Genomic DNA, 57,671 nt, shown 5'->3' with positions numbered 1-57,671 from the left:
CACTATCGATGTTTCTTACACAAACATGACAGTTATGTAAGGCACATAAGTAAAGACATCAAAAAGTTAACGTAATGAACCAAAGTACTTTGTTACTATAACATTGGGATATCATGCCATCCATTCATTCTCCTTACAGGAACATTACAATTTTGTAAGGTACAAAATGTACCCTACAAAGTTGTGCATGAAATGTCGGATGGAGCTATTTCGTTCCTGCTATTCTATGTACAGAGGAGGTCATCATATGGATTCACTTAAAAACATGAATGCTGCAATGCGCTATATTGAAAACAACCTAACAAATGAAATTAATTTTAAAGAAGTTGCGAGGCTAGCTCTTTGCTCTGAATATCACTTTAAAAGGATGTTTTCATTTCTAGCTGGCATATCACTATCTGATTATATTCGTTGTAGACGTCTTACTCTCGCTGCCTTTGAACTAAAAAACAGCAATGTAAAAGTCATTGATGTCGCTATAAAATATGGGTACAACTCACCGGATTCTTTTGCACGTGCCTTTCAAAACTTGCACGGCATAACACCTTCAGAAGCCCGAAATAGTAATCATTCTTTGAAAGCTTATTCACCAATGACCTTCCAATTATCCGTTCAAGGAGGAAACGAAATGAATTATCGAATTGAAGAAAAAGAACCATTTCGAATTATTGGTATTACAAAACGGGTACCGATTGTATTTAACGGTGTAAATGAAGAAATCTCTTCTATGTGGAAAAGTTTAAACCTAGAGTCCATTCAAACATTAAAAATGCTTTCAAATATGGAACCGAATGGATTCATTAGTGCTTCTACTAACTTTTCTGAAGGAAGAATGGAGGAAAAGGGAGAACTCGATCACTACATTGGAGTAGCCACAACGAAAGATTGTCCAGCGCAATTCGCGCAACTTGAAGTCGCAGCCTCAACGTGGGCCATATTTGAAGCTGTCGGTCCATTCCCTGAAACATTACAAAATGTATGGGGACGCATTTATTCCGAATGGTTTCCTTCCTCAAACTATGAACTAGCGAAAGGACCGGAAATATTGTGGAATGAACAGAAAGATGTATCCTCTCCAAACTTTAAAAGTGAAATTTGGATACCGGTTTTGAAGAGATAAAGTGAAACTTTAATCAGTGGGGGTTTTGTCCATCCCCCACTGATTATTAGTTGAACCAATCGGGCTTTTACGGGCAGTTGATCTCCCACCTAACTCCTCCGCATTCGCCGAATTTTGAGGTGGGAGTCTTACTGCCCGTTAATGCGGGATAAAAAAATAAAGCTGCTTTTCCTTTGTGGAAAAGCAGCTTTATTTTTTTACCTTTCAACGTTTATTGGACACTAAGTTAGGTGAATTATAAAGTTACTTTGCGTGTACAATAAATTGAGAGAACAAGGCTTTTATAGGTATACCACTCATCGAACAGGATCATAGACATATCAAGTAACGTTTTTCCAAATCCTAGGACTTAAAAATTTTCACTATTCTTCACATCCCTTGAAAGAAATCAAAATCATTCATACTATATATAAACAAAACCAAATTTTTCTTTTTCAACGTACAATAAATTGCAAAAGTTACTTATAATCGCATCCACCCTAAATTTATAGCCGTTAAGAAAATTTGCAACAACACCGAACTAATTATGATAGAAGGGGAAATATATGAAAAAACACTTTCGAGTAGGAGAAGTATCCAGAATGTTTTCCATACCACAGTCAACGTTAAGATATTACGACGAGATTGGATTATTTAAGCCGAAATATACCGATAAGGAGAATAGTTATCGGTACTATACAGCTGACCAGTTTGTATATCTTGATGCAATTATTTTTTTACGAAAAATCGGCTTCAATATTCGAGATATTCAAAGGCATATGGAAGAGAGAACAGTAAAAAATACACATGAGTTATTTCAAAAAAAATTTCAGGATATCAAACAAGAAATTCGAAATTTGGAAATGGTTGCTCAAAAAATAGAGCATAAAATGAATACGTTAGAAAATGGTATGTGGCTAGCCGAACAACAAACGGTTACCTTCAAGACATATCCCAAAAGACCAATTTCATATTTATACCAAAACGATCCCATCGACTTAAACATTCATTTTGAGGATGTATATGTTCAGGAACTAAAAAAGAGAATTTCTGAACCTATAAATAGTGGCGTATTCACAGGGGACATTGGTGTTGTTGTTGATTTAAAAAGCCTTTATTCTAATGGACCAATCATGTATATAGGCATCTTCAAACTATTATGGGAGCAACTTAGCAAAAGTGCAGAAGCTTATTTACCAGAAGGACTTTATGCCTGTTATCGCCATACAGGCCCTTATGAACATGTGAGTACTAGCTATAAATTTTTATTAAATGAACTACATACCTCAGGTTATGAACTAGTAGGTGAACCGATTGAAATCGGAATTATAGATGAGTCTGTAGTGAAACACCCCCAACACTTCATAACAGTAATAGAAATTCCCGTTAAAAAGAAAAACACCATTGACCTTCAAGTAACCTGAAGGTATAGAATCTCTCTTGTAGGAAACAACATGAGAGATTCTAGTGGAGACAACCATTCAAAATAAGTTAATTAAAGGAAACACTATATTTTTATTTTTCATGAATGAAAAGAATCTTAAATTACCAAGCCCTACTTCCATTAATCTCATCATTATTACTATTTTAATTTAGTTATTAGAAAGGACTTACCCATGATGACAAAAGAATTTAAAATTGAACCACCAAAAGTCTTAGCAGATTTAAAAGTAGCAAATTTTCAAGATATTTTTCATGAAGAAGATCCATACCTATCAAACTGTATCATTACAAATGGAGTAAATGATAACGAGAATATTGATAAAGTAGTTTTATCCAAGGTCATTATTAAAAATACAACTTTTATAAACACCTCTTTTACTAGGATTGATATGACTGATGTCGTTTTTGAAAACTGTGATTTATCCAATACTAACTTCAATGAAGGGATTATTCATAGAGCCACTTTCAAAAACTGCAAGTTACTAGGTGCTGATTTTTCAGAAGGTAGTCTTGGAAATGTTTCTTTTGAAAATTGTATTATAAATTTCAGTACCTTTGCAGGGGCACGGTTAAAACAAGTAATATTTGATAATTCCTTGTTGCAGAGTGCGAACTACTATGATTGTCAATTAAGCAAGGTTAAATTTTACAAGTGTGATATCAATGATGCTGATTTTACTGAAACTTTACTCAAAGGAATAGATATTAGTACATGCACATTTAACAAACTCAATGTCTCTTTAGATAGTTTAAATGGTTGTGAAGTCTCTTCTGAACAAGCAATTGGATTTGCAATGTTATTAGGGTTAAAAGTTAAATGATAACGTCAAAACAATATTTTAATAACTATATAAAAAGATAGATAATATACTTTATTAGATAAGGAGATTAGAATGAATAACATTGTATTAAATATAAAAATTATAGTTTCATTAATACTCAGTTGTATTGCTGGTGTTTTGGTAGCCGTAGGGATTAGTAGTGCAATCGAATCTATAAGTATGAATACACTATCCAAAGAATTGACTACAATACTTGCTTTACTTGGTATAGGAATTATTCTTAGTTTATTTGCAATAGTAATTAATAAGAAAGATATATATAAGGTTTTGATGAGAAGTACTTTGATTATGGGCATATTGTTGGTATTTATTACATTAGGGTTTATTATGAAAAATAATACAGGGCAAATTACTCTAGCTACTATCTTCAATGGGATTGCAGCTGTAGTTTCCTTTCGGCTTATGAAGTTATGTATTGAGATTGAAAAAAAAGTAAAAGGGTGATCCATATTGGTCATGTATCACCTTTTATTTTTTATGTAATTTTACAAATTAGACATTTAAATTTTCATCTAAATATTTAATCTTCTATCTTCATTTTTTAATCTCATCCTGTATCTCCTTTTTACTTTTCCAACTTTTAACCTATACTGTTTACTAGCTTATCTTTCAACATAATGAAAAGACTTGAAACACATGATACACTATAGCTACAATTGTTTTTTTAGGAGGAATATACATATGTATAAAATTTTAATCGTTGAAGACGATCCAAATATTTCATCATTACTACAATCTCACATCCAAAAGTACGGCTATGAAGCTGTTGTTGCAGAGAACTTCGATGATATTATGGAATCGTTTAATGCAGTGAAGCCACATCTTGTTTTACTTGATGTAAACTTACCGAAATTCGATGGTTTCTACTGGTGCCGTCAAATTCGTCATGAATCTACTTGTCCTATTATTTTCATTTCAGCACGTGCTGGTGAGATGGAACAAATTATGGCAATTGAAAGCGGTGCGGATGATTATATTACAAAACCGTTCCACTACGACGTTGTAATGGCGAAAATTAAAGGTCAATTACGTCGTATTTACGGTGATTATGCACCAAATATTTCTGAACGTATCGTTGAAGTAGAAGGTTTAAAACTATTCCCAGAACGTCCAGAAATTCATTTCGGCGCGGAGCAAGTTCTTTTAACGAAGAAAGAGGCAATTTTAGCAGAAATGTTATTATCTAAATTCCCTCGTACAGCGAGCCGTGAAGACTTATTAGCTGCCCTTTGGGACGACGAAAGCTTCGTTGAAGAAAATACATTAAACGTAAACATTACGCGTCTTCGTAAAAAGTTCAATGAGCTTGGCATTGAAAATGCAATTGAAACAGTACGTGGACTTGGGTATCGTTTTAACGCAACTTGGAGTGAATAAGCATGAAGCTATTTTTACGTGATCATTTTGCATTTTTCCTACTGTACGTATTAAACTTCGGTATCATTTTCGTTCTTTATGATGCAGTAGATGGATTCCAAAATAATAAGTTTTATTTCATCGTTTTAAGCTTATACTTATTCATCTGTTTCCTTGCTTACCGTTACGTTCGTAACCGTAGAATGTACCATAGATTAAGTGAGCAACCAGAGAAAATGGAAGATGCGTTTATTGAGAGAGCAACTGCTCCGATGCCTCACGGTGTAAACGAGCTCGTGCGTACGCAGTACCGTCTCTTCCAAAAAGAGCTACAATCGTATGAAGTAAAACAACAAGAACATCAATTATTCATTAACCACTGGGTGCATCAAATGAAGACACCTGTTTCTGTTATGCAACTTATGGTGCTCGAAATGGAAGATGAACATTTGATTCCGAAATTCAAAAAAGAATTAGAACGATTAAATCAAGGACTCGATATGGCTTTATATATGGCAAGGTTGAATAACTTCCATGAAGATTTCCATGTTGAGACGATTTCATTAAAAGATGCGGTAACAAAAAATATTAACGGATTAAAGGAATTATTCATTCGAAACGGAGTCTTCCCTGTTTTAGAAGTTCATTCCGATTTAAAGGTTGCTTCTGATGCGAAATGGCTAAAATTCATCATTTATCAGTTAATGACAAATGCAGTTCGTTACTCTGGTGAGCGCGGAAAGAAAGTTTTCTTATCTGCTTACCGAAACGGAAAGGATATTATTTTAGAAGTTCGCGATGAAGGCGTTGGGATTCCGCAAGAAGATGTTCGAAGAGTATTTGAACCATTTTACACGGGGAAAAACGGTCGTACATTCGGAGAATCGACTGGTATGGGACTGTATATTGTAAGTAAAATTTGTGATTATTTAGGTCACTCTGTCAAACTGGATTCTGAAGTCGGTAAAGGAACGACGATTAAAATCATCTTCCATAATGCTGCAAATAATCAAGCAGAATATACAGAGAAGGTGACCGAAGCATGATCGTAACATATGCAAGCAAAATGTATGAGAACTCACTCTCATACATTTTTTGCAATAAAACTACTTCTATATCTTCTAACCGGAGGTATAATCTATGACATTTTGGCAATTCGCATTTAAAAATGTAACACGCAACTCAAGAGCTTATTTTGCTTACTTTGTAAGTAGTTCCTTTTCCATTGCTGTTTTCTTTTCATTTGCTGTTTACTTATTTCACCCGAAATTACAAAACTTTAGCATCACCTCTGAAATTTCAGGATTAATGGTATTTTCAGAAGTAGTAATTGTATTTTTCTCCTTCTTCTTTTTACTATATTCCATTGGTACTTTTTTAAAAGTTAGAAAAAAACAATTCGGCGTTTTGACCGTTTTAGGAATATCGAGAAAACAATTACATCGTCTCGTTTTTATGGAAAATATGTTAATCGGTATTTTATCTATCTTTTTCGGTATGCAGTTTGGACTTGTATTTTCACAATTTTTCTTATTAGTCACAGCAAAAATTACGCACGTACCAGGCATATATTTATACTTGCCTATTAACGCTTTTGTTTTAACGACCATCGTTTTTCTTAGTCTTTTTATTATTGTATCCACATTCACACCAATGCTTATCCGTACAAAAAAAGCGATACGCCTTTTAAAGACAAATAGCGGAAAACAAAAAGAAAAAAAACCATCCATACTCGTTTCTTTATTTAGTGCGATTTGTTTATTAGGTGGTTATGCTTTAGCTGGAAATCCTAAATATTTCGTCTCAATAAACCCGCAAGTAGGCGTTATATATATGGTTTCAAGTATTTTTGTAATTCCAACACTTGTTACAATTGGGACATATTTTTTCTTTTCGCAAATTAGTTTCTTACTTATTTACATTTTAAAAACGAGAAGAAAATTTTATATGAAACGAATTAATATGCTTTGGATTTCTGATTTAGCAAGCCGGATTCGAACGAATATTAATATGCTTTTTATTGTGGCTATGCTATCTACTGTCGCTTTTACGATGATTACGTTTTTATATGGGCTCGGTAAATTTACGAAATTAGAAGTTACGAGAAACTCTCCCTTCCCAATTTCTTATTTTTCTTATGATGCGAACCCTTTTGTTAACGAGCATTTAACTTGGCTTGAACAACAATTACGAAAGGAAAACTTCTCTTATAAGAAAATAAAAGCCGATTTATATGAAACACCATTAAAAGAAGACGAAGATATAGCCATTTATAATGACGTATACGCCATTAAGCAAAGTGACTATAACAAACTTGCAAATTCTTTACGTATGAAAGAACTATTCATGAATGATAACGAAGCATACGTCTTAACAGGAACATCCTATTTCACTATATTCAATGAGTTTGAACAAAGCTACAACAGAGACTACGTTACACTCTCAAACACAAATACAAAATTGCGGGTAAAAGGCTATGAATATGTAAACGCCATTCCATCTACCTTCTCTTATCAAACGGTAGTTTTACCTGACGTTGTTGTAAACAACTTCCCAAATACAACAAAACATGTATCAGCGTACAATTATAAAGTACAAAACTGGGAAAAGACGTATAAAATCACTGATGCTTTTATAGAAAAAATACAAAAAGATCGTGAAAAATTCCAATATGAAGGGCCTCTCATCCGCTCCTTTGAATCAGCAAGTGCATTATATAAAATAACGTCCGGTAGTGCCGCATATTTCCTAATTGGGACATTTTTAGGAGTTATTTTCTTCATTGGAGCTGGTAGCGTTCTTTACTTTAGAATGTATACGGATTTAATGAACGAACAAGAAAAGTATGTAACGATTTCAAAAATTGGTGTAACCGATGCAGAAATGAAACGTTCTGCATCCATCCAACTTAGTATTTTATTTTTCATTCCATACATCATGGCATCCATTCATACGATGTTTGCTACAAAAATGCTACAAGATGTAATTGGTTTATCACTGTTCAAAGAAATTGCAGCTGTTCTTATTATTTTTGGATTCGTTGAAATTGTATTTTTCTTATTCATTCGTTCGCTTTATATGCAAAAATTATCACAGTACACGAGTGAATAAAACACTTAAAATAAACTTAGTGAAAAGAGTATCTCTCATACTCTTTTCATCTTCAATCTATTAGGAGGCCTAGGTGAATGACATTTTGGCAGTTTGCATTTAAAAACGTATCGCGGAACGCCAGAGCTTATTTCGCCTATTTTGTAAGCAGTGCGTTTTCCATCGCCATTTTTTTCTCATTTGCAGTTTATTTATTTCATCCGAAATTGCATATGACAGACGTAAATTATGCTCTGAACATATTAATGACAATTTCAGAAGTTGTCATTGTGTTCTTTTCATTTTTCTTTTTACTCTATTCAATTGGTACGTTTTTAAAAGTGCGAAAAAAACAGTTCGGGATATTAACAGTACTTGGCATATCCCAAAAACAATTAAAAAGACTCGTCTTTTTAGAAAACATGTTAATCGGTATTCTTTCCATATTTTTTGGCATACAACTCGGACTTGTCTTTTCACAGTTCTTTTTATTAGTTACCGCAAAAATTACACATGTGCCCGGTCTATATTTATATTGGCCCACAGGCGCTATTATTTTAACAACTGTAATCTTTCTCGGTCTCTTTATTCTCGTATCATCTTTTACACCAATGCTGATTCGTACGAGAAAAGCTGTACGACTTTTAAAAGGAGGGAAACAACATCAAGAGCGAAAAGCATCCGTGCTTATTTCTTTATTTGGTGCGCTATGTTTAATATCTGGATACGTATTAGCAGCAAATCCTTTATATTTCATGTCACTTGGCACTGTAATTGGACTTTTGTACGCCGTCTCTAGTATATTTGTCATTCCATCACTCGTTGCAGCTGGAACATATTTTTTCTTTTCACAGATTAGTTTTTTACTCATTCGTATATTAAAAACGCGAAGAAAGTTTTATATGAAACGAATTAATATGCTTTGGATTTCTGATATAGCAACGCGCATTCGAACAAATATTAATATGTTGTTTATAGTCGCGATGCTATCAACGCTCGCTTTTACAATGATTACATTCTTATATGGATTCGGGAAATTTACAAAGTTTGATGAGATTAGGCAAAACCCTTTCCCGTTTACATATTTATCACATAGTGAAAATACGTTGGTTAATGAACATTTAAACTGGTTAGAACAAAAATTTAATGAAGAGCACTTTACTTATACAAAATTTAAAACAGATATATATGAAGTATCTTCAGCTGAAGATAACACGCAGCTCTATTATGCCATTAAACAAAGTGACTATCATATACTTGCTAAAGCATTAAATTGGGAAACTCTCACGGTGAATAAGAATGAATCTTATATTCTTATGAAAGACTTAGATGATCAAGTCTTTGGAACACTTCAAAATAACGAAAAGAAAAATACTCTTACGCTTACTCAAAACAATTTACAACTACAAGTGAAAGAATATAAAAGTTATAACCCATTCCCAAACAGCTTAATATACCAATTACTCATACTATCTGATGAAAATGTAGAAGCATTATCCACTGTTTCAAAACAGATGAGTGTATACAGTTTTAAAGTTTACGATTGGGAAAAAGCACATAATATCGGTTCAGCATTTATAACAAAAATCGATAACGACAATGCAGCGATTCAAGCAGAGCACCCACCGTTCCATGCCAGTGAAGCAAGTGATTCGTTATACAACACAAAACTAAACGTTGCTTCGTTCTTCTTAATTGGTACTTTCCTTGGTGTGATTTTCTTTATAGGTGCTGGTAGTGTTCTTTACTTCCGGATGTATACGGATTTAACAAATGAGCAAGAAAAGTATGTAACGATTACGAAAATCGGCTTAACTGAATCTGAAATGAAACGTTCAGCGACAATTCAGCTTGCTATTTTATTCTTCGTCCCTTACATTATGGCATCGATCCATACGATGTTTGCGACAAAGATGCTACAAGAAGTTTTACATCTCTCGTTCTTCGCTGAAATTACAGTCGTACTTATGATTTTTGGAACAGTTGAAATTTTATTTTTCCTTTTAATTCGTTCCTTTTATATGCAAAAATTATCACAGCACATTAAGTTTTAAAGATAGAAAGGTGATTACTATGGAAGAAGTTTTACACATAAAAAACGTCTCAAAAGTGTATGAAGGAAAAGTCCCTCATACTGCTTTAAAAAATATAAATTTACATGTAGATAAAGGGGAATTTGTCGCTATCATGGGACCATCAGGGAGCGGTAAATCTACATTTTTAAACGTTATCTCTACAATTGATTCCCCTACTTCTGGTGATGTCGTTATTAACGGAAAAAAACCACACACATTTCGTAGAGAGAAGTTAGCTATTTTCCGCCGCCAAGAGTTAGGATTTGTTTTCCAAAACTTTAACCTACTAGACACACTGACAATCGGTGAAAATATCGTACTACCTTTAACATTAGATAATGTTCCATTAAAAGAAATGGACGAAAAACTTGATAACATTTCAAAAAAACTTGGCATTGATCATATTTTAGACAAACGTATTTTTGAAGTTTCTGGAGGACAAGCACAGCGTACCGCAGTAGCACGTGCTGTTATTCATCATCCGTCACTTCTACTTGCCGATGAACCAACAGGAAACTTAGATTCAAAAGCGGCAATTGATGTAATGGAGTTATTTACGAAATTAAATAAAGAAGAAGATGCAACAATTTTAATGGTTACTCACGATCCATTTGCAGCAAGTTATTGTAACCGCGTCATTTTCATTAAAGACGGCGAGCTTTACAACGAACTACACCGCGGACTATATCGCGAGAAGTTTTATCAAGAAATATTAGATGTTTTAGCATTATTAGGAGGAAGACGTGGATGACATTTTGGCAATTTGCATTTAAAAATGTCTCGCGTAATTCGAAAGCATATTTCGCTTATTTTGTAAGTAGTGCGTTTTCTATCATGGTTTTCTTTTCCTTTACTGTATACGCATATCATCCACGCTTACAAATTATGAATAAATTGCAGGAACAAGATCCGCTCATGAACTTAGCTGGCATGGCACAGTTTGTTATCGTTTTGTTCTCGTTCTTCTTTCTCTTATATTCTATCGGGACATTTTTAAATGTCCGGAAACAACAATTTGGCGTTTTAACTGTTCTCGGTATTTCACACAAACAATTAAAACGGCTTTTGTTTACTGAGAATATGATTATTGGAATACTAGCTATCTTTGCTGGTATTCAAGGTGGTCTTGTATTTTCTAACTTTTTCTTACTCGTTACTTCTAAATTAACAAATGCTAAAGGCCTCTATTTATATTGGCCAACAGAAGCAATTATCGTTACAACAGTAACGTTTATCATTTTATTTTTCATCGTTTCTACGTTTACACCGATGTTCATTCGTACTCGTAAAACAACACAGCTCATTAAGAGGACAAAAAAAGGAGACAAAGAAAAGAAACCATCTATACTCATTTCAATATTCGCTTTAATTTGCTTAGCATTATGTTATTATATCGCTGGTTATCCGCAAGGCTACGTAACAGAAAAAAATGTACGAAATGGATCGGTAGCCTTTATTATATTATCTATTTTACCGCTTGTAGTAGTCGGGACATATTTATTCTTTTCGCAAACATTTCTCCTCTTTATCTTTATCTTAAAAAAGCGGAGAAAGTTTTATATGAAACAAATAAACATGTTATGGATTTCAGATTTAGCTAACCGTACGCGTAGTAATATTAATGTGCTCTTTATCGTTTCTATGTTGTCAGCACTTGCATTCACAATTATCATCGGGTTATTTGCTGCTAATAATAATACGAAAGCATCGACATTAGAACGATATCCTTTCCCCTTCACCTATACATCCAAAGGGGAAAATCCATTGGAACAAAAGCACGTTGCTACAATTGAAACGGAGCTTACAAATGCTAATTTTCAATACAATAAGTATAAGGTTACTATGTTACAAGATACAGCTTTAAAAGAAGACGTTACTCTTATGAAAATGAGTGATTATAATACACTTGCGAAACAGTTAAAGAGGCCGGAAATAACCCTCGATTCTACACAAGTCTATATGATTTCTCGGTACTCGCCAGAACTATTAAATCTTGTATCCAATCCATTTGCAAAACAAAATACAATTACAATCGGATCGAATAAAAAAGAATTTCATATTAAAGGATTTATTAATAAAGGAATCGGGCCAGTCTTTCGTTTCCGACATATAATTGTTGTACAAGATTACGTATTTGATAATATGATTCCTCATATTGAAACGACTATAGTGTATAACTACTTCGTTGAGAATTGGGAAAATACAATTGTTCCGACAAAAAATATGTTAAAACATATTTGGAATGATGCGGATAGCTTCCGTGAGGCACATAAAAATACGGACGTCCCATTTGCTCTTTATACAGCAGCTGATGATCTATACTACAGTAAAGGAAATTCAATTGCTACTTTCTTTATTTGGACATTTCTTGGTTTTATGTTCTTTATCGGGGCAGCTAGTGTTCTATACTTCCGTATGTATAATGACTTAACGACTGAAAAACAAAAATACATTACGATTACAAAAATCGGGCTTACAGAATCAGAAATGTTTCGTTCTGCAACGATTCAATTAGGAATTTTATTTTTCGTTCCTTACATCGTTGCTGGTGTTCACACGTTATTTGCGGTTAAGTTTTTACAAAGCATGTTTTCTTTCTCATTACTAAAAGAGACATGTATCGTACTCACCTTTTTCGGGATTATCGAGATTATTTTCTTCTTCTTAATCCGCTCTCTTTACATCAATAAGTTATCACAGCACATTAAAATATGAATAAAATAGCCTTGTGCAATATGCACAAGGCTATTTTCAATAGTTTTTAATCATTAGCAGCAATATCCACCATAGCCGCCAGCATAACCGCCGTAACCACCATAACCACAAGAACCGCCACCGCCGAAGCAGCTAGCACCGATGATGATTAATAAAATAAACAATACGATTAGAAGCGCAAAACCGCCACCGCATCCTTTTCTACGGTTACAATCATCATGTCTGTGTTCATAATTTTCGCCCATTACTCTATTCCTCCTTTAGTATCATTCATAACAAGTTCATCTTGCTCTAAATGAGGGGATTCCATTTATAGTATGTTTTCAGGGCGAATAGGAAGCTTGGCTTACGTAAAAACGGGCTTGTTTTTAGAAATGGGCTTTATCAAAAGGCGAATTAGCCTTATCAAGATATAAGCATAAAGCATTTGACATAATTCAAATTTCTCACTAAAATTTAATTGAACGACCAATCAATTTTTTGACTTAACATTCAAATTATATAAATCAGGAGTTGAATAGTATGACTGATTCTTTTATTGCAGAGGCTAGACGCGAACAAATTATTCTTGCATGTATTGATACATTAGAAGAGGTTGGATATAACAACTTAAGCTTAACTAAAGTAGCGAAGAAGGCGAAGATTAGCACTGGACTTATTTCTTATCACTTTAACGATAAGCTTTATCTTATGAATCGTACATTACAGTTTTTAGTTAACAAACAACATGAATTTATTAGTCATCGGGTGATGTTGGCTCAATCTGAAATAAAAAAACTAGAGGCCTTTATTGAAGCGCATTTGGCCTATCAAGAAACTCATTATAAAAATAATATTGCCTTAATCGAAATTGTCTTTACTGCGCGAAATGAAGATAGTGTTCCTTATTACAGAATTGAAGAAGACGACGATGATGTTATTAGAACGATGTTATTGGATATTTTAAAGACCGGCCAACAAAATGGCACGTTTTCTAACTCTTTTCAAACTAACATATTAGCTTCTTTTATTTTAGGAGCAATTGAAGAAAGAATGTTGAAAGCAAATTCCTCTATATCTATAGAAAATTACTCAAATGAGCTTATAAAGATGGTGAAAAAACTCATTAGTTAAACATGCCATAGTCTTGAAAATTAATTAAGAAAGGATGAACTACCCATGAAAAATACATCTGTCATTGGATTAGGCTTTTTAGAAAAACTACTTGCTATTGTAAGCCCAATCCTTTTAGGAATAATCGGATATTTTTCACCTAAATTAATAGGAATTATAAAAAGTATCCCTCTTTTTTCTGATTCAAAAATTATAGAACTTTTAAATTCTATTAACCCTTTCTGGCTTCCAATTATCCTCATGTTCATTGGTGTCATTGCTGGAATTCTATTTTCTCTAATTATTTATAGTGATGCTTTAAAGATGAAAATTAATTCAGAAATTATTCATATTAGTAAAGGTGATCAAGAAAAACAAATTACCAAGGCGAAGGTAAAAGCGGTTTTTGTAGAGAAGCGTCAAGTGGTGGTCATTGATCACAAGGACCGAGAATGGTTACGTGAAACGTCTGATATTAACCCAAATAAAATTAAAGATACCTTCTTACTGCACGGATTCCAATGGGTGGAACAAGATCCTTATAAGGAGGATTATAGCCTATGGAAATTAGAAGATGAGCAATTTAGTAAAAGTGTAAATACAATTTTGTATGAAAGACGAAATGCCCTTCGAGAAGGAAATTCGAAAAAAAATAAGCATTTACGTAAAGATTTGCATGAATTAGGGGTCTTTGTCAAAGACGAAGGAGAGGATCAATATGTCCGTTCTATTAAAGAATAAAATGCGAGAAAAACAAATATACAAAACAACTCGTCCTGTATAATTGTAAGTAACTAGGCCATGAAAAATAGCTAAACCCACAGAAAAATTGAATTTCCTCTGTGGGTTTTATACATTTAAATATTTTTCTCTCCTAAATAAACATATCCAATAAAAGCGCAAAACCAAATGCAATAAATGATAACAATGTCTCGAGTACCGTCCACGTTTTAAACGTTTCCTTCACCGTTAATCCTAAATACTCTTTTACAAGCCAGAACCCTGCATCATTTACGTGAGAAAACATTAATGATCCTGCCCCCGTTGCAATAACAAGCAACTCCAAATTTACACCTGACATGTGCTGAATAACTGGTGAAACAATACCTGCTGCTGTCGTTAATGCGACTGTTGCTGAACCTGTTGCAATTCGAATTAATCCAGCTACCATGAAAGCTAAGACGATTGGTGATAACGATATATGTTCTGCCATTTGCGCAATCGCCGTTCCAACGCCGCTCTCAATTAATATTTGTTTAAATCCACCGCCTGCACCAATAATTAAAATAATAGAACCGACTGGTAGTAAACTTTCATCCGTTAATTTTTTAATGACCTTTTTATTAATTCCTTGTCTTATTCCAAGTAAATAGAACGCTGCGAAACATGAAATAAGTAAAGCAATTACTGGACTTCCTATAAATACAAAAAATTCAGTTATCTTTTTCGGTAATGAAATATATGGTGCAACTACTGATAAAATCATTAGTACAACTGGTAATAAAATAATAAAAAATGAAACTTTACGACTCGGTAAATCTGTTGATACAGTCGTAACTCGAACAAGCTCTGGTTCATTTTCAGGTATAACCCTTTTATGTACCCACTTTGCAAATATCGGTCCTGCGATAATGGCTGCTGGTAACGCGATAAGTAACGAATATAAAAGTACCGTTCCTAAGTTGGCGTTATAAATACCGATTGCTGTCATCGCCCCTGGATGTGGTGGCACGAGCCCGTGAACAATAGATAATCCAGCAATAACAGGTAACGCAATTAATAATATATTTTGCTTCGTCGTTTTCCGAATTGAAATAACAAGTGGTAATAAAATGACGATCCCCACTTCAAAAAATACTGGAATCCCTATAACAAAACCTGCAAATAACATAGCCCACGGTAGCTTCTTCACACCGAAAAATCGAATAAAGAAATCTGCCACTTGCATGCCAGCCCCTGAATCGGACATCATTTTTCCTAAAATTGTTCCGAGAGCTAAAATACCGACTAAATGCCCTAGTACACTACCAACACCAGTTTCATAGGCAGTCACTATTTTCGTTAAATTCAGTCCAGACATAATAGCTAAAAATAAACTAGCAACTGTTAAACTAATAAATGCATGCCATTTCCACCATGATACCCCTAAAATAACAATCGCGATTGCAAGTAACGTGACGATTAATAAGTATATATCCATCTCTCATTCTCCTTACTTTTCCCTCGTATTTATGGACAGTAAACATCCGATTGGTGTGGGATGCATCCAATTCATGTTTCACTTTATAAAAAAAGAGGGACAATCCCCTCTTTTTATACGTCGTAATTCACTACATAATGCTGCATTTCTGTATTGTAGTAGCCTTCGCTATATTCAATTACTTCGCCAACTTCATCGTAAGAATAGCGCATACGTTTTAATAGCGGTGTCCCCTCTTTTTCACCTAACGCTTCTGCAACAAAACTAGGAGCGGCTCCGACTGCGAATTCATCTCTGAAGTTTTCTAAATGTATGCCTCGGTCTTCCACTAAATCGTAAAGCGATTGCAAGTCAAAGTCCGATAAATCTGTACTTGCCATGCGTGCTGAGAAATAGTGCGTATAATGAATGTACGGTGCATCATTTAAAGCGTATAGACGCTCAATACGAAAACTCGCCTTACCGAATAATCGAAATGGCACTGTTCCTTCTTCATTATGAACGACTTCTGCTTTTAACAATTTCTTCTGTACTTTATATCCTTCTTCCACTAACACTTCTGTAAATTTCTTACCCTTTGATAATTTTGTCGCAGACGTATTACGGATGACTTTCGTTCCTTTACCGCTTTTCTTTTCTAAATACCCTTCTTGAACGAGTTCTTTAATCGCATTTCGTACTGTAATTTTACTCACTTTGAACTCTTCTTCTAACTGCGGTTCGGAAGGAATATTTGTATGAATTGCATATACACCATGCAATATTCGATCACGAATAATATTTTTTATTTGTAAATATAATGGACCTCTTTTTCTCGTTACGTTCACCGTTACACCCACTACCTTTCTACATCACCTACTGATGCCGTCATCGCCCGAAGTATATCTTTCTCTGATGACATTGGCGTATCACCGACGATTGTATGTGCAAGCATTCCAGCTGCTGACGCAAATGAAACAGCTTTCTCTGGTGCAAACTCTTCTATCTCGCCATGAATAATCCCGCTCGTATAAGCATCTCCAGCACCTATTCTATCATATACAGAAAACGTAAGTGTTTTTGCAAAAGTGAACGCACCATCTTTACATATAAACCCGCGAAGCGAGTGTGTATTATCGCTATTAATAGAGCGATGTGTACCAGCAATTGTAGCGATATGATATGTTTCAGCAACCTTTGGAATAAGGTCAACAAGTTGCTCCTCTCGCTCTGTCTCTTCTGTTTTCATTCCAAGAACAAACATTGCATCTTTTTCGTTCATCATAACGATATCAGCAAGAGCTAACATTTCTTCATAATGCGGTTTCGCCTGCTCATATCCGTCATCTCCCCAAAGAGATGGACGATAATTGCAATCAAAAACAACAGTACCTCCGCTTTCTTTAACTGCTTTCGCTAAAGATTTCATATGATGGCGCACCGTATCATTCATCGCAAGTGTAATCCCGCAAAAATGAACGATATCAATTTCCTTAGCGATTTCTTCAAACTGGTACATCTCTTCACATGCTGTATTGAAGCTACTTTCTAATCGATTCGAATATGTAACGCGGCTTGCACGCGCTCCAAATCCATTTTCTAAAAAGTACATGCCGACGTATTTACCGCCTCTTGAAATAAACGGCGCCTGAATGCCTAACTTTTGAATATGTGATACCGCAGCATCCCCAACCGAGTTTTCTGGTAAAGTTGAAATAAGAAAGCCTTCATGCCCGAGATGAGAGAGTGCTGCTGCAACGTTCACACCTGTGCCAGAAAATGAGTAATGTAATGTGTTAGCTTGCGATAACAATTCATATCCTGGTACTTGCAGGCGCATCATTACTTCGCCAAATGCTGCAATTTTCTTACGCATTTTGATCAACTAGCTTCTTCACTACCGCTAATAATTCGCGAACATCTTCTACTTTCGTATTACCAGTTTCTTTATCAATAATAGAAGAGTATACGTGCGGGATAACTTGCTCTACATTTGCCTCTAATGCGATACGTACAATTGTTTCAAAGTTTTCTTTATCAATTCCGCCTGTTGGCTCTAATGCAAAGCCTTCTTCCGCACAAGCTTTCGCAACTGCGCGATATTCTTCTTCATGAGCCAAGCCTTTCATTGGGAAGTATTTCAATGAATTTCCACCCATATCACGTACAAGTGCGATCGCTGTTTTAATTGGAACGATTGCTTTTTCTTCCCCAGCTGCACTAATTGGACCAGTAGAAATATTTACGTACCCTACTTTTCCTGTTGGTGATACTAAACTATTAATCCAGCTATCTTTTCCGCCTAGATTTGCACGTGTCGCTCCAACTGAAGGGAACACTTGGTTAATATGGCTACCAGGGTAATGCTTCGCAATTTCAGCTACAACTGCCGCTTGGCGATTATCTCCTGCTCCTAGTCCGATTGATACAGCGTCATCAATTTCTTTTCCGTATGCTTTCATCGCTGTCACTGCTTCTTCCACTGTTGGGTAGTCTTTTGATAACACTCCCACTACTACATAACCTTCTGCTGCTTCAAAAATATCTTTCGCATTTTCTATATTGTTCGCTAATACATTTAATGCTACGCGGCCTTTATAAAAACGTTCTTGAATGTTTGTCATTTTAATTTCCCCCTACAATTTCTCTCAATTTTTCTTCAATCACATGTATGTCATCACCTTGAAGTGGACGTGGATCAATATCAAAGAATCCTTGTCTTACTCCATAATCACGTGTGTAAATGGCAATTTCCCCTTCTCGTAATGCTGTTACAACGTCTTTTGCTGATTTATTTAACTCATTCTCGTTAATGTGAATACGAGCTCTGAAGATTGCTCTTCCCGCTTCATCTTGCACGATCGTTACATTTACACCGTTTAATTCTTTCAGCGGTATAAGTACTTGTAACAACTCTTTTTCTTGCTCACTCTTATCTTCTTTTACTCCGTACTCATCAAGCGCTTGAAGTAAACCGAAAGTCGTCTCTTTCCCAACCTTCATACTTCTTCCGATGCAATGTAATTGCACTTTTAGCCATTCGATATACTTTCGTTTACCACCGACAATACCAGAAGTCGGTCCTTCAATTGCCTTTGAGCCACTATAAATGGCAAGGTCTGCATACTTCACATATTTTTGAATATCTTCTTCAGCTGCTGCATCGACGATCAGTGGTACGTTATTTCGCTGCGCAACTCCCCATGCTTCTTCAACAGAAATCATATTTTTTTGCACGGCATGATGGGATTTCACATACAGAATCGCTGCTGTATTTTCACCAATCGCATCTTCAATATGCTCTGCTTTCCCTTCATTTGCGTAGCCAACTTCTACAAGTTTACCGCCGCCTAAATAAATCATCGTTTCAACAGGAGCACCGTATTGAACGTTATGACCTTTTAACATAATCACTTCGTTTTTCGCGATGACCTCTTGATGAAGTCTTTCACTTTTACGGCGATTTCCTTCTGTAACGATACCAGCGATAGAAAGCGCAATTCCGCTCGATGCTGAATTCACAACGACCGCTGCCTCTGAATCTAGAATTCTCGCAATATGGTCTCCCGCTTTATCTACTAAATCTGCAATTTCCACATAATTTTGTCCACCATGTTTCATCGCATCCATAACTGTATCTGTAGGAGCGGATACACCTAAAATACTCATCCTACCGCTCGCATTAATCACTCTTTTCAATCCGTACTTAGCATTCAATGAATGACCCATTAATTACAACCCCTTTCGTATCAATTCTTCTTTCAGCAATGCGCTGATCCCCTTCTGAATCAATTAACGTAACCTTCTCATCTTTCACCGTAAATAAAGTTAAATTTGCAATATCGCCTTCTTGAATACGGCCAAGCTCTGGTTTTTTCAGCCACTCTGCCGCATTTTTCGTCACCGCATCAATTACTTCTTCTAGCGGATACCCTAAGTAAAGGAATTTCGAAAGAACGTGAGCCATACTATACACTGGACCGTGTATACGATTCTTTCGGTAAATATCTGTACTAATTGTATTAAAGGCAATACCGTGCCGCTTCGCCGCCTCTGCTACTTTAAAAGAAAAACTAGCATTACCGTGACCAACATCTAAATGAACACCGCGTTTTACTGCATCTAGTAACACTGGTAGCGGTTTGCCTTCTTCATCAAATAAATTATTTTCTTTCCCGTTTAAGTAATGTGTAATCACATCATCTTTTTCTAAAAGAGGTACAACTTCCTCTATGCGAGGAGGTGCTGAACCTATATGTACCATAATCGGCAATGATGTTTCACGGGATAAAGAGCGTGCAACATGAAGCGGTTCAATTCCACTATCACAAACGACACTTTTACTCATTCTCGCCTTTAATCCAACGATTACATCTTTATACTTTTCTACTGCTTCTATTACTTTCTCTTTATCTATCCATTCCATGTTGGATAATTCATCAATTCGTTTCAAACCGATGCGAGAAATATTTAAAAAGGCAAATAAATTCGTTTTTGCCTGCTCTCTATTTTTTACTAAATCTGCAATACGATCAGCTCCGCAGCTACCCGCATCAACAATTGTCGTTACCCCTTGCTTAACGCCAATTTCATCCACCTCATCGCCATACGGATCAAACTCTGGAAAAGCATGAACGTGTAAATCAATCCAGCCACTCGATACGTAAGTACCTGCGTAATCAAGAACCTTTCCACCCTCGCCAGCACCAGCTTTCGTCACCTGTGCGATTTTATTATTTTCAATTACAATGTCAATCTCTTCCCCGTTCACACGTTTCACATTACGTAGTACGAATCGTTCTGTCATTGTACTTCCACCCTTTTCTATAAGAAGCCATAAGAATACGCTTACATTGAAGTTTCATTTTTATTTATCTCTTTCACATATTTAGAGTAGCACAAAAAAAGGGAGAAGTAAATATAACGTTATAATGTTTAGTCGTACATTGCTTTCTTCACTAATTTATATTACGAATGTAAAAATCAAATAAGAAAAAATTCAATAAATATGAATAAAATATAGATTTGAATAACCTTTCTCCATTTGTAAAACAACTTAACATGGTAAAATAATATTCGGATGGGCGTCCAATACATATAAATTAAGATGGTTCAATTCGAAGGAAGGCACCTTATAGTGTCTTTGCTTTATGAAAAAAACCTCCAATAAACGGAGGTTCTTTTTTCATAAAGAAATATTTTTTATGTATCAGTAATTCGATATATTATAAAGGATTTACATTAAATACAATAGCCCAAGTGATACCAACATAAACACCTTTACCTTTATTATTAGCATCAACTCGAGCAGCTAATAAAGCATAATAACCGCCTGTTACCGCTACACCCATACCAATAATAGGCATTACTCTCGATGCTAATGTTCCAACAATAGTTCCTGTACTTGCAACCGTATTTAATTCAGAAACATATGTCTTTGCTTGAGAATTATTAAACTTTCTTTCATACCCCCACCAATTATAAGTCCATGAACCATAAACAGCAGCATACGCTACAGGACCCGCAGGAGTTACATTTGTAATTGTTAAATCCGGATTAATAGTAATAGTATTTAATTCAACTTGAGAGTTTAAAAAATTAAAATGCTCCTGTAATTTATCTAGTTCAAACTTTTGGTATACATCTTGAGGAACAAATTGAGTGAAGCCAATTTTTCCATCTTCTTTAAGTTCAACATATTGCTCTACAGTTTTTATCATATTTTGTTCTTCAAATGATAACTGTTCAACATTATTTTGTTGAATATTCAATTCTTCTTTCACTGGAGTTACTGCATTAGGCGTATCTGCATGAGCAGCTCCAGCAGCAACAGACGAGAATACAAGCAATGAAGATAAAGTAGAAATAGTAATTTTTTTCATAAATTAAGTCCCCTTTTTTTACATTTTTGTATTTTTCTAGTATAATATATAATTAGTTGGTTATAATGTCAACTATTAAATAAAAAGTATTTTTTTTACATTTTTTTTGGAGGTGATAATTATGTTAAATATGCTAAGAATATTGCTTACTAGTTTAGTAACTCTACTAGGTCTATACGCATTATTAACGCAAGACTTTAAGCTTCTTCCTTTAACCTTCTTATTCTTGGGACTATCTATTTTAATTAACGGTGTGACAGATCTTAAGGAAAATCGTAATTTTACGTCTTATACTAGTTTTTTAGCTGCAGCTTTCCTTATTTTTGTAGCAATTTACACAGCTATAATTAGATAAATGAGATAATAGTGCTATTAAAATTATCTATATAAAATAAAAACCTCTTATCTAATTAAGAGGTTTTTATTTTTGTAGTAGACATTAAAATAATATAATTTAATGTTTACATATTTAGAAATTCATAACAAGTCTAGTTATCTATGTATTTTTTTGATATAATTTACTTGGGAAAAAGTGGAAACTTAACCAAGTTTATAATTAGTCATATGTAAATATTCCGAATAATCCGTTCCAGTAATTCTATATAACATATGGTTATCACGTCGGTGGAAGGCATCTGAGGGTGTCTTTTTTTCTAGAAGTCCTCTATTGTAGACTATTTAATTGAGGGGTACTGCAAAAAAACTTTTTTATTATTTGAATATAGGTTTAAATTTTATGAGCTTGGATATACGATTTTACTAACTTTGTTCTACTTGAATTAGAATAAAGTTTAATATCATATTTTACATAAACATTATAAGCATCTTTGTCTACATATTTTTTACTGTTCACCAATAATTTGTACCTAATTTTAAATCTGAAGAAGCTTTTCAAACTAGATCGCCAACAACACCTGACCATACGAATTATTTTTGCATCCCATCTTGAAATTCCATCACTAGCAGGTGTTACAGTAAGAATACTACATTACTACGATAAAATCTGCTTATTAAAATCAGTATCCAAAACAGAGGGCAGCCATCGTTTGTATACAATAAAAACTAGAAGAATTGTACCCATTCTTCTAGTTTAAAGAAACATCTATTCCTGTACCGTCACAATAACCCCATCTATATTATTCCCCGAAATTTCATACTGCTTATTCGCTGGAACATTCACTTTCCTGCTCCCGGACACTTTATAATAAGAAACCGTATATTTCTTACCTTCCACATCAGTTGAAATTTCTTTTTCATCTTTTAAGAAGTCCAAATATTCCTCTAGCGTAATTTTCTTTTTTTGCATAATCGCACTATGAGGTAAGCCTACATAACGTATATGCCACGGCTCATATTGAATGCCTGTAATATCACTTTTATTTTTCGGATAACGTAAAACAAAGCCGTACTTCCATACGTTCTCTTCAATCCACTTTCCTTCAGGCGCTTTCTCCATTTTCTTTTGCGTAGATCCAACGTCCAGTGATAATCCTAAATTATGTTCACTGTATCCTGCTGGAAGTGCATAGTCAGAGCCCATTTTTTCATATAACTTTTCTTGCTCTTTAAAATCTCGATATCCGCTATTCATTAAGAAATGCTGTATGCCATCTTTTCCAGCTGCATCGACAACGTTCAAAAACTTGCTCACAACATCCTTTGATAAACGAAGATTTCTATCAAATATGACGTAACCTCTTACTAATTCACTATTGTGATTTACATTTATAATATCAGACCTAATACTGTCTTTTTTAACTGGGTAATCTTTATTAACTAATAACAGATCGCCTTTATAAATTTCTTCTTTTGTAATCTCTATCTGTTCCGTATTCGCAGCTCTTACCGCATTATCTTTGTCTGCAACTTTAACATCGATCTCCTTTTGAAATAACGGTGATATATAAAAGCCTACGCAGATTGTGCATACTATAAAAAGAGAAATAAATACCCACTTTTTCATTTCTAGTTCCTCCTTAACGTAACTTACGTATAGAATAGAAAAAACTATTAAAATAAAAAGTGGGGTAAAGTTTAAATTTTTATTAAATTGCTTCGCTCTCTTCTTTTGGCAATCTCACTTCAAATATCGTTCTAATTACATTACTTTCAGCAGAGATCGTCCCGTCATGCTGTTCAACGATATTTTTCGCAATAAATAGCCCCAGGCCTGTACCACCTTGTTGCTCTGATCTTGCCTTATCACCTGTATAAAACATATCAAAAAGATACGGTAAATCTTCTTCTGGAATGCTATCTCCGTAATTAATAATTTGAACGACTACTTCTTCACTCTCAATATATCCATTCACATCAACAAACTTCCCATCATACCCGTAGCGAATCGCATTCGTTAAAAGATTTTCAAATACCCTTGCTAATAATTTCCCGTCACCGTTAATAGGTAAATGCGGCGTGATATGCAATCTCGCTTCCAAACCCTTCTTTTCTAATAACGGATATAATTCTTCATCCAACTGAATAAGCAATTCCCCTATATCAATTGATCTTTTTTCCAGCTGCAGCATCCCATAATTCATTCTTGTGATTTCAAATAATTCATCAATTAAACTTTCCAGCCTTTCAGATTTCGTAAAAGCAATTGTGGAAAAATGTTTAATTTGTTCCTTCGTCAAATTCTCATCTTTAAGAATTAAATCTAAATATCCTAAAACAGATGTTAACGGTGTTCTTAAATCGTGAGCTAAGTTAACAATAAGCTGATCTTTACTACTTTCCGCAAAGTCTCCTCTTTCAACCGCTTCCTTTAATTTTTCACTTGCTACATTAATTTCGCCAGCGATATATCCAAACTCATCATTTGATGAAACGCGTACTTCATTTGTAAAATCTCCGTTCGCCAAATGATGAATCCCATTTGAAATCTCATCAAAATATTTTAAATATGGTCTAGTAAGGAAGAAGAAAAACATAATGGATAGAGGGATGAAAATAATTAAAAAGAAATTAACATCCCCAATTTGTCTTACCATTGAACGGAATTGGGCTAATGGATCTTCAAAACGAACGACTAATTTATAGTAGATCCGTAATCCTTCATAAATGATATACGTTACCCCACCCGCTAATATCATACTTAACGCAAATAGCATAACCATCTTCGAGCGAAAGCTTCTCATCTTTTTAGCCATTGAAAGTATACCCTACTCCCCACACTGTTTTTATTAACTTATTCTTTCTTTTATCTTCCCCAAGCTTTTTCCGCAATGTACGAATATGTACCATAACTGTATTTCCACCTTCAAAATAATCATCGGCCCATACTTGCTGAAAAATATTTTCCACATTGTATACTTTCTTCGGATGGCTCGCTAATAAATATAAAATATCAAACTCTTTCGGTGTTAATTCAACTTGTTCTCCGTACACATTTACTGTTCTTCGCTCAGGATCGATAACGACTCCGCCTACCGCTAAAGCAGATTTACTCTCCGCTACTTTCGGCTGATTTAACGTAAGAAATCGGCGTAATTGTGCATTTACACGCGCAACTAATTCAATCGGTGTAAAAGGTTTCGTCATATAATCATCTGCACCTAATACTAAACCTGTCACCTTATCAAAATCAGACGTTTTCGCACTTAAGAAAATGATTGGCATATGATGCTTCGCGCGAATTTGACGCGTCACTTCATAACCATCCATTTTCGGCATCATAATATCTAGAACCACTAAGTCGATTGACTGCGTTTCAATAATATGAATTGCCTCTTCTCCATCAGCCGCTTTTACGACGTGATAACCTTCTTTTTCTAAATGTATCTCAATTAAATCAGCAATTTCTGCCTCATCATCCGCTATTAAAATTGAAATGCGCTTCATTTTACTCCCCCTTATATACGCTCGATTGTAAACTAGTCTATCCAATTTGTACAATATGAAAAGGTTACCCGCGGGAGTAACCTTAGTAAATGAAATTATATCGGCGATTTTTCAATTATATCGACCGTAACTTGAATTATATCAGCGATTATTGAAATATATCGACTTACCGACAATTAACGACAAAATCCTCCCGCTATTTGCGAGCATCCTGATTAAAGATTCAATTTACCGCTCCAAAACAATCCGCTGCTTCGTAATTTCCGCCAGCCTTCCGCGATTTACTTCATACTCAGTATCAACGCTTTGCGGTACAATCACTTTTCCGCCCTCAAGCATAACTTCCGGCGAAATAATATCCCTCTCCCAGTGCCTACTAGAAGCAGATATATCGCCAGGAATCGTAAAGTTCGGTAACGAAGCAAGCGCAACATTTTGTGCTCGTGAAATCCCCATCTCTACCATACCGCCGCACCAAACGGGTATGTTATGCTCCATGCAATAATTATGGATTTGAATAGACTCTGTTAATCCACCCACTCGCCCTGGTTTAATATTAACGATGTGGCAACTGCCAAGTGTAATCGCAACACGTGCATCTTCTAAACTATGGATGCTTTCATCTAAACAAATTGGTGTTTCTATTTTCTTTTGCAACTGTGCATGATCGAGAAAATCGTAGTCCGCTAATGGTTGTTCAATCATCATTAATTGAAATTCATCTAATCGTTTTAGTTTCTCCGTATCCGCTAATGTATAGGCTGAGTTTGCATCAGCCATTAACGGGATGTGCGGGAACTCTTTACGAATCTCTTTCAATAATTCGTAATCATGCTCTGGCTTTATTTTCACTTTAAAACGCTCGTAGCCTTCTTCCGCATACTTCTCGATTTGTTTTAACATAAACGGAATTGTATTGATACCAATTACAACACCAACTTCAATTTCAGCCCTAGTTCCGCCAAGTAACGTTGCTAGCGATTTCTGTTCACGCTTCGCATATAAATCCCAAACAGCCCCTTCAATTCCCGCCTTTGCCATTCGGTTTCTCTTGATATGCTGGAACAAACCAGGTACTTCACTCGGATGAGTAATCTCCGCCTTTAATAAATCAGGTAATAAAAAATCTTGTAGTACATGCAGCGCTGTCTTCACTGTTTCTTCCGTATACCACGGTTCAGAGAACGCAACGACTTCCCCAAAACCAATGCACCCGTCCGTATCTTCTAATTCAATGACGATACTCTCACGCTTTTCATAAGTGCCGTAGCTTGCAGTAAACGGGATGACGAGTTGCATTTCTGTTATATAAAGGGTCGCTTTTTTAATCTCCACTTACATCTCCTCCACTAATTGTCTTAACTCTCGTCTTAACAATTTTTTCGAAGCATTTCGTGGTAATTCCTCTAAGAAACATGCTTTTTTCGGCACTTTATATTTCGCTAACTTCTCCTCGCAAAAATGAAGAATTTCTTCTTCTGTTACCTCTCCGCTTTTTACAACAAAAGCAGCGGGTACTTGGCCCCATTTATCGTCAGTCATGCCGACAACACCAGCTTCCGCTACCATCGGATGAGAGAGCAACACTTCTTCAATTTGAGCCGGATATATATTCTCTCCGCCAGAAATAATTAAATCACTGCGTCGATCTAATACGTATAAAAATCCTTCTTCATCTAAATAACCGAGGTCGCCAGTATGAAGCCATCCGTTTTGAATTGTTTCACGCGTCGCATCTTCACGGTTAAAGTAACCGCCTGTTACGTTCGGTCCTTTTACTACGATTTCGCCTTCCGCTAACGGCGGTACTACTACGCCATCTTTTTCAATACGAAGTTGGCACTGAAATAGTGGTTTCCCAGCCGATCCTACTTTCGTTAACATGTAATCTGCTGATAACGTACAAATTTGCGACGACGTTTCCGTCATACCGTACGTTTGATACACAGGAATTCCTTTATCTACACATGTTTCGAGTAACGGTTTCGGCGCCGGTCCTCCGCCAAGTAACATGCATCGTAAAGAAGATGGATATGTCTCTTCTCCAAGTCTTTCTAATAGATCTGTTAACATTTTAGAAACGACAGAAATAATCGTTACGCCTCTCGTTTGAAGTGCTTTATGAATAAAATCAGCATCATATTTCGGAACGAGTAAAATGCGCATGCCGTACATAATATTTTTCATTAAAAGAGATAACCCGCCAACGTGGAACATCGGCATACAAGCTAACCAGCAATCATCATCACGAAGCCCTAAATTAAGCGAAGAACCAACTGCGCTTGCCCAGTGGTTACCGTACGTTAAAATAACGCCTTTCGGTTTCCCTGTCGTCCCAGACGTATAAATAATTGTCATCGCTTCTTCTAAAGAGAATTCTTCTTGTATAGAGGCTTCCGCCTTCGGTCCTTTCATTATTTCAGCAAATGAATAGACGGCAACACCCTGAGCCTCAAAATCTTGATCCGTCACTAAGCATGCAACTTTAGCATCATCCATTTGCCAAAGTAGCTCTTCTCTTGAAAGACGCGTATTTAAAAGTACAGCTACTGCACCTACGTAAGATAGGGCATGAATAACTGTAATCATCTCCATACCATTTTTCATCAGAACAGCCACCTTTTGCCCACGCTTCACTCCTACATGCGTGAGGTGTTCACAAACAGATACTACTTTTTCATGCAGCTGCACGAAAGTAATTTTCTCTTCCTCTATTTCAATTGCAGTGCGATCTGGTGTTAAAAATGCACGTTGCTTTAACCAATTTGGCATTGTCTCCATCATCCATTCTCCTTTCATGAAAGAAAGAGACTTGATATGACATCAAGTCTCTTAGTTGTTTTGTTTCCGGTTTGATCTCATCTAGCTGCGCCTCCTAGCCCCTTCCGTCTAAGAACCTTCCGCACGAGAAAGTAAAAAACACTTTCTGTGCGAAAGAACCTTAGCCTACGAGGCTAAGCAGTTAGCTTCGCTTTTGGTTTCATCTAGCTACAGCAGCTAGAATGTTCGGTAGCTAGAACAGTCGGTCGTTTCACGCCTTCCTACGCCCTCTTGTTCTAAGCGAGCCGCTTCCGCTTTTGATCACGGAAAACGAGGGAATTGACCGAAGTCCGGACTGCGTTTTTCTTTGAACGCGTCGCGACCTTCTTTTGCTTCGTCAGTTGTGTAGTACAATAACGTTGCATCTCCAGCTAATTGTTGAATACCAGCTAGACCGTCTGTGTCTGCGTTGAATGCAGCTTTTAGGAAACGAAGTGCCATTGGGCTGTTTGCTAAGATTTCTTGTGCCCATTGTACTGTTTCTGCTTCAAGCTCTTCTAATGGTACTACTGTGTTTACCAAGCCCATATCAAGCGCTTCCTGTGCGCTGTATTGACGGCATAGGTACCAAATTTCGCGAGCTTTCTTGTGGCCTACCATACGAGCTAAGTAACCAGCTCCGTATCCACCGTCAAAGCTTCCTACTTTAGGACCTGTTTGTCCGAATACAGCGTTGTCTGCAGCGATTGTTAAGTCACATACGATATGAAGTACGTGTCCACCACCGATTGCATAACCTGCTACCATTGCGATAACTGGTTTAGGAATTGCGCGAATTAGACGTTGTAAGTCTAATACGTTTAAACGTGGGATTTGGTCGTCACCTACATATCCACCATGACCGCGAACTTTTTGGTCGCCGCCTGAACAGAATGCACGTCCACCTTCACCTGTTAAAATGATAACGCCAACATTTGCATCATCACGAGCGTGTGCAAAAGCATTGATTAACTCCATTACCGTTTTAGGACGGAATGCGTTATGTACTTCAGGGCGGTTAATCGAAATCTTTGCGATACCATTGTATGTTGAATAAATAATATCTTCGTAATTGCCTTCTTTTACCCATTCAATAGCCATTACAACTACCTCCTTGTATATTTCTGATCTCCTCTATAAGTGTAGCTTCCTTCTTAGATGAAAAAGCATCACTGCATAGTTTTTAGAAATCCCTTTACTATTGTATCAAACTTTTCCGGTTGTTCCACATGAATTGCATGGCCAGCACCATCAATTTTGAAAAATTTTGCGTCAGAGACGCATTTTTCGATGTTTTTTAATATGCGAAAGAACTTTTCATCATGCTCCCCGTTCATTAAAAGAACAGGCATTTTTAAGTTTTGAAGCTCGTTCCACCATGAAGGCTGAGCCCCTGTTCCCATGCCGCGCAAGCTATTTGCAAGTCCTTTTGGATTGTTAGCAAGTCTTTCTTTTCGCACTGCTTCTTGTACGTTTTTTGCTAAACTTTTTTGCGTTTCAAACAGCGGAATATTTTCCCACATCGTTACAAAACTATTGATGCCTTCTTGCTCAATTTTATTGGCAAGTCGCTCATCTTTTTCACAGCGTTCTTTTCTAGCTTCTTCACTTTCAAGCCCTGCTGTACAATTTTCTAATAAAAGAGAATGTACATACTCTGGATATAGGCATGCCATCGTAATCGCCAGTCTACCGCCCATTGAATAGCCAAGTATATGCGCTTTTTCAATATGAAGGTAATCTAGTAGTTCTTTCATTTGCAATGCTACATTTCGAATATCATAACGAGTCACACCTTCAGGACTTTCCGTTTTTCCGTGCCCAACAATGTCTACTAAAATGACTTGAAATTGCTCGCTCCAAGAAGGAACGAAAGAACACCACGTTTCCATACTTCCCGTAAAACCATGAAGAAGTAGAAGTGGTTCCCCGCTTCCGACTACTTCATATTCATACGATACACCTTGCAGCGTTACGTTCATTTTGATTCACCTTGCAACGATGTAGTAATTACGTCCTGCGTTTTTGCCCATAATTTACGGTGCAATGTTAAGTTTTCATCACGGTTCGTACAAATTTCTACAACGTGTAAACCTTCCGTTGTCGCTCCTTTTTGTACCTCTTCTCGGAATTGCTCCCAACCATTTACACGACTAAATGAACCACCATACATTTTGACAACAGGCTCGTAATCAAGCCCAATTGGCGTTCCAAATAACGATTCGAAATGTTCCTTTTTCTCATATTGTGGTAAGAATGAGAAAATACCGCCACCATCATTATTTACAACGACAATCGTTATGTTTAATTCATGTAATTTTGCGGCTAACAGTCCATTTAAATCGTGATAAAATGATAAATCACCAATAACTAATACGAGCGGATCGCAAATCATGCTCGCTCCTAAAGCTGTCGAAATGATTCCGTCAATCCCGTTTACACCACGGTTTGCCATCACTTGAATATTTTTATCCGATGTGAAGAAGAATGAATCTGTATCACGAATTGGCATACTATTACTCGCAAATAATGTTGCCCCTTCTGGTAGTACGCGGACGATATCCGTAATCACTTTCCCTTCAAATGCAGTTTCATATGTTTCCATTTCACGAAGCGTTTCCTTCGTTTTTTCGTTTATATGTTGCCACATTCCGAACCAATCATTCTTTTTTATAACTGGCATTTTTTCTATTAGTGCACTGCAAAATGCAATATCACTTGCCTGTACAACTTCTGTCGCAACGAGAGCTGGGTCTCTCCATTGACCAGATTCTTCAACAACGATATGAACGGCTTTCGCTTGTTTTTTGATGAACTGCGTTAACGCTTTAGAAACAGGCATACCACCAAAGCGAATAATAACTTCCGGCTTCCACGTTTCTTTTAACAGTTCATTTCGTAAAAATGTGTCATAACAGTCAATTACCATCGTTTTATCGTGCTGTCCGCTACGCATGTTAGAAAGTGGATCCGCTAATATTGGATATCCCGTTTTTTCAGCTAGTTCTGCCGCAAACGCTGCGATTTCTGAATGACTATCATCTCCACAAATAATAAGCCCCTTTTCCATGTGTGAAAGGCGCCCTACAAGAGAATCTACATATTCACTCGGCATCATCACGTTCCCTTGCTGAACTACTCCTGTATATTCCCCGCGTCCTTTATCCCATAAACTTTCTAATGAAAAGTCCGGAATAAGCGGTTCGCGAACTGGAAAATTAAGATGAACAGGTCCTTGCGGCGCTAGAAGTGCGCTGGCTATCATGCGCTGCGTCGTCATGCGAGCGTAATGATAGATCGCTTCACTCGCTTCTGGAAGTGCCATCTCTGTAAATTGCTTCACAAACGTACCGTATAAATTAATTTGATTCATCGCTTGTGGTGCACCGACATCTCTTAATTCATGCGGTCTATCAGCCGTTAAGACGATAAGCGGCACTCGCGAATGAAAAGCTTCACATACAGCTGGATAATAGTTCGCTGCTGCCGTTCCTGACGTACATAATAATGCAACAGGACGTTTTTTCGCCTTTGCGATACCGAGCGCAAAAAATCCTGCAGATCTTTCATCTACATGTAAATATGTGTTCATTCCTTCATGTTGTTCCATTAGTAGAGCAATCGGCGTTGACCGTGAGCCTGGACTAATGACAACATCACATACATTTAGACGCGTCAGTTCATCTACGAACGCGCCTAAATAATATGATAATGCTTCTATATGATTGTTCATTTCATTAATTCCTCCAAAGCACCAAGCATCGGTCTAAATTTCAAACTTGTTTCTTCATATTCAAGTTGCGGTACAGAATCAATTACAATCCCGCAACCGGCAAATAAGGATGCTTTCGCGCCATTTAATAATCCGCAGCGAAGTGCAACCGCAAATTCACCATTTCCTTCATCATCTATCCAGCCAATCGGTGCGCCATATAATCCTCTGTCTAACAATTCAACATCACGAATCAGTTTCATCGCTTCCAAACGAGGTGTCCCGCCAAGAGCTGGTGTTGGATGTAATTCTTCTACCATTGTTAAAAGACTCGCATCGCCTTTTGCCTCTACAGGCGTATATAAATGAATTAAGTTTTTCGTTGTTAATAAACCCGGACTTTCCGGAATATTAACGGATTCGCAGTGCTCATTTAATACTCCCCTGATCATGTTCACAACATAACCGTGTTCAGCTAAATTCTTTTCATCATGAAGAAGCGCATTACTATTTCGTTTACTTTCTTCTATAGATTGACCATGACCAGTTGAACCAGCAAGACACATCGAAGTAAACTTCTCATCTTCTTTGCGAATTAATCTCTCTGGCGTCGCTCCTAAGAAGCATGCTCCTTTATAATCAAAAGAAAATACGTAACAATCCGGTTGCCCAATGCGAAGTGCTTCTAAAACAAGAGCAGAATCAATACGTTGATTCATCTCTACTTTTAGCTCCCTCGCTAATACAACCTTCTGCACGTTCCCCTGCTTCATTTCATCTTGCACTTTCTCAATGGCCTTCATCCAGCCTTTCGGATCCACTTCTACTTTAGAAGTAACAGTTAATTTCGATCCTTCTAATGCACATTTGCTCTCCACAAAAATTTTCTCTTCTAAAGAAATAATTTCGTTATAAAGAGTTTCTGCACAATCCGTTGCTGAAACGAATGTATTCATTGTTAACCATGCTTTTTCATTTTTTACAGTTAATAAAAATGCTGGTAGTGAAAATGTCGTATCATCAAATTCTTTCCATAAGTCCGTTTTCTCTTTTTCTTGGTCAAATGAAAATCCACCAAATAAAAGAGGACCTGTTCCAAATTCGTATTTTTCTCTTTGTACAAATGCTTTCTCTTTTACTTTATCCCATTCGTCACGAGCCATTTGAAAGCGTTTGTGAGAAGCAGTTGCTATAGTGAAAACAGAGCCAATTCCAGCAAATATTACATGCTGAGCTGGGTCTGCAAAATAACATCTATTTTCGAATGCAATCCTTTTTCCTGCTGCATAAAACAGAAGCGGATCCATCCAGTCTATTTGTTTTACAAAACTAACCAATATTTTTTCATCAGTTGCACGTTTAACGGCCGCACTAAGAACTTCTTGCAAGCCTATTTGTTTCGTTTGAATCACAATTGTCTCCCCCCTATGGGCGAAAAATAGTCATAATTACGCTTGATTTTAAGATACACCTCAAACGAAAGGCCTGTCAACGTTTAGCATTTCTGAGAAATTCACCTTCTCTTCCTAGAAAATAAACGTTGACACTAAATGATGCTTTTTCTACACTTAGTTGTGTACAATATGTGACCAAAGGAGGATTCAACATGGAAATGAACGTCGAAACGAATTCCTCTCCTACGGCGCCAAAGCCAAGTAAGCAAACAGGCTGGCGCATTTGGTGGAGTTTACTACGTCCCCATACATTAACAGCAGCTTTCGTTCCTGTTTTCATCGGAACAGCCTATGCGATGCAGGTCGGAGGTATAAATCAAATACATCTCCCTCTTTTCCTTATGATGCTTCTTGCTTGCCTTCTCATTCAAGCAGCAACAAACATGTTTAATGAATACTTTGATTATAAAAGAGGACTCGATCACGAAGGGTCAGTTGGTATCGGCGGCGCTATTGTCCGCGATGGTATTCAGCCAAAAACAGTGCTTAACTTAGCATTTGGATTTTTCGGCATCGCAATACTATTAGGTGTTTATATTTGTATGAATTCTAGCTGGTGGCTTGCGGCAATCGGTCTTGTTTGTATGGCCGTTGCTTACCTTTATACAGGTGGCCCACTTCCAATTGCCTATACACCATTTGGAGAGTTAACAGCTGGATTATTTATGGGTGTCATTATTATTGGAATTTCATTCTTTATTCAAACTGGAACTGTAACATCAGAAGTCATTTTACTAGCTATTCCAAGCTCCATTTTAATTGGTGCCATTTTACTAGCTAATAACATTCGTGACTTAGATGGTGATAAAGAAAATGGCCGTAAAACGTTAGCAATTCTCGTTGGACGCGAAAGAGCCGTTGGTGTACTCGCTTCTATGTTCATCGTTTCTTATATTTGGACAATCGCTCTAATTATCGTTAACATCGTATCACCATGGATGCTTATCGTATTTTTAAGTGCACCGAAAGCATTTAAAGCGACGAAAGGTTTTATCGGCAAAAGCATTCCAATGGAAATGGTACCTGCGATGATTGCAACAGCAAAAACAAATACAATCTTCGGTCTCCTCATGGGAATCGGATTATTGCTTGGATATTTCCTTTAAAAGGAGCTGCTGACGCGGCTCCTTTTTTATACCGATTTCCGAGCTGAAATTCAGCTCATAATTCCTACTCTCAACGCTCATACTATGTAAAGAAACTGAATTGTAGGAAGGTGGACGACTATGTTAACTCCACAACAAATAAATCAATTTAAATCGATTTTAGAAAAACAACAGCAAGAAGTTGAACAAACAATACAAACTCATGAGAATACAGATCGTGCTTCTGAACGCGATTCTGTTGGAGAATTATCTAGCTATGACAATCATCCAGGTGATATGGCTACAGAATTGTACGAACGTGAAAAAGATTTCGGGCTCATCGAATTTTGGCATAAGCAGCTAGAAGATACGAAACATGCTCTGCAAAAAATTGAAGCAGGTACGTATGGAATTTGCGAAGTATCTGGCGAAGAGATTCCGTTTGAAAGATTAGAGGCAATGCCAACCGCTACAACGTGTATTCAGCACACTACAAATAAATTAAATATGAACACGCGACCAGTTGAAGAAGAGGTGTTGGCTCCTTCTTTTCACAAGCACGATGAAAATCATTCTGTAGAATACGATGCTGAAGATGCATGGCAAGATGTCGCAAATTACGGGACATCAGAAACACCTTCCGATTTAGAAAGACAGGATTCCAAAAACTATAATGGCATGTACGTAAATAGCGAGGAAAATGTTGGGTATGTAGAGGATTTCGAAAACTTTATAGGAACAGATATGTATGGCAAAAATCCGCAAGTTTTCGCCACAGAAGAACATGAAGAGTATGAACAAATGCTTGATGACTTTGAAGAACGTACGTTTAAAGGCGAGTTAACTTCAAATGAATCTAGCTCCAAAGAATAAAAAAAGCATTCCGAAATTCGGAATGCTTTTTTTCGCTAGCTAATTAGTTTTTTGTAACGTTAGCTGCTTGTGGTCCGCGGTTTCCTTCAACGATTTCGAAAGAAACTTCTTGACCTTCTTCTAAAGTTTTGAAGCCTTCGCCTTGGATAGCTGAGAAATGTACGAATACGTCTTCTCCGCCTTCAACTTCGATGAAGCCAAAACCTTTTTCGCCGTTAAACCATTTAACTTTACCTGTTTGCATGTCATGTACCTCCTAAATAAAAATGAAACTATGAATCCACATGAAAAGGTGGATATAAAGGACATGAATGTATAACAAGCTTACAGCCTTTAATTCAACGTGCTTTATTTCCGTACCACATTATGTAGCTCAATAGTGCTTTCACTATATCACGCTATATCAAAAACGTCAAATGAGAACACTTTCATTTCATTATTTTTTTATAATTTTAATATAATGTTGAATTTCCATATTCATATTTTATCACGCTATTCGCGAGGGAGAGCCTAAACTGATTAAAGTTCCACTTTATTTGAAAATTAACAAAACTAAAGTATTCTAATCCTATTAAATTCTGTACAATATAAGTATCTATTACATACGAGGTGAAAAAAATGAGAGCACACGAAATCGAGTATAAGTTATACGGCGATGATATGCAGTTCGTTGAAATTGAATTAGATCCAGAAGAAAGCGTTATCGCAGAGGCTGGCGCAATGATGATGATGGAAGATCATATCGAAATGGAAACCATTTTCGGTGATGGTTCTGGCCCATCTAGTGGTCTATTCGGTAAATTAATGGGCGCTGGTAAGCGTCTTGTTACAGGTGAAAGTATGTTTATGACTGTCTTTACAAATACAGGTCATGGCAAGCGCCACGTATCATTTGCTGCCCCTTATCCTGGTAAAATTATTCCTGTAGATTTAACACAATATCAAGGGAAAGTCGTTTGTCAAAAAGACGCGTTTCTTTGTGCAGCAAAGGGCGTTTCTATCGGAATTGAGTTTACGAAAAAAATTGGAACTGGTTTCTTCGGTGGTGAAGGTTTCATCATGCAGAAACTTGAAGGTGATGGACTCGCTTTCATGCATGCAGGAGGGACTGTATATAAGCGTGAATTAAAACCTGGCGAAAGACTTCGCATCGATACAGGTTGTCTCGTTGCCATGACAAAAGACGTTAACTACGATATTCAATTCGTTGGAAAAGTAAAAACAGCTCTATTTGGCGGTGAAGGTTTATTCTTCGCAACGCTAGAAGGTCCTGGAACAGTTTGGATTCAGTCCTTAACACTTAGCCGTTTAGCAGCACGCCTGACAAGCCCAGCAGCACAAAGCAGTGGTGAAGGCAGCGTTTTAGGTGGACTTGGTCGTTTATTAGATGGGAAAGAATAAAACAAAAAAGAGATAGTCTCCTTTATAGGGAACTATCTTTTTTTTTGACTGTATAAACCACTTTGAATTCCATAGCCTCATTTGGCCGCGCTTCTTCTTCATATTTATAAAGGTTCAAGCCTCCTCAAAAGAATGAATCAAGTCCCTCACCGCATATATTGAACTATACCTTTTCGTAAGGAGGGCTTCCTTAATGCGTACTCCTTTATCCTTCGATAAAGATACTGCCATATTGTTAGCTTCTTGTTGCGAGTTAACGTATGAACAATATAAACAAAATGGGATTTTCGAAATACCAGATGGTTTTCAATATGTACAAGGCTTTCAAGGAAAAACGATTCAAACGACAGAATGGTTCGGATTCATACTAGAATCTGAGGATACGATTATTGTAGCTTTTCGCGGGACACAAACAGATACAGACTGGATTATCGATTCACTCGTTAACCAAAAACCATACCCATATGCTTTAAATAGCGGAAATGTCCATAACGGCTTTCTTTCCATTTATGAATCTTGCCGAGATTCTATTATGGATATGCTCGTATCACTACCAGCCCATAAAAAACTTCTTGCAACAGGCCATAGCTTAGGCGGCGCGCTCGCCACACTACATATACTCGATGCGCGTATCAACACCGCCTTCGCACAGTACGGTCTTTATACATTTGCCTCTCCCAAAGTGGGAGATATTGCATTTCGTAATTATTATAAACTACAAGTAGCTAGTAGCTTTCGCTTTGTTAATTTATTTGATGTCGTTCCTCTTCTCCCTCCGCGCAATGTCCATTTTAATGAACAAGACTGGGAATATGCACACGTTCATCACAACATGACTTTTACAAAAAACACAAAATCTATTACAAATAATCATGCCATGAAAACATACAAAACATGTCTGACTTCTCATTTTTAACCAGTAAACAATTGGAAATAAAACATCCTTATACTATAATAATATATGAAATTATTTTCGGATGAGGGGACCTTACATGCTAAAATTTATCTTTGCACTTTTTCTCATTATAATTTTTTCGTTTACAGGTTTCTTTACATTTTCATACTTTGCGACAGGAGAATATGGTGGAACAGGTATAATATATACCGCTATTCCATTTCTTTCTTAAGCAAAAAAGGAAAACCGAGCTTAATGAATTTAAGCTCGGTTTCTTTATTAGTTTCAATTTTTGTCGGTAAATCGATATATCTTAAAAATCGCTGATATATTCAAAAAATCGCCGATATATTTTCATATCGTCTTTTCCGACGTAGCAACCACTTTAATACTGTGTAACCGCATTACCAATACCCCAAATCTCATTACTATACTGCAAAATCGTTCGATCGCTCGCGAAATGACCAGATTGTGCAATATTTAAAATCGACATTTCTAGCCACTTCGTTCGGTTCTCATAAGCTCTACCGACAGCTTCTTGTCTTTCCGCATATGGACCAAAATCTCTCAGAACGAAGTATTCATCATTTTGAATTACGAGAGAATCGTAAATCGCTTCAAATTCAGCTCCCGAATGTGCAAAGAAACCATTCGTTAACTGATCTACTACTTTTTTAATATGCATATTGTGGTGATAATAATCACTTGCACGATACCCACCATTTTGATAGTAATGAAGAACCTCTTCAGCCGTTAAACCGAAAATGAAACAGTTATCATCACCGACTCTGTCTTTTATTTCAACATTAGCACCGTCTAACGTGCCGAGTGTGATCGCACCATTCATCATAAATTTCATATTACCTGTTCCTGATGCTTCTTTACTCGCAGTTGAAATTTGCTCACTAACATCCGCAGCTGGGAATATATCTTCTGCTACAGACACTCGATAGTTTTCTAGAAAGATAACTTTCATATATTGGCTTACGTACGGATCATTATTCACTTTCCTTGCGAGTTCATTAATTAATTTAATAATTTTTTTCGCATAGTAATAGCCAGGTGATGCTTTCGCTCCAAAAATAAAAGTACGCGGATAAAATGTAAAACTAGTATCCTCTTTCAAACGGTTATACAAATATAAAATATGAAGAACATTTAATAATTGTCGTTTGTAAGCGTGCAGTCTTTTTACTTGCACATCAAAAATAGAATTAGGATCAATTGTAATCCCCATTTTATTATGAATACGCTCCGCTAAAATCTCTTTACGCTCTTGTTTTACCTCTGCAAATTTCTCCTGGAAACTCGTATCGTGTTGAACTAATTGCAGCGCTTGAAGCTTAATCGGTTCTTTCTTCCACTCTGTTCCAATCGCCTCTGAAATAAGGTTCGTCAGCTGCGGATTCGCCTTCATTAACCAGCGTCTATGAGCGATTCCATTCGTTTTATTATTAAACTTATCTGGATAAAACTCATAGAATAATCGCATTTCACGTTGCTTTAAAATTTCCGTATGAATTTTTGCAACACCATTTACGCTATGGCTACCGACAATTGCTAAATGAGCCATTTTCACAAGATCATGCGCAATAATCGCCATCTCTTCAATACGATGCCATTCATACGGATAACGTTCCCAAAGTTCATGACAGAAACGTTCATTAATCTCTTCAATAATCATATAAATTCTCGGTAATAACGGTTTAAAAATGTGAATTGGCCATTTCTCAAGTGCTTCTGATAACGTCGTATGATTCGTATAAGAAATCGTTTGCGTCGTTATGTGCCAAGCTTCTTCCCATGCTAGTTTTTCTTCATCTAATAAAATACGCATCAGTTCTGGAATCGCCAAAACTGGATGTGTATCATTAATATGAATCGCAATTTTCTCATGTAATTGACGAAGGTCACCATATCTTTCTCTATGCATCCGAACAATATTTTGCAAACTTGCTGATACGAGGAAATACTGTTGTTTCAAACGAAGTATTTTCCCCTCATCATGCGTATCATCTGGATATAAAAACTCCGATACCGCCTCTGTTTCACGCTTATATTTCAAAATATCTTTGCAATTTTGCGGGAAAGGAACTGGTTCCGCATTCCAAAGTCTAAGTGTATTTACAGTGCTCGTCTCATAACCTACTACTGGAACGTCATACGGTACTGCCATAATCACTTCTGCATTCGTATGTCTGAACTCTAAACGCCCATCAATGTATAGCGATTCAACATTGCCGAAATAACTTACTTCTACAGCTTGATCATGCCTTCTTACTTCCCATACGTTTTCATGAAGAAGCCACTGTTCTGGAAATTCAACTTGATAACCATCAACAATTTTTTGATCAAATAAGCCGTGTTTGTAACGAATTCCACAGCCATGACCTGGTAAGTTTAAAGATGCAAGTGAATCAAGGAAACAGGCTGCTAATCGTCCAAGTCCACCATTTCCAAGACCTGCATCTGCTTCCACCTCTTCTAATTCTTGCAATGAAATCCCAAGCTCAGAAAGTCCTTGTTCACATACATCCCTAATGCCTAAATTTAATATATTACTTCCAAGTAAACGCCCAAGTAAAAACTCAATGGATAAGTAATACATTTGCTTTTGCTCTCCAGACCGATAACTTTCGTTCGTTGCAATCCATTGACTATTCATATACTCACGTACCATGTACCCAAGCGTATTGTATTGATCACGAGTTGTAGAGTCTTTGAAACTTTTACCATACATCGTCTCTAACTTTTCTAGAAAAGCTGATTTGAAACTTTCAACATGAGTAAACATTTCTTCACCACCTACATGTTATTCCATGAGACTTTTATATAATTTCTTATAGGCAAGAGCTGATTTCTCCCAGCTATAATCTTCAGTCATCGCTTGTTTTACAAGTTGCTCCCATACTGGTTTATCATGATAAAATTCAATTGCACGAAGAACCGTGTGCAACATGTCATGTGCATTAAAGTTCGTGAAACTGAAACCATTTCCTTCTCCAGTTTCTTCGTCATAAGATTGTACAGTATCATTTAATCCGCCTGTCTCTCTTACAATCGGAATCGTACCGTACGCTAATGCGATAAGTTGTCCAAGTCCACACGGTTCAAATAGTGATGGCATTAAGAATAAATCACTTCCCGCATATACTTGGTGAGCTAATTCTTCATTAAAGCCGATATACACTTTTACCTTCTCAGGATACTCGTATGCCATCCACTCAAAGAATTGTTCATATTCAGAATCACCTGATCCTAAAATAATACATTGCACATCTTCCTCCATTATTTCGCGGAATACAGTACGTACTAAATCAAGACCTTTTTGCTTCGTTAATCTCGTTACCATCGAAATAATTGGTGTATCTTCTTTTTCTGGCAAACCAAAATAACGCTGCAATGCGCGTTTATTTTCATTCTTTTCCTCTAATGACTCTGCATCATATTGAGCAGTAATATACGAATCCGTTTCTGGATTATATACGCTCGTATCAATTCCATTTACGATGCCGCTAAGCTTACCATTATGTTTTCGTAACAACCCATCTAACTTCTCACCGAAAAACTCATATTGAATTTCCTCTTTGTATGTCGGGCTAACCGCTGTAATTCGATCAGAAGCGATAATCCCACCCTTCATAAAGTTCACATTTCCATAAAACTCTAGCTGCTCACTACGGAAATATTCATCACCAAGTTCTAACAAGTCGTACATCACTTCAGGAGGAAATACACCTTGGAACTGCAAGTTATGAATCGTATACACCGTTTTAATATGCTCATATAATGGGTTATCTTGATACTTTTCACGCAGTAAGAAATTCACCATAGCTGTATGCCAATCGTGGCTATGAAGAACATCCACTTCGAAATCAAGATGCGGAATACACTCTAAAACCGCTTTCGAGAAATAAGAAAAACGCTCTCCGTCATCATAATGACCATACAGAGAATCTCTCTTAAAATAATATTCATTATCTATTAAGTAATACGTAATCCCGTCCTGCTCACCTTTTAAAATTCCGCAATATTGATTTCTCCACCCAAGCGGGACGTTAATTACTTTATGTAACGTACATCCATCCCTTAATTTTTGCGGAATAAGACTATAATTTGGAAGTATAACGCGAACGTCCACGCCTAATTTTTTTAGCTCTTTTGGGAGCGCACCTGCTACATCAGCTAATCCTCCCGATTTAACAAATGGTACACATTCTGATACTGCAAATAAAATATTCACTTGTTGTCCCACTGCACGAAAAGCTTATACGACTTCCCTTGCAGCTTCCTCCCTTCGAGTTTTCATTTAAATGAATGCTTTAATCAGTGGAGGAAAAACCCCCACTGATTCTTTTAAGAATAACTATTAATCGTACTGTTTTGAACGCTTCCTTTTTCTACAACATATGGCTCATCGGCGTTTCCTTTTAATACAACACCGTCACCAATTTTCACGTCTTTATCAATAATAACACCGTCTATTATACAGTTATCTCCAATTTTGCTCTTTTGCATAATAATGCTATTACGAACAATGGAACCTTTTCCAATTTTAACAGAACGGGAGACAACACTATTTTCTACTTCACCTTCGATAATACTGCCGTTTGCAATCATTGTGTTTTTCACGGCTGCACCCTTCAGGTAACGAGTTGGTGGTTCATCTTTTACTTTCGTAAAGATTGGTGCTTCTTTCTTAAATAATTGCTTCCAAATAGCAGGCTGCAAAATTTCTAAGCTATGTTTATAGTAACTTTCAATCGAATCGATAATAGCTACATATCCTGTATGCTCATACGTAGCAATATGCAGTGATTTTCCGCGCTTTTCTCTCACTACATCAAATAAACTGTATTGCTCCACATCTTTATATGTCTCAAATAAATCTAACAATAATTGTTTCTTTAACACGTATGTTTGAAGCGAAACCCCTTCATGGCAAACTTCAGTAATATCAGCTGCCGTATGTACATGTCGCTCTAACACTGCTTGAAAATTTAATGCTGTTACGAGATGGCTATTCGTAATAACAACGTACTCTTCTCTAGCTCTTAAAAAATAATCAATATGTCTTCTAAAATGTGCAAAAGACCCAAATTCATCTTGATCACATTGGCAATTTGGCGGGAATAAAAACAGTCCGTCTCTTTTTCTATCTAAATCCCACTGTTTTCCTGAACCGACATGGTCCATTAGTGAACGGTTTTTATGACTTGTAAAAACCGCTACACTATGAATATTAGAATTCACCATATTTGAAAGCATGAAATCAATGAGTCGATAACGGCCCCCAAACGGTAATGCCGCTAATGAACGATGCCCTGTTACTTTCTTTAAGGAAGGAAAACTTCCCGTTGCATTAATAATTCCTAACATTTTTTCTCCCATTCATTCCATCCCCCTTTTCTATTTCCCTTCAGCAATTAGTACTACATCGTCGACATTTTTTTCTGGACGAATAATTGTTCCATCTTCAATAACCATTTCCGATCCAACGATCGCTCTTTCAATCACAACATTTTTACCAATCTTCGCTCCTGGCATAACGACAGAATCAATAACCATACTACCTTCTTCCACCGTCACCCCTTGGAATAACACAGAATGCTTCACGTCCCCTTCAATGACGCATCCTTCGTTAATAAGTGATTCTTCTACTTTTGCCTTTTCTGCAATATATTGAGGTGGCTCATTTGGATTCACAGAATAAATACGCCAATTACGATCGTTTAAATTCAGCGATGTTTCATCGCGAAGTAAATCCATATTCGCTTCCCATAAGCTTTTCACCGTTCCAACATCTTTCCAATATCCTTCAAATGGATACGCCATTAGCTTCTTACCTTCATCTAATAAAAGCGGAAGTACATCTTTTCCGAAATCATTACTAGATTCAGGATTTCTTGCATCCATCTCTAAATACTCTTTCAAAATTGCCCAGTTAAAAATATAAATTCCCATTGACGCAAGATTACTTCTTGGAAATTGCGGTTTCTCTTCAAATTCAACAATCTCCATCTCTTCGTTCGTATTCATAATGCCAAAGCGGCTCGCTTCATCCCAAGGTACTTCAATAACAGAAATCGAAACGTCCGCTTCTTTTTCAATATGGTAATCTAGCATTTTACTGTAATCCATTTTATAAATATGGTCGCCAGATAAAATTAGAACGTACTCTGGTTCGTACTGACTTAAATAGTTTAAGTTTTGATAAATGGCACTTGCCGTACCTGTGTACCACTTCACCCCTGAAGACTCCGCATAAGGAGGTAACACTGTGACTCCACCGCTTACTCGGTCTAAATCCCACGCATTGCCGATTCCGATATAATTATGAAGTTCGAGTGGTTGATATTGCGTCAAAATCCCAACCGTTTCAATACCAGAATTCGCACAGTTACTTAGCGTAAAATCAATAATGCGATATTTACCACCAAATGGAACAGCTGGCTTGGCTAAATTTTTTGTTAATGCACTTAAACGACTACCTTTTCCCCCTGCTAGTAACATTGCTACGCACTTTTGTTTTTGAGCCATCTTGTTTTTTGCTCCCCTTTCTCGTCTTCACTGGTCGTAATATGGATACGCCAAATGGTGGAATTGTAATTTCTACATGTGCCGCTTGATTATGATACGGTTCTGGAATCGTCTTGAGACGTTTCTTATTCACTTGCCCTGATCCGCCATATTGCTCAGCATCACTGTTTAAAATCTCGTTATAATACTCGAAATCTGGCAAACCTACTTTATAGTTTTCATATGTAGCTTTCGTAAAATTACATACGACAACTAACGCATCTTCTTGTTTATCTCCTTGGCGAATAAACGAGAAAATACTTTGCTCATGATTATTAGCATCTATCCACTGAAATCCTTCAGGTGAATGATCAAGCTGCCAAAGTGGTTTGGAGCGCTTATACAATGCTATGAGCTCTTTAAAGTAATCATGCATATAACGATGCATTTCAAAATCATGTAAATTCCAATCTAAATCTTCAAGGTCTTTCCACTCATCAAACTGCCCGAATTCTCCACCCATAAAGAGTAGTTTCTTACCTGGGTGAGTAAAGAAATATCCATATAATAAACGAAGTTGAGCAAACTTATCCCAGTAATCTCCTGGCATTTTATTTAATAACGACTTTTTCCCATGAACGACTTCATCATGAGAAAGCGGTAATATGAAATTTTCAGAGTAAGCATATATTAAAGAGAACGTCATTTTCTCATGAATATACTTCCTATGCTCAGGCGCACACTCCATATATTTCAGCACATCATTCATCCAGCCCATATTCCATTTGTAATTGAACCCAAGCCCACCTTCATACGTTGGAGCTGTTACAAGTGGCCAAGCTGTTGAATCTTCTGCTGTCATAAGAAAATCTTCATCTTCTGCAAACACTGCTTCATTTAACTCTCGTAAAAACGAAACAGCGTGCTCATTACTTTGCTCTTGTCCTTCTTTATTCCAGTACAGCATGTTCGCAACTGCGTCCACTCTGAAACCATCAATGTGGAAATACTTCATCCAAAATAACGCATTTGAAATTAAGAAATTACGTACCTCCCTCTTGCCTAAATCAAAATTGACAGTTCCCCATACCAGATTTTCTTGTACATCTATATCTTTATATTCATAAGTCGGTGTCCCATCAAACAAATATAAACCGTGAGCATCTTTACAAAAATGCCCCGGCACCCAATCTAAAATGACACCGATTCCATATTTATGACATTCATCGACAAAATACATCAAATCATGTGGCGTGCCGAATCTACTTGTCGCTGCATAATATCCCGTTCCTTGATATCCCCAAGAACGATCATATGGATGCTCAACAAGCGGCATAATTTCAATATGTGTAAATTGATGCTCCACCACATACGGAATGAGCTCTTCGGCCATTTCTCTGTAAGAATACAGAGCGCCATCTTCTTTCTTTTTCCAAGAACCAAAATGTAATTCATAAACTGTCATCGCTTCTTTATAAATCGATTTTTTCTTTCTCTTACGAATCCAGTTTTTATCATTCCATTCATATCCCTCTATATCAAAAACTACAGATGCCGTATTTGGTCTTACTTCTGCATATACTGCGTAAGGATCTGCTTTTAAAATCACGTCACCGTCCATCGTTTCAATCGCATACTTATATATCTCATTCTCTTCAATATGCGGTACAAACAAGGACCAAATCCCCTCTTCTGTCACTTGTAGCATCTTATGTTGCTCATAATCCCATTCATTAAAATCTCCAACAACACTCATTGCTTTCGCATGAGGAGCCCATACTGTGAATCGTACACCTCGCATCCCATCTTCCGTCACAATATGTGCCCCAAAGATGTTATAACTGTCATAGTACTTTTCTGTATGAAACTCATCTCGTTTCACTTCTTCACAATTTATTACATCCAATATGTTCACCTCACTAAGATGACAGAAATTTTTTACTCTTTATCATTTCTGCGAAAAACTGAAATATCCTTGTTATTTTTTAAAAAATATTCGTTTTTTTCTTTAATTTCGCTTAAAATATTCAAATTTACTGTGTAAAATATCGAATTTTGACGAATATTCATTGCAAACGCTTTATTTCCTACTAGTCTTTCATCCTATTATTTATTTCTCAACCTTTATTTCATTAGATTTATCCTATTTTACTCGCTAGTTATCACTTAAAATCGTAACAAAATAATCTGTCATAAAAAATGTTTCTCAACATTTTTTTGTCACAATTTTATTGAAATGGAAAATTCATAAGCATATACTTGTTCTCAATAAAGAACGTCAAACTCTCGCAAATATAATTCATACTGAAATACTATGTTTACTCTATCCATACTCCAGGCGAAGGTTTGATAAAAAATTAAATTAGGGGGCTTTCTTATGTCATTAAAACAAAAGGTTGGAATGGGAGTTGTCACAGCTTCACTTGGCTTATCCCTTACATTTGGCGGTGTATTCGCCTATTTCAGTGATTCTGAAACATCTAGTAACTCATTTCAAGCTGGTACACTAGACCTTTCTATTAACCCAAGTGTAATTGTTAATGTGAAAGATTTAAAACCAGGCGATTTGATTGAAAGAAATTTCAAGCTTGAAAACAAGGGGACATTAGATATTGCAAAAGTAGCACTTGAAACATCCTATGACGTTACAGATGCAAAGCAAAATAATGATGGTGAAGATTTAGGCGATCACATCATCGTCAAATTTTTAGTGAATGATGGCAAGCCATCTAACCCTAACGATGATCATGAAATTTTGTGGGAAACAAAACTATCAGAATTAAAAACTATGAAGCCTGAAGATGTAGCTACTTCTCTAGAACGTCATAACTTAATAGATGGTATTAAATCCGGTGAAACAGATTATTTACACGTACTCTTCTCTTTTGAAGACAACGACCAAGATCAAAATAAATTCCAGGGTGATTCCTTACAGCTAAACTGGACATTCCATGCAGAGCAAACACCAGGCGTGGAGAAATAAAGTGAAACTTTAATCAGTGGGGGTTTTCTTCATCCCCCACCGATTATTAGTTGAACCAATCGGACTTTTATGGGCAGTTGATCCCCCACCTAACTTCTTTGCTTCCCCTGAATTTTGAGGTGGGGGTCTTACTGCCCATTAAAGCGGGATAATTTTTAAAATATAAATTATCGGAGGCCTATACATGAAAAAGAAAAATCGTTTTGTTACCGGAATTGTGACGGCTGGCGTTCTATTTTCAACTGCCCTTCCGTTCAATGTACTTGCTGAAAACCCTATTAACCAAATTGACTCTTCAAACGCCCAGTCTTTACTATCAAAACTTTCTAAAGAACAGCGCCAGGCATTACAAACGTTAGATGCCAACCCTGGTTTTACTATCTCGCCAGATATTAATACGAGTAGTTCTGAACCAGTAAATATCATTGTAGAATTTCAAACTGCTCCAGTAAAGATTAATGAATTAAAACAAAAGGAAAAAGGGTTACAAGCTGCTCCTGAAAATATAAAAGCACGTATTGATCAAGAACATGCGGAATTCCAAAAAGGATTAAAACGCCTTTATCAATTCAGCCCATCAGTAAAATCAGGGAATTTCCAGTCTGTACAAATTAAACGTTCTTATAAGCACGCTATAAATGGCGTTGCACTGACATTACCGGCAAATACAGTTGAAGAATTGTTACGAATTGGCGTTGTAAAACGTATTTGGAAAGATTACGAAGTGAAATTAAATTTACCAAAACAAGCAGAGCAGAAAGCACCTCAAAAACTAACCGATAGCATCCCGCAAATTGGGGTAGATAAGTTACATAGCGAGGGCATTACCGGAAAAGGAATTAAAGTCGGTGTATTAGACACAGGCATTGATTACAATCACCCTGACTTAAAAGACGTGTATAAAGGCTATCGCGCAAAAACAGGTGAGGATTCTAGTAAGGTAGACCCAAATTCCGTAAAAGGTTGGGATTTTATTAATAACGATGCAGATCCGATGGAAACAACTTATGCAGAGTGGCAACAATCTGGTGCTCCTGAATTCGATGATCGTGGTTCTTCCTTCTATACTGCGCATGGTACTCACGTAGCAGGTATCGTTTCTGCTCAAAAGAAAAACAAATCAGATTCCGCAGTAAAAGGTGTTGCACCTGATATTGAACTGTATAACTATCGTGTACTCGGCCCTTACGGAAGCGGCGATAGTTCAGGTATTATCGCTGCAATCGATAAATCTATTTCTGACGGTATGAACGTTATTAACTTATCGCTAGGTGATGATAGTAACAATCCGCTTGATCCAACATCTATTGCTGTCAATAACGCGATGCTTTCGGGCGTTGTTACAGTCGTTGCTGCTGGAAACTCTGGCCCAAATCCAGCGACACTTGGATCACCAGGCGCTTCTCCATTTGCTATTACAGTTGGAGCAAGTGATAGCTCTATTTCCTTACCTAAGCTATCAGGTCATGCTGGACAATTACAATTCCCTAATCTCATTTTATTTGGCAAAAACTTCATTGATAAAATAGAAGATTTCAAAGGACAATCTCTCCCTATTGAATCTGTAGGAATCGGTACTCCTGACGAGTTTAGTAAAAAAGATGTAAAAGGAAAAATTGCTCTCGTTGCACGTGGTACAATCTCATTTGATGAAAAAATCGCAAATGCGAAACAAGCTGGTGCAAAGGCAGTTATTATTTATAACAATGTGGATGGAGAAATTCCTTACTACATTGGTGAAAGCACAAAATACATTCCAGCATTCCGCCTAACGAAAGAAGATGGTGAAAAACTAAAAGCTCAAATCGAACAAGATAACAACTCCTTTACTTTTGGCGAAATTAGTTATATTCAAACAGAAGGCGACCATCTTGCAGACTTTAGCTCACGCGGCCCCGTTACATCAAATGATGATATTAAACCTGATATTACAGCGCCTGGTGTTGCTGTACTTTCAACAGTACCTGAATATATTAACGACCCACAAGAGGGCGAAAACTACGATGTTTCCTATGAACGTATGCAAGGAACATCCATGGCATCTCCTCATATCGCTGGCGTTGCTGCTCTTATTTTGCAAGAACACCCAGAATACTCTCCGTTTGATGTGAAAGCATCTCTTATGAACACGGCTGACGATTTAAAAGAAAAGTATTCTGTATATGAAGTTGGAGCCGGGCGAGTAGATGCGTACAACGCCGTTCATACAGAAGCAAGCTTTAAAGTATTAGATACGACAAAAACTGTTGTGAATAATGAAGTAATTGAAGTACCAGAGGAAACTGGATCTATTGCATTCGGTAAGTTTTATCAAAAAGACGGTGAAGCTCTTGAACAAAAACGAAATATAAAAGTGGCCAACCATAATAAACAAGAGAAAAAAGAATTTAAAACAGAAATTTCTTATACACCAGCTTCTTCTACTATTAACGATGCTACCGCAAATGGTGTAAAAGTTTCTATTGCAGAAACAATTACTCTTGATGCTGGAAAGTCAGATGAAATCGAAGCAAAAATTAATGTTCCAGCCGGTGTGAAACAAGGCCGATATGAAGGATATATCCATATTACGAACACGAAAAATAAAGAAGAAACATATCAAATTCCGTTCTCTATTCGCGTATCAGAGCCCGGTATTGAAAATGCGATACTATCAAGAAAAGCAATTTCAACTGATACATCTAAATTTAATCCATACGGTGAATCATATGTTCACGGAGCGTTCCAATTAAACAGCGAACTTGAAACGTTAGATCTTATCGTGAAAGACTCAAAAACAAATAAAGCGCTCGGCTTCATCGGGACATTAAACACAAGTGGACTAAAAACGGATGTGTATTACTACTTAGATTCATTCTTTAACGGAAAAGTATATCCTTTTACAAATGATCCTGCAAAACCAATTGGTGATGAGAAAATCAACTTACCAGAAGGAGACTACACAATTGAGTTTGTCGGCTATGATAAAGCTGGAAAAGCACGTGTAAAAGGTGATTATGTCGTAATTGATAATACACCACCGGAAGTGAAATTAACTGGATTACAACCTGGTATTTATGAATTAAATGAAGAGAATTATACAGTAGAAGATGGTAAAAAGGCATTATGGATTAAAGGTAATGTATACGATTCAAACGTTGACTACTTAAAAGGAAAAGGATTAAACATTACGCAAGAAGCGAACGGGGTTATGTACTATGACTATTCCCCATACTTGCATAAGTTTTTACCTATTAATGCAAATGGTGACTTTAAAGTTGGCATTACTCCTGAATCCTTTAAAGTGGAAGGTCCGATGAACACAGGTGTATATATTTTCGATTATGCGACTGCAGCTCTTGATTATCCAAGCGGTGTAAATAACTATTGGTTTATCCCGCAAGGAGCTCAATATGCGAAAACGAGCTATGATAAAAAAGAAGTATACAAAAATGATGAACTTACTGTAACACTAAACGCGAAACACGTAAAACAGTTTGTTTCTGGGGAATTTAACGTGAAATTCCTAGAGAAGAACTTCAAATTTGCAAATGCGAAATTCAATCCTGCTTTTGAAAAACTCCTTTCTGAAAAAGGTGTAACCGCAAAAGTGAACGCACCTAAATTAGAAGAAGGTTCTGTTACAGTTGGCGGAGCTATCGATGACAAAAACTTCGCTGGATTAGATGGTGATTTCCCATTCATTGATGTAACGTTCAAAGTAGAAAATGATGAGTTTTATGAAGCAAACGCCCAGTTAGATTTACCAGTGTTTGCTTACTGGAAGCAAGGGCAATCAGAGCCAAATAGAATGCGTGTCCTTCAAGATCAAACATTCTCAGTTATGTCCTTAAACTCACTAGTAGAAGGCAATATTAAACCTGGTGCATTCGTAACTGAACGTGGCTATTTAGATGAAAAGTTCGATTATACAAAGCTTGGTGTAAAAGTATATGCAACTGATTCTTACCGTCATAAGTTTGAAGGCTCACTTGATAAATATGGTTACTTCAAACTGAATGGACTTCCTGTTAATAAACGCGACTACAACTTATATGTAGAAGTACCAGGGCACTTAACAAGCCGCCTAACTACGAAACTAGGTACTGAAAAAGATGGTAAACTACTCGGCCAATATTATTATGCACGCCCTGACGAAAACCTTGCTGGTGATGTAAATGGTGATAAAGTAATTGACATTAAAGATGCTGAAATTATCGCTAGCAACTACGGTAAAAAAGGACTCGCTGTAAAAGATGGTGACCTTAACAAAGATGGTATTGTCGACGAAAAAGATATTCGCTTCGTTGAAAAGAACTTCTTGAAAAAAGGTCCAGATGCAGCAAAATCACAAACACCTGTTGAAAAATCAAAAAGCGGTACACTTGCAGATATTTTAAAGAAATTAGGATTAACGCCTAAAAAATAATAATAAAGAGCACTCTATATAAAGTAGAGTGCTCTTTTTCTATAAACTACCCTTATCCAGCAAAAGGGGTATATTGGGGATATACAAGGGAAACCGGAAAAGGAATTTATATTAAATTATATAAAAACTCAGAGGTAGGAAGCAGTTTCCCGCCTCTGAATTATTTGGCAATGATTATAGTACTGGTGCCATTGTTTCTTTTAATACTTTTACAGAATGAGCGAATTTCGCTTTTTCTTCTTCATTTAGCTCAAGTTCTACGATTTCACGTACACCTTCGCGGTTAATTACAGCTGGAACACCTACGTAAGCATCTTTCTCACCATATTGACCTTCAAGGTATGCAGATACAGTTAATACGCTGTTCTCGTTGCTTAAGATCGCTTTAGTTACACGAAGTAGTGACATACCGATTCCGTAGTAAGTTGCGCCTTTACGTTCGATGATATGGTAAGCTGCATCACGTACATTTTCGAAGATTTTATCTAAGTCTTCTTGTTTGTACTGTTCGTTGTTAGCTAAAATTGTTTCTAGTTTTTGTACACCTACAGTAGCGTGGCTCCACACTGGAAGTTCAGTGTCACCGTGCTCACCAACGATGTAAGCATGAACGTTACGTGGATCTACATCTAAGTAGTCACCTAACATGTAACGGAAACGAGCAGAGTCTAAAGTAGTACCAGAACCAATTACGCGCTCTTTTGGTAAACCAGATTCTTTCCAAGTTACGTAAGTTAAAATATCAACTGGGTTTGTTGCGATTAAGAAGATTCCATCGAATCCGCTATCCATAATACCGCGAACGATTTGTTTAAAGATTTTTGTATTTTTCTCAACTAAGTCTAAACGAGTTTCGCCTGGCTTTTGTGGTAATCCAGCAGTGATAACAACTAAATCTGCATCTTTACAATCTGCATAACTACCGCTCCAAACTTTTGTTGCTGCTGGAGAGAATGGTACCGCATGGCTTAAGTCCATTGCTTCTCCTTCTGCTTTTGCTTCATTAACATCTACTAATACGAATTCTTCAGCTACACCTTGGTTGATCATTGAGTAAGCGTAACTACAACCTACAGCTCCTGTTCCTACTAATACTACGCGATTGATACCTTTTTTCATGTTAATTTCCCCTCTCTATTGTTCACATATATTTTTTTATGATTGTTTAAGTAATTAATTAAAATACTAATTTAATGTTGTTTAACTTCTTTACATTCATATTGTAGCACGTATCATTGTGAATTACTTCACAAATTATGACCTAATTGTGAACTTTTTCACATAGAGTGTAAAGTTATTAAATCAAGTATGAAATCAATCTCAATGAAGGCGTTTTCTTTAGATTGTGAATAAAAAGAATGTGATTTGATTATTCCCTACAACTAAATTCAATTTCTATACACATTATCCCCTTATAAGCTGGACGTCAGTTGACCTATATAGAATACGGTGAAATAAATGAATTAGCCTATACTTTATCACCTCCCTTTTACCCATTACTACATATTAAAAAATATCCGTTAAAATTACACGTTCTTTTCTAGTAATAAACCATCCAATATAAGTGATAGGCTATGCAAAGCTTTAGACAACTGCATCTCTGCATCTTCAGAATTCGCAATCCAACAAGCAAGGTCCACTAGTCCGCCATTTATGAATCTTGCTAAAGCTTCACAGTCCGTTTTTTCAATAATAGAGTCCTTCATTAATTGTTGAAGTATCTCCGCCATTGTCGTTAAACATTGCGACTGTGATGATTGATAATAACTATTTCCTAATACTGCTGGTGCATCTCGAAGTACGATTCGCTGAATTTCTGGATTAAGTGCCATTGTTAAATACGCACGACAACGCCCAACAAATCCTTCCCATTTTCCTTCGGCCTCATCTGATACTTCCCCTAATTTATTATCCATTTCCATGTCAATTTCTTTTACAACCGCTTCTAACAATCCTTTTTTATCACCAAAATGATGATAAATTGCACCACGTGTTAAACCGACAGATGCTGTAAAATCATCCATAGACGTGTTTACATATCCAACTGTACCAAAAGCCTCTCTTGCTGCACTCAGCAATTTAGCACGTGTTTCAGTAATCATTTCTGCTCTCGTTTTTTTAACCATCTTTTCCTCCTATTTCTATTCATTCTCTTTATTCAAAATAAATCGCATTATAGTATCGTTCTCTATGTAAAAGAATAACTCCTTTGAACGTCAGCTCTCTATCCAGAGATAAAACATTTCAATTGACATACGCACCGTATGTTAATATGATATTGGCATACGGTGCGTATGTCAATTATTTCTAGCCTACAAGATAATATAACGTCTTACCCATACCTACATTGACTCACTGTCCCTTTTTATAGAAGGTATTAATGAAACAGAGGAGGAGTTAAAAGAATGAAGAATGTATATGTAAACGTCAAATACTTTGGTGATTATTATGTTTAATTCCTACCGTGAAATTTTCAGTGCTCCTGGTACAAAAGGATTCTCATTAGCAGGATTTATAGCTCGGATGCCCATATCAATGATGGGCATTGGTATTGTTACAATGTTATCTCAGTTACGTGGTGACTATTGGCTTGCTGGAGCTGTTGCAGCCACCTTTACATTATCATCCGCTTTACTAGCTCCTCATATTTCTCGGATGGCCGATCAATTAGGGCAATCTCGCATACTTCTTCCGACTACAGGTATCAGTGTTTTCTTTACAATCCTCTTACTTCTATGTACGAAATATGAAGCTCCTTATTGGACGCTATTTCTATCCGCCTTATGTGCAGGTTGTATGCCCAACATGTCAGCCATGGTGCGTGCACGTTGGACTAAACTATACCGTGGATCCCATAAATTGCATACAGCATTTTCCTTCGAATCGGTCGTCGACGAAATTTGCTTCATAATTGGTCCTGTATTATCTGTCAGTTTAAGTGTTATGTTCTTCCCAGAAGCAGGCCCACTTTTATCATCTGTTTTTCTCACAATTGGGGTATGCCTATTCACCATGCAAAAAAGCACAGAACCGCCTGTACACCCTCACGACATTACAAACAAAGGAACAGTGTTTAAAATTGGTTCTGTACGAGTACTAGTATTCACACTCATTGCCATAGGTACTATATTTGGCACAATAGATGTCGTTAGTGTAGCTTTTGCTGAACATCAAGGAAACACGGTAGCTGCTAGCTTTGTGCTTTCTGTCTATGCAATCGGTTCATGCCTTGCAGGTCTAATTTTCGGTACTCTTAAACTCAATACTCCACCCTATAATCAGTTTTTAATAGCAGTCACACTTTCCATGATAACAATGCTGCCACTAGTTTTCGTAAACACTATTCCTTGGCTAGTAGTTATTGTTTTCTTTGCAGGGTTATCTGTCGCTCCTACTATGATTATTACTATGGGTCTTGTGGAAAAAATCGTACCTGAGTCAAAAATAACCGAAGGAATGACTTGGGCAATTACAGGACTTGGTATTGGAGTCTCCCTAGGATCAGCGCTAGCTGGTTTAGTTATTGATAACTTTGGAGCTCGGGCAGGATTTAGTGTGGCTATTATAGCAGGAGGCCTTGCCTTAACTATTGCACTTTTAGGATACAAAACTCTCCACTCCGCATATAGTCATGCTGTTATGAAACCGGATGAACATTCAGCAGAGAGTTAAAACATATAAAAAGTAGGATTACCTTTTCATACTCCATCGCTCTCTCCTTTCTATTAGTTAGACGATTCAAATAGAAAAAAGTATACAAGAAATCCATAAAAAAAGCAGACTATTCAAAGTCCGCTTTTACACAACAAAAAAGAGATAGCAGATTATGCTATCTCTTTTAGTATGACCCGTACGGGATTCGAACCCGTGTTACCGCCGTGAAAGGGCGGTGTCTTAACCACTTGACCAACGGGCCAGTTCTGGCAGAGAAGAAGGGATTCGAACCCTCGCACCGCGTTCGCGATCTACTCCCTTAGCAGGGGAGCCCCTTGAGCCACTTGGGTACTTCTCTATAATATGGCTCCGCAGGTAGGACTCGAACCTACGACCGATCGGTTAACAGCCGATAGCTCTACCACTGAGCTACTGCGGAACAATTATGGTGGGCCTAAATGGACTCGAACCATCGACCTCACGCTTATCAGGCGTGCGCTCTAACCAGCTGAGCTATAGGCCCATAATTGAAAAGCGGGTGAAGAGAATCGAACTCTCGACCAGAGCTTGGAAGGCTCTTGTTTTACCACTAAACTACACCCGCATTAAATTGTAAATGGTGAGCCATGAAGGATTCGAACCTTCGACCCTCTGATTAAAAGTCAGATGCTCTACCAACTGAGCTAATGGCTCATTTTGAAAGTGGTGCCGACTAGAGGACTTGAACCCCCAACCTACTGATTACAAGTCAGTTGCTCTACCAATTGAGCTAAGTCGGCTTGCGACTTCAAAATGGTGGCTCGGGACGGAATCGAACCGCCGACACGAGGATTTTCAGTCCTCTGCTCTACCGACTGAGCTACCGAGCCTTTATGTAAAAAAATGGCGGTCCCGACCGGGGTCGAACCGGCGATCTCCTGCGTGACAGGCAGGCATGTTAACCACTACACCACGGGACCATTTGGTTGCGGGGACAGGATTTGAACCTGCGACCTTCGGGTTATGAGCCCGACGAGCTACCGTGCTGCTCCACCCCGCGATGATAAAATATTTAATTTAGAAAAAATGGAGGAGGTAGAGGGATTCGAACCCCCGCGCGACTCTCGCCGCCTGTCGGTTTTCAAGACCGATCCCTTCAGCCGAACTTGGGTATACCTCCGAGATATAAACCTTTAGTGGTGGACCTTGTAGGACTCGAACCTACGACCGGACGGTTATGAGCCGTCTGCTCTAACCAGCTGAGCTAAAGGTCCTTTATGGTAGCGGCGGAGGGGATCGAACCCCCGACCTCACGGGTATGAACCGTACGCTCTAGCCAGCTGAGCTACACCGCCATAAATGAAATTAAAATAAGTGGAGCCTAGCGGGATCGAACCGCTGACCTCCTGCGTGCAAGGCAGGCGCTCTCCCAGCTGAGCTAAGGCCCCATGTTTTTGGAAAATCGGGAAGACAGGATTTGAACCTGCGACCCCCTGGTCCCAAACCAGGTGCTCTACCAAGCTGAGCCACTTCCCGTTAATAAAAGCGCGCCCGAGAGGAGTCGAACCCCTAACCTCTTGATCCGTAGTCAAACGCTCTATCCAATTGAGCTACGGGCGCATATGGTGCCGAGGGCGGGGGTCGAACCCGCACGGTGGTCACCCACCGCAGGATTTTAAGTCCTGTGCGTCTGCCTGTTCCGCCACCCCGGCATGTCATATTGAAAATTGGAGCGGAAGACGGGATTCGAACCCGCGACCCCAACCTTGGCAAGGTTGTATTCTACCACTGAACTACTTCCGCAAGACATGTATGAGTTATTTTATTAAAAGTGCGGGTGAAGGGAGTCGAACCCCCACGCCAAAGGCGCTAGATCCTAAGTCTAGTGCGTCTGCCAATTCCGCCACACCCGCATATTAATGATTTAAAGAAAAAATGGGGCGACTGATGGGAATCGAACCCACGAATGCCGGAGCCACAATCCGGTGCGTTAACCACTTCGCCACAACCGCCATGATTTTCTGGTGCCGACTAGAGGACTTGAACCCCCAACCTACTGATTACAAGTCAGTTGCTCTACCAATTGAGCTAAGTCGGCTAAATGGTGGAGGATGACGGGATCGAACCGCCGACCCCCTGCTTGTAAGGCAGGTGCTCTCCCAGCTGAGCTAATCCTCCATTTGCCTGGCAACGTCCTACTCTCACAGGGACAAGGTCCCAACTACCATCGGCGCTAGAGAGCTTAACTTCCGTGTTCGGTATGGGAACGGGTGTGACCTCTCTGCCATCATTA

46 protein-coding genes, 22 tRNA genes, 1 rRNA gene and 1 pseudogene are annotated in these 57,671 nt (G+C 37.3%); 22 read left to right on the top strand and 48 right to left on the bottom strand.

What is annotated here, in order from left to right:
• The first annotated feature begins 247 nt into the window (after nucleotides 1–247).
• The 10 genes from ACTFOB_RS22770 to ACTFOB_RS22725 all read left to right on the top strand — a co-directional run bounded on the left by ACTFOB_RS22770 (nucleotide 248) and on the right by ACTFOB_RS22725 (nucleotide 12,620).
• Nucleotides 248–1,120 carry an AraC family transcriptional regulator gene (locus ACTFOB_RS22770; RefSeq protein WP_440029080.1) on the top strand — a complete coding sequence of 291 codons (873 nt, stop codon included), beginning with the start codon at nucleotides 248–250 and terminating at the stop codon, nucleotides 1,118–1,120.
• Nucleotides 1,121–1,665: 545 nt separating this feature from the next.
• Nucleotides 1,666–2,523: a MerR family transcriptional regulator gene (locus ACTFOB_RS22765; protein ID WP_440029081.1), complete on the top strand. Its 858-nt coding sequence runs from the start codon at nucleotides 1,666–1,668 to the stop codon at nucleotides 2,521–2,523.
• Between the two features lie 195 nt (nucleotides 2,524–2,718).
• On the top strand, nucleotides 2,719–3,363 hold the full coding sequence (locus tag ACTFOB_RS22760) for a pentapeptide repeat-containing protein (RefSeq protein WP_440029083.1): 645 nt from the start codon (nucleotides 2,719–2,721) through the stop codon (nucleotides 3,361–3,363).
• Nucleotides 3,364–3,435: 72 nt separating this feature from the next.
• Nucleotides 3,436–3,828 carry a hypothetical protein gene (locus ACTFOB_RS22755; protein WP_440029084.1) on the top strand — a complete coding sequence of 131 codons (393 nt, stop codon included), beginning with the start codon at nucleotides 3,436–3,438 and terminating at the stop codon, nucleotides 3,826–3,828.
• A gap of 237 nt (nucleotides 3,829–4,065) precedes the next feature.
• Nucleotides 4,066–4,761, top strand: a complete 696-nt coding sequence (locus ACTFOB_RS22750; protein WP_000276736.1) for a response regulator transcription factor — start codon at nucleotides 4,066–4,068, stop codon at nucleotides 4,759–4,761.
• Nucleotides 4,762–4,763: 2 nt separating this feature from the next.
• On the top strand, nucleotides 4,764–5,786 hold the full coding sequence (locus ACTFOB_RS22745; protein WP_440029087.1) for a sensor histidine kinase: 1,023 nt from the start codon (nucleotides 4,764–4,766) through the stop codon (nucleotides 5,784–5,786).
• Between the two features lie 94 nt (nucleotides 5,787–5,880).
• Nucleotides 5,881–7,851, top strand: a complete 1,971-nt coding sequence (locus ACTFOB_RS22740; RefSeq protein WP_440029089.1) for an FtsX-like permease family protein — start codon at nucleotides 5,881–5,883, stop codon at nucleotides 7,849–7,851.
• A gap of 77 nt (nucleotides 7,852–7,928) precedes the next feature.
• The gene (locus tag ACTFOB_RS22735; protein WP_440029091.1) at nucleotides 7,929–9,884 is read left to right on the top strand and encodes an FtsX-like permease family protein; all 1,956 of its coding nucleotides are present in this window, start codon (nucleotides 7,929–7,931) and stop codon (nucleotides 9,882–9,884) included.
• Between the two features lie 19 nt (nucleotides 9,885–9,903).
• Nucleotides 9,904–10,656, top strand: coding sequence for an ABC transporter ATP-binding protein (locus tag ACTFOB_RS22730; protein WP_000393250.1), 753 nt, complete (start codon nucleotides 9,904–9,906; stop codon nucleotides 10,654–10,656).
• Complete coding sequence (locus tag ACTFOB_RS22725; protein ID WP_440029093.1) at nucleotides 10,653–12,620, top strand: FtsX-like permease family protein; 1,968 nt, start codon at nucleotides 10,653–10,655, stop codon at nucleotides 12,618–12,620. Before ACTFOB_RS22730 ends, ACTFOB_RS22725 begins: the two co-directional genes overlap by 4 nt.
• Nucleotides 12,621–12,673: 53 nt before the next feature.
• On the opposite strand, the gene ACTFOB_RS22720 is transcribed toward ACTFOB_RS22725, so the two are convergent.
• Nucleotides 12,674–12,865, bottom strand: a complete 192-nt coding sequence (locus ACTFOB_RS22720; protein ID WP_151631711.1) for a YjcZ family sporulation protein — start codon at nucleotides 12,863–12,865, stop codon at nucleotides 12,674–12,676.
• A gap of 277 nt (nucleotides 12,866–13,142) precedes the next feature.
• Between ACTFOB_RS22720 and ACTFOB_RS22715 the strand changes: the two genes are divergently transcribed.
• Together ACTFOB_RS22715 and ACTFOB_RS22710 are read left to right on the top strand one after the other, a co-directional pair.
• The gene (locus tag ACTFOB_RS22715) at nucleotides 13,143–13,733 is read left to right on the top strand and encodes a TetR/AcrR family transcriptional regulator (RefSeq protein WP_440029096.1); all 591 of its coding nucleotides are present in this window, start codon (nucleotides 13,143–13,145) and stop codon (nucleotides 13,731–13,733) included.
• Between the two features lie 45 nt (nucleotides 13,734–13,778).
• Nucleotides 13,779–14,453 carry a YqeB family protein gene (locus ACTFOB_RS22710; protein ID WP_440029097.1) on the top strand — a complete coding sequence of 225 codons (675 nt, stop codon included), beginning with the start codon at nucleotides 13,779–13,781 and terminating at the stop codon, nucleotides 14,451–14,453.
• 133 nt (nucleotides 14,454–14,586) lie between these two features.
• Here ACTFOB_RS22710 and gntP read toward each other — a convergent pair whose 3' ends face one another.
• From gntP to ACTFOB_RS22675, 7 genes are all read right to left on the bottom strand, one after another.
• Nucleotides 14,587–15,912, bottom strand: a complete 1,326-nt coding sequence (gntP, locus tag ACTFOB_RS22705) for a gluconate permease GntP (protein WP_440029099.1) — start codon at nucleotides 15,910–15,912, stop codon at nucleotides 14,587–14,589.
• A gap of 113 nt (nucleotides 15,913–16,025) precedes the next feature.
• Nucleotides 16,026–16,751 (bottom strand): GntR family transcriptional regulator, encoded by a 726-nt coding sequence (locus ACTFOB_RS22700; protein ID WP_440029100.1) that lies wholly within the window; start codon nucleotides 16,749–16,751, stop codon nucleotides 16,026–16,028.
• Nucleotides 16,751–17,767 carry a sugar kinase gene (locus ACTFOB_RS22695; protein WP_440029102.1) on the bottom strand — a complete coding sequence of 339 codons (1,017 nt, stop codon included), beginning with the start codon at nucleotides 17,765–17,767 and terminating at the stop codon, nucleotides 16,751–16,753. The genes ACTFOB_RS22700 and ACTFOB_RS22695 overlap by 1 nt, the downstream gene beginning before the upstream one ends.
• Nucleotides 17,760–18,515 carry a 2-dehydro-3-deoxy-phosphogluconate aldolase gene (gene dagF, locus ACTFOB_RS22690; protein WP_440029104.1) on the bottom strand — a complete coding sequence of 252 codons (756 nt, stop codon included), beginning with the start codon at nucleotides 18,513–18,515 and terminating at the stop codon, nucleotides 17,760–17,762. The genes ACTFOB_RS22695 and dagF overlap by 8 nt, the downstream gene beginning before the upstream one ends.
• 1 nt (nucleotide 18,516) lies before the next feature.
• A complete protein-coding gene (locus ACTFOB_RS22685; protein WP_440029106.1) occupies nucleotides 18,517–19,620 on the bottom strand; it encodes a DgaE family pyridoxal phosphate-dependent ammonia lyase in 1,104 nt (367 codons plus the stop codon).
• Nucleotides 19,598–20,698 carry an amidohydrolase/deacetylase family metallohydrolase gene (locus ACTFOB_RS22680; RefSeq protein WP_440029107.1) on the bottom strand — a complete coding sequence of 367 codons (1,101 nt, stop codon included), beginning with the start codon at nucleotides 20,696–20,698 and terminating at the stop codon, nucleotides 19,598–19,600. Before ACTFOB_RS22680 ends, ACTFOB_RS22685 begins: the two co-directional genes overlap by 23 nt.
• Before the next feature lie 418 nt (nucleotides 20,699–21,116).
• Nucleotides 21,117–21,773, bottom strand: a complete 657-nt coding sequence (locus ACTFOB_RS22675; protein ID WP_440029109.1) for a hypothetical protein — start codon at nucleotides 21,771–21,773, stop codon at nucleotides 21,117–21,119.
• Between the two features lie 121 nt (nucleotides 21,774–21,894).
• Between ACTFOB_RS22675 and ACTFOB_RS22670 the strand changes: the two genes are divergently transcribed.
• Entirely contained in the window at nucleotides 21,895–22,128 is a 234-nt protein-coding gene (locus ACTFOB_RS22670; RefSeq protein ID WP_440029111.1) for a DUF3953 domain-containing protein, read from the top strand.
• Between the two features lie 595 nt (nucleotides 22,129–22,723).
• Nucleotides 22,724–22,828, top strand: a pseudogene (locus tag ACTFOB_RS22665) (MerR family DNA-binding transcriptional regulator); the annotation flags it as partial.
• Between the two features lie 47 nt (nucleotides 22,829–22,875).
• On the opposite strand, the gene ACTFOB_RS22660 reads toward ACTFOB_RS22665, so the two are convergent.
• The 9 genes from ACTFOB_RS22660 to ACTFOB_RS22620 form a co-directional block, all read right to left on the bottom strand.
• Nucleotides 22,876–23,736 carry a M15 family metallopeptidase gene (locus ACTFOB_RS22660; RefSeq protein WP_440029113.1) on the bottom strand — a complete coding sequence of 287 codons (861 nt, stop codon included), beginning with the start codon at nucleotides 23,734–23,736 and terminating at the stop codon, nucleotides 22,876–22,878.
• A gap of 82 nt (nucleotides 23,737–23,818) precedes the next feature.
• Entirely contained in the window at nucleotides 23,819–24,925 is a 1,107-nt protein-coding gene (locus ACTFOB_RS22655) for an ATP-binding protein (protein ID WP_440029115.1), read from the bottom strand.
• Nucleotides 24,918–25,616, bottom strand: coding sequence for a response regulator transcription factor (locus ACTFOB_RS22650; protein ID WP_440029117.1), 699 nt, complete (start codon nucleotides 25,614–25,616; stop codon nucleotides 24,918–24,920). Before ACTFOB_RS22650 ends, ACTFOB_RS22655 begins: the two co-directional genes overlap by 8 nt.
• A 228-nt stretch (nucleotides 25,617–25,844) precedes the next feature.
• Nucleotides 25,845–26,951 (bottom strand): o-succinylbenzoate synthase, encoded by a 1,107-nt coding sequence (menC, locus tag ACTFOB_RS22645; protein WP_440029119.1) that lies wholly within the window; start codon nucleotides 26,949–26,951, stop codon nucleotides 25,845–25,847.
• Nucleotides 26,952–28,397, bottom strand: coding sequence for an o-succinylbenzoate--CoA ligase (locus ACTFOB_RS22640; RefSeq protein ID WP_440029121.1), 1,446 nt, complete (start codon nucleotides 28,395–28,397; stop codon nucleotides 26,952–26,954).
• 300 nt (nucleotides 28,398–28,697) lie between these two features.
• A complete protein-coding gene (gene menB, locus ACTFOB_RS22635) occupies nucleotides 28,698–29,516 on the bottom strand; it encodes a 1,4-dihydroxy-2-naphthoyl-CoA synthase (RefSeq protein ID WP_000963888.1) in 819 nt (272 codons plus the stop codon).
• Between the two features lie 68 nt (nucleotides 29,517–29,584).
• The gene (gene menH / locus ACTFOB_RS22630) at nucleotides 29,585–30,397 is read right to left on the bottom strand and encodes a 2-succinyl-6-hydroxy-2,4-cyclohexadiene-1-carboxylate synthase (protein ID WP_440029123.1); all 813 of its coding nucleotides are present in this window, start codon (nucleotides 30,395–30,397) and stop codon (nucleotides 29,585–29,587) included.
• Complete coding sequence (gene menD, locus ACTFOB_RS22625) at nucleotides 30,394–32,148, bottom strand: 2-succinyl-5-enolpyruvyl-6-hydroxy-3-cyclohexene-1-carboxylic-acid synthase (RefSeq protein ID WP_440029125.1); 1,755 nt, start codon at nucleotides 32,146–32,148, stop codon at nucleotides 30,394–30,396. The genes menH and menD overlap by 4 nt, the downstream gene beginning before the upstream one ends.
• Nucleotides 32,145–33,539 carry an isochorismate synthase gene (locus tag ACTFOB_RS22620; RefSeq protein WP_440029126.1) on the bottom strand — a complete coding sequence of 465 codons (1,395 nt, stop codon included), beginning with the start codon at nucleotides 33,537–33,539 and terminating at the stop codon, nucleotides 32,145–32,147. The genes menD and ACTFOB_RS22620 overlap by 4 nt, the downstream gene beginning before the upstream one ends.
• Nucleotides 33,540–33,733: 194 nt before the next feature.
• On the opposite strand from ACTFOB_RS22620, the gene ACTFOB_RS22615 reads away from it, so the two are divergent.
• On the top strand, nucleotides 33,734–34,687 hold the full coding sequence (locus tag ACTFOB_RS22615) for a 1,4-dihydroxy-2-naphthoate polyprenyltransferase (RefSeq protein WP_440029127.1): 954 nt from the start codon (nucleotides 33,734–33,736) through the stop codon (nucleotides 34,685–34,687).
• A 120-nt stretch (nucleotides 34,688–34,807) separates the two neighbouring features.
• Complete coding sequence (locus tag ACTFOB_RS22610) at nucleotides 34,808–35,539, top strand: yteA family sporulation protein (RefSeq protein WP_440029129.1); 732 nt, start codon at nucleotides 34,808–34,810, stop codon at nucleotides 35,537–35,539.
• 43 nt (nucleotides 35,540–35,582) lie between these two features.
• Here the strand turns inward: ACTFOB_RS22610 and cspD are convergent, their stop codons facing one another.
• The gene (gene cspD, locus ACTFOB_RS22605) at nucleotides 35,583–35,783 is read right to left on the bottom strand and encodes a cold-shock protein CspD (protein ID WP_001193053.1); all 201 of its coding nucleotides are present in this window, start codon (nucleotides 35,781–35,783) and stop codon (nucleotides 35,583–35,585) included.
• Nucleotides 35,784–36,157: 374 nt separating this feature from the next.
• Here cspD and ACTFOB_RS22600 point away from each other — a divergent pair, with 374 nt between their 5' ends.
• The 3 genes from ACTFOB_RS22600 to ACTFOB_RS22590 all read left to right on the top strand — a co-directional run bounded on the left by ACTFOB_RS22600 (nucleotide 36,158) and on the right by ACTFOB_RS22590 (nucleotide 38,067).
• Entirely contained in the window at nucleotides 36,158–36,940 is a 783-nt protein-coding gene (locus tag ACTFOB_RS22600; RefSeq protein WP_440029131.1) for a TIGR00266 family protein, read from the top strand.
• 193 nt (nucleotides 36,941–37,133) lie between these two features.
• Nucleotides 37,134–37,856 carry a lipase family protein gene (locus ACTFOB_RS22595; protein ID WP_151631725.1) on the top strand — a complete coding sequence of 241 codons (723 nt, stop codon included), beginning with the start codon at nucleotides 37,134–37,136 and terminating at the stop codon, nucleotides 37,854–37,856.
• A gap of 76 nt (nucleotides 37,857–37,932) precedes the next feature.
• Entirely contained in the window at nucleotides 37,933–38,067 is a 135-nt protein-coding gene (locus ACTFOB_RS22590) for a hypothetical protein (protein ID WP_081257150.1), read from the top strand.
• A gap of 153 nt (nucleotides 38,068–38,220) precedes the next feature.
• Here the strand turns inward: ACTFOB_RS22590 and glgP are convergent, their stop codons facing one another.
• From glgP to glgB, 5 genes are all read right to left on the bottom strand, one after another.
• Complete coding sequence (gene glgP, locus ACTFOB_RS22585) at nucleotides 38,221–40,629, bottom strand: glycogen phosphorylase (RefSeq protein WP_440029134.1); 2,409 nt, start codon at nucleotides 40,627–40,629, stop codon at nucleotides 38,221–38,223.
• Nucleotides 40,630–40,647: 18 nt separating this feature from the next.
• Nucleotides 40,648–42,078, bottom strand: coding sequence for a glycogen synthase GlgA (gene glgA, locus ACTFOB_RS22580; RefSeq protein ID WP_151631727.1), 1,431 nt, complete (start codon nucleotides 42,076–42,078; stop codon nucleotides 40,648–40,650).
• A 113-nt stretch (nucleotides 42,079–42,191) separates the two neighbouring features.
• The gene (gene glgD / locus ACTFOB_RS22575; protein WP_440029135.1) at nucleotides 42,192–43,226 is read right to left on the bottom strand and encodes a glucose-1-phosphate adenylyltransferase subunit GlgD; all 1,035 of its coding nucleotides are present in this window, start codon (nucleotides 43,224–43,226) and stop codon (nucleotides 42,192–42,194) included.
• Nucleotides 43,227–43,244: 18 nt separating this feature from the next.
• The gene (gene glgC, locus ACTFOB_RS22570) at nucleotides 43,245–44,375 is read right to left on the bottom strand and encodes a glucose-1-phosphate adenylyltransferase (protein WP_000057613.1); all 1,131 of its coding nucleotides are present in this window, start codon (nucleotides 44,373–44,375) and stop codon (nucleotides 43,245–43,247) included.
• Nucleotides 44,323–46,260: a 1,4-alpha-glucan branching protein GlgB gene (glgB, locus tag ACTFOB_RS22565; protein WP_440029137.1), complete on the bottom strand. Its 1,938-nt coding sequence runs from the start codon at nucleotides 46,258–46,260 to the stop codon at nucleotides 44,323–44,325. The genes glgC and glgB overlap by 53 nt, the downstream gene beginning before the upstream one ends.
• 471 nt (nucleotides 46,261–46,731) lie before the next feature.
• Here glgB and ACTFOB_RS22560 point away from each other — a divergent pair, with 471 nt between their 5' ends.
• Nucleotides 46,732–47,337 carry a TasA family protein gene (locus ACTFOB_RS22560; RefSeq protein WP_440029139.1) on the top strand — a complete coding sequence of 202 codons (606 nt, stop codon included), beginning with the start codon at nucleotides 46,732–46,734 and terminating at the stop codon, nucleotides 47,335–47,337.
• A gap of 184 nt (nucleotides 47,338–47,521) precedes the next feature.
• On the top strand, nucleotides 47,522–51,745 hold the full coding sequence (locus tag ACTFOB_RS22555; RefSeq protein ID WP_440029141.1) for a S8 family serine peptidase: 4,224 nt from the start codon (nucleotides 47,522–47,524) through the stop codon (nucleotides 51,743–51,745).
• A gap of 174 nt (nucleotides 51,746–51,919) precedes the next feature.
• Here ACTFOB_RS22555 and ACTFOB_RS22550 read toward each other — a convergent pair whose 3' ends face one another.
• Nucleotides 51,920–52,864 carry an L-lactate dehydrogenase gene (locus ACTFOB_RS22550; protein ID WP_149177701.1) on the bottom strand — a complete coding sequence of 315 codons (945 nt, stop codon included), beginning with the start codon at nucleotides 52,862–52,864 and terminating at the stop codon, nucleotides 51,920–51,922.
• Between the two features lie 407 nt (nucleotides 52,865–53,271).
• On the bottom strand, nucleotides 53,272–53,871 hold the full coding sequence (locus ACTFOB_RS22545; RefSeq protein WP_440029143.1) for a TetR/AcrR family transcriptional regulator: 600 nt from the start codon (nucleotides 53,869–53,871) through the stop codon (nucleotides 53,272–53,274).
• A 322-nt stretch (nucleotides 53,872–54,193) separates the two neighbouring features.
• On the opposite strand from ACTFOB_RS22545, the gene ACTFOB_RS22540 reads away from it, so the two are divergent.
• The gene (locus tag ACTFOB_RS22540; RefSeq protein WP_440029144.1) at nucleotides 54,194–55,417 is read left to right on the top strand and encodes an MFS transporter; all 1,224 of its coding nucleotides are present in this window, start codon (nucleotides 54,194–54,196) and stop codon (nucleotides 55,415–55,417) included.
• Nucleotides 55,418–55,589: 172 nt separating this feature from the next.
• Here the strand turns inward: ACTFOB_RS22540 and ACTFOB_RS22535 are convergent.
• From ACTFOB_RS22535 to rrf, 23 genes are all read right to left on the bottom strand, one after another.
• A tRNA-Glu gene (locus tag ACTFOB_RS22535) sits at nucleotides 55,590–55,661 on the bottom strand.
• A 5-nt stretch (nucleotides 55,662–55,666) separates the two neighbouring features.
• Nucleotides 55,667–55,757: transfer RNA gene (locus ACTFOB_RS22530), tRNA-Ser, on the bottom strand.
• Nucleotides 55,758–55,763: 6 nt separating this feature from the next.
• A tRNA-Asn gene (locus ACTFOB_RS22525) sits at nucleotides 55,764–55,838 on the bottom strand.
• Between the two features lie 7 nt (nucleotides 55,839–55,845).
• Nucleotides 55,846–55,922, bottom strand: a tRNA-Ile gene (locus tag ACTFOB_RS22520).
• A 10-nt stretch (nucleotides 55,923–55,932) separates the two neighbouring features.
• Nucleotides 55,933–56,003, bottom strand: a tRNA-Gly gene (locus ACTFOB_RS22515).
• A gap of 13 nt (nucleotides 56,004–56,016) precedes the next feature.
• A tRNA-Lys gene (locus ACTFOB_RS22510) sits at nucleotides 56,017–56,092 on the bottom strand.
• A 10-nt stretch (nucleotides 56,093–56,102) separates the two neighbouring features.
• Nucleotides 56,103–56,178 (bottom strand) — tRNA-Thr (locus ACTFOB_RS22505).
• A 14-nt stretch (nucleotides 56,179–56,192) separates the two neighbouring features.
• Nucleotides 56,193–56,268, bottom strand: a tRNA-Phe gene (locus tag ACTFOB_RS22500).
• A gap of 14 nt (nucleotides 56,269–56,282) precedes the next feature.
• A tRNA-Asp gene (locus ACTFOB_RS22495) sits at nucleotides 56,283–56,358 on the bottom strand.
• A 3-nt stretch (nucleotides 56,359–56,361) separates the two neighbouring features.
• A tRNA-Met gene (locus tag ACTFOB_RS22490) sits at nucleotides 56,362–56,438 on the bottom strand.
• Nucleotides 56,439–56,465: 27 nt separating this feature from the next.
• Nucleotides 56,466–56,558 (bottom strand) — tRNA-Ser (locus ACTFOB_RS22485).
• Between the two features lie 17 nt (nucleotides 56,559–56,575).
• Nucleotides 56,576–56,652 (bottom strand) — tRNA-Ile (locus ACTFOB_RS22480).
• A gap of 4 nt (nucleotides 56,653–56,656) precedes the next feature.
• Nucleotides 56,657–56,733, bottom strand: a tRNA-Met gene (locus tag ACTFOB_RS22475).
• A gap of 20 nt (nucleotides 56,734–56,753) precedes the next feature.
• A tRNA-Ala gene (locus ACTFOB_RS22470) sits at nucleotides 56,754–56,826 on the bottom strand.
• A 14-nt stretch (nucleotides 56,827–56,840) separates the two neighbouring features.
• A tRNA-Pro gene (locus ACTFOB_RS22465) sits at nucleotides 56,841–56,914 on the bottom strand.
• A gap of 10 nt (nucleotides 56,915–56,924) precedes the next feature.
• Nucleotides 56,925–56,998, bottom strand: a tRNA-Arg gene (locus tag ACTFOB_RS22460).
• 3 nt (nucleotides 56,999–57,001) lie between these two features.
• A tRNA-Leu gene (locus ACTFOB_RS22455) sits at nucleotides 57,002–57,090 on the bottom strand.
• A gap of 16 nt (nucleotides 57,091–57,106) precedes the next feature.
• Nucleotides 57,107–57,181, bottom strand: a tRNA-Gly gene (locus ACTFOB_RS22450).
• 29 nt (nucleotides 57,182–57,210) lie between these two features.
• Nucleotides 57,211–57,291 (bottom strand) — tRNA-Leu (locus ACTFOB_RS22445).
• Between the two features lie 23 nt (nucleotides 57,292–57,314).
• Nucleotides 57,315–57,390 (bottom strand) — tRNA-His (locus ACTFOB_RS22440).
• 10 nt (nucleotides 57,391–57,400) lie between these two features.
• Nucleotides 57,401–57,476, bottom strand: a tRNA-Thr gene (locus ACTFOB_RS22435).
• Nucleotides 57,477–57,480: 4 nt separating this feature from the next.
• A tRNA-Val gene (locus ACTFOB_RS22430) sits at nucleotides 57,481–57,556 on the bottom strand.
• Nucleotides 57,557–57,560: 4 nt separating this feature from the next.
• Nucleotides 57,561–57,671 (bottom strand): 5S ribosomal RNA (gene rrf / locus ACTFOB_RS22425); the annotation flags it as partial.

The sequence above is a fragment of the Bacillus cereus group sp. MYBK79-1 genome (genome assembly GCF_051915365.1).
In the GTDB taxonomy this organism is placed as follows: domain Bacteria; phylum Bacillota; class Bacilli; order Bacillales; family Bacillaceae_G; genus Bacillus_A.
The sequence above is the reverse complement of the archived record's forward strand: the minus strand, read 5'-3'. Positions and strand labels throughout refer to the sequence as shown.

What these genes read in the sequence shown, in the direction of transcription:
- ACTFOB_RS22770 (WP_440029080.1), top strand. Translation starts at nt 248, where the DNA reads ATGGATTCACTTAAAAACATGAATGCTGCAATGCGCTATATTGAAAAC.
- ACTFOB_RS22765 (WP_440029081.1), top strand. Translation starts at nt 1,666, where the DNA reads ATGAAAAAACACTTTCGAGTAGGAGAAGTATCCAGAATGTTTTCCATA.
- ACTFOB_RS22760 (WP_440029083.1), top strand. Translation starts at nt 2,719, where the DNA reads ATGACAAAAGAATTTAAAATTGAACCACCAAAAGTCTTAGCAGATTTA.
- ACTFOB_RS22755 (WP_440029084.1), top strand. Translation starts at nt 3,436, where the DNA reads ATGAATAACATTGTATTAAATATAAAAATTATAGTTTCATTAATACTC.
- ACTFOB_RS22750 (WP_000276736.1), top strand. Translation starts at nt 4,066, where the DNA reads ATGTATAAAATTTTAATCGTTGAAGACGATCCAAATATTTCATCATTA.
- ACTFOB_RS22745 (WP_440029087.1), top strand. Translation starts at nt 4,764, where the DNA reads ATGAAGCTATTTTTACGTGATCATTTTGCATTTTTCCTACTGTACGTA.
- ACTFOB_RS22740 (WP_440029089.1), top strand. Translation starts at nt 5,881, where the DNA reads ATGACATTTTGGCAATTCGCATTTAAAAATGTAACACGCAACTCAAGA.
- ACTFOB_RS22735 (WP_440029091.1), top strand. Translation starts at nt 7,929, where the DNA reads ATGACATTTTGGCAGTTTGCATTTAAAAACGTATCGCGGAACGCCAGA.
- ACTFOB_RS22730 (WP_000393250.1), top strand. Translation starts at nt 9,904, where the DNA reads ATGGAAGAAGTTTTACACATAAAAAACGTCTCAAAAGTGTATGAAGGA.
- ACTFOB_RS22725 (WP_440029093.1), top strand. Translation starts at nt 10,653, where the DNA reads ATGACATTTTGGCAATTTGCATTTAAAAATGTCTCGCGTAATTCGAAA.
- ACTFOB_RS22720 (WP_151631711.1), bottom strand. Translation starts at nt 12,865, where the DNA reads ATGGGCGAAAATTATGAACACAGACATGATGATTGTAACCGTAGAAAA.
- ACTFOB_RS22715 (WP_440029096.1), top strand. Translation starts at nt 13,143, where the DNA reads ATGACTGATTCTTTTATTGCAGAGGCTAGACGCGAACAAATTATTCTT.
- ACTFOB_RS22710 (WP_440029097.1), top strand. Translation starts at nt 13,779, where the DNA reads ATGAAAAATACATCTGTCATTGGATTAGGCTTTTTAGAAAAACTACTT.
- gntP (WP_440029099.1), bottom strand. Translation starts at nt 15,912, where the DNA reads ATGGATATATACTTATTAATCGTCACGTTACTTGCAATCGCGATTGTT.
- ACTFOB_RS22695 (WP_440029102.1), bottom strand. Translation starts at nt 17,767, where the DNA reads ATGCGTAAGAAAATTGCAGCATTTGGCGAAGTAATGATGCGCCTGCAA.
- dagF (WP_440029104.1), bottom strand. Translation starts at nt 18,515, where the DNA reads ATGACAAACATTCAAGAACGTTTTTATAAAGGCCGCGTAGCATTAAAT.
- ACTFOB_RS22685 (WP_440029106.1), bottom strand. Translation starts at nt 19,620, where the DNA reads ATGGGTCATTCATTGAATGCTAAGTACGGATTGAAAAGAGTGATTAAT.
- ACTFOB_RS22680 (WP_440029107.1), bottom strand. Translation starts at nt 20,698, where the DNA reads ATGACAGAACGATTCGTACTACGTAATGTGAAACGTGTGAACGGGGAA.
- ACTFOB_RS22675 (WP_440029109.1), bottom strand. Translation starts at nt 21,773, where the DNA reads ATGAAAAAAATTACTATTTCTACTTTATCTTCATTGCTTGTATTCTCG.
- ACTFOB_RS22670 (WP_440029111.1), top strand. Translation starts at nt 21,895, where the DNA reads ATGTTAAATATGCTAAGAATATTGCTTACTAGTTTAGTAACTCTACTA.
- ACTFOB_RS22660 (WP_440029113.1), bottom strand. Translation starts at nt 23,736, where the DNA reads ATGAAAAAGTGGGTATTTATTTCTCTTTTTATAGTATGCACAATCTGC.
- ACTFOB_RS22655 (WP_440029115.1), bottom strand. Translation starts at nt 24,925, where the DNA reads ATGGCTAAAAAGATGAGAAGCTTTCGCTCGAAGATGGTTATGCTATTT.
- ACTFOB_RS22650 (WP_440029117.1), bottom strand. Translation starts at nt 25,616, where the DNA reads ATGAAGCGCATTTCAATTTTAATAGCGGATGATGAGGCAGAAATTGCT.
- ACTFOB_RS22640 (WP_440029121.1), bottom strand. Translation starts at nt 28,397, where the DNA reads ATGGAGACAATGCCAAATTGGTTAAAGCAACGTGCATTTTTAACACCA.
- menB (WP_000963888.1), bottom strand. Translation starts at nt 29,516, where the DNA reads ATGGCTATTGAATGGGTAAAAGAAGGCAATTACGAAGATATTATTTAT.
- menH (WP_440029123.1), bottom strand. Translation starts at nt 30,397, where the DNA reads ATGAACGTAACGCTGCAAGGTGTATCGTATGAATATGAAGTAGTCGGA.
- menD (WP_440029125.1), bottom strand. Translation starts at nt 32,148, where the DNA reads ATGAACAATCATATAGAAGCATTATCATATTATTTAGGCGCGTTCGTA.
- ACTFOB_RS22615 (WP_440029127.1), top strand. Translation starts at nt 33,734, where the DNA reads ATGGAAATGAACGTCGAAACGAATTCCTCTCCTACGGCGCCAAAGCCA.
- ACTFOB_RS22610 (WP_440029129.1), top strand. Translation starts at nt 34,808, where the DNA reads ATGTTAACTCCACAACAAATAAATCAATTTAAATCGATTTTAGAAAAA.
- cspD (WP_001193053.1), bottom strand. Translation starts at nt 35,783, where the DNA reads ATGCAAACAGGTAAAGTTAAATGGTTTAACGGCGAAAAAGGTTTTGGC.
- ACTFOB_RS22600 (WP_440029131.1), top strand. Translation starts at nt 36,158, where the DNA reads ATGAGAGCACACGAAATCGAGTATAAGTTATACGGCGATGATATGCAG.
- ACTFOB_RS22595 (WP_151631725.1), top strand. Translation starts at nt 37,134, where the DNA reads ATGCGTACTCCTTTATCCTTCGATAAAGATACTGCCATATTGTTAGCT.
- ACTFOB_RS22590 (WP_081257150.1), top strand. Translation starts at nt 37,933, where the DNA reads ATGCTAAAATTTATCTTTGCACTTTTTCTCATTATAATTTTTTCGTTT.
- glgP (WP_440029134.1), bottom strand. Translation starts at nt 40,629, where the DNA reads ATGTTTACTCATGTTGAAAGTTTCAAATCAGCTTTTCTAGAAAAGTTA.
- glgD (WP_440029135.1), bottom strand. Translation starts at nt 43,226, where the DNA reads ATGGGAGAAAAAATGTTAGGAATTATTAATGCAACGGGAAGTTTTCCT.
- glgC (WP_000057613.1), bottom strand. Translation starts at nt 44,375, where the DNA reads ATGGCTCAAAAACAAAAGTGCGTAGCAATGTTACTAGCAGGGGGAAAA.
- ACTFOB_RS22560 (WP_440029139.1), top strand. Translation starts at nt 46,732, where the DNA reads ATGTCATTAAAACAAAAGGTTGGAATGGGAGTTGTCACAGCTTCACTT.
- ACTFOB_RS22555 (WP_440029141.1), top strand. Translation starts at nt 47,522, where the DNA reads ATGAAAAAGAAAAATCGTTTTGTTACCGGAATTGTGACGGCTGGCGTT.
- ACTFOB_RS22550 (WP_149177701.1), bottom strand. Translation starts at nt 52,864, where the DNA reads ATGAAAAAAGGTATCAATCGCGTAGTATTAGTAGGAACAGGAGCTGTA.
- ACTFOB_RS22545 (WP_440029143.1), bottom strand. Translation starts at nt 53,871, where the DNA reads ATGGTTAAAAAAACGAGAGCAGAAATGATTACTGAAACACGTGCTAAA.
- ACTFOB_RS22540 (WP_440029144.1), top strand. Translation starts at nt 54,194, where the DNA reads ATGTTTAATTCCTACCGTGAAATTTTCAGTGCTCCTGGTACAAAAGGA.